Annotated in this window: 54 protein-coding genes and 1 tRNA gene (2 of these 55 only partly in view); 16 read left to right on the top strand and 39 right to left on the bottom strand. The window is 60.1% G+C overall.

Annotated elements, in window-relative coordinates:
- Positions 1-230, top strand: the 3' portion of a protein-coding gene (locus tag CXQ93_RS10105) for a carbohydrate ABC transporter permease (RefSeq protein WP_146073208.1). Its footprint begins 718 nt before the window's first position; the window shows 230 of its 948 coding nt (coding positions 719-948); the start codon falls outside the window, past its left edge; its stop codon occupies positions 228-230.
- Positions 231-250: 20 nt separating this feature from the next.
- Positions 251-1,012, top strand: a complete 762-nt coding sequence (locus CXQ93_RS10100; protein WP_181036108.1) for an NAD(P)-dependent oxidoreductase — start codon at positions 251-253, stop codon at positions 1,010-1,012.
- Positions 1,013-1,091: 79 nt separating this feature from the next.
- Here CXQ93_RS10100 and araA read toward each other — a convergent pair whose 3' ends face one another.
- The 13 genes from araA to CXQ93_RS10040 form a co-directional block, all read right to left on the bottom strand.
- A complete protein-coding gene (gene araA / locus CXQ93_RS10095) occupies positions 1,092-2,630 on the bottom strand; it encodes an L-arabinose isomerase (RefSeq protein ID WP_104110255.1) in 1,539 nt (512 codons plus the stop codon).
- 30 nt (positions 2,631-2,660) lie between these two features.
- Positions 2,661-3,365 carry an L-ribulose-5-phosphate 4-epimerase gene (locus CXQ93_RS10090; RefSeq protein ID WP_104110254.1) on the bottom strand — a complete coding sequence of 235 codons (705 nt, stop codon included), beginning with the start codon at positions 3,363-3,365 and terminating at the stop codon, positions 2,661-2,663.
- Positions 3,362-5,041, bottom strand: coding sequence for a ribulokinase (gene araB / locus CXQ93_RS10085; RefSeq protein WP_258068785.1), 1,680 nt, complete (start codon positions 5,039-5,041; stop codon positions 3,362-3,364). The genes CXQ93_RS10090 and araB overlap by 4 nt, the downstream gene beginning before the upstream one ends.
- 386 nt (positions 5,042-5,427) lie before the next feature.
- A complete protein-coding gene (locus CXQ93_RS10080; RefSeq protein WP_104110252.1) occupies positions 5,428-6,465 on the bottom strand; it encodes a LacI family DNA-binding transcriptional regulator in 1,038 nt (345 codons plus the stop codon).
- A 448-nt stretch (positions 6,466-6,913) separates the two neighbouring features.
- Positions 6,914-7,171 (bottom strand): HPr family phosphocarrier protein, encoded by a 258-nt coding sequence (locus tag CXQ93_RS10075; RefSeq protein WP_104110251.1) that lies wholly within the window; start codon positions 7,169-7,171, stop codon positions 6,914-6,916.
- A 32-nt stretch (positions 7,172-7,203) separates the two neighbouring features.
- Positions 7,204-8,877: a phosphoenolpyruvate--protein phosphotransferase gene (gene ptsP / locus CXQ93_RS10070; protein ID WP_104110250.1), complete on the bottom strand. Its 1,674-nt coding sequence runs from the start codon at positions 8,875-8,877 to the stop codon at positions 7,204-7,206.
- Between the two features lie 9 nt (positions 8,878-8,886).
- Positions 8,887-9,756, bottom strand: a complete 870-nt coding sequence (locus CXQ93_RS10065; protein ID WP_104110249.1) for a PRD domain-containing protein — start codon at positions 9,754-9,756, stop codon at positions 8,887-8,889.
- Between the two features lie 57 nt (positions 9,757-9,813).
- Positions 9,814-10,278 (bottom strand): PTS glucose transporter subunit IIA, encoded by a 465-nt coding sequence (locus tag CXQ93_RS10060; protein ID WP_104110248.1) that lies wholly within the window; start codon positions 10,276-10,278, stop codon positions 9,814-9,816.
- A 49-nt stretch (positions 10,279-10,327) separates the two neighbouring features.
- The gene (locus CXQ93_RS10055) at positions 10,328-11,875 is read right to left on the bottom strand and encodes a PTS transporter subunit EIIC (RefSeq protein WP_104110331.1); all 1,548 of its coding nucleotides are present in this window, start codon (positions 11,873-11,875) and stop codon (positions 10,328-10,330) included.
- An 11-nt stretch (positions 11,876-11,886) separates the two neighbouring features.
- Positions 11,887-12,015 carry a hypothetical protein gene (locus tag CXQ93_RS21085; RefSeq protein WP_256939730.1) on the bottom strand — a complete coding sequence of 43 codons (129 nt, stop codon included), beginning with the start codon at positions 12,013-12,015 and terminating at the stop codon, positions 11,887-11,889.
- 255 nt (positions 12,016-12,270) lie between these two features.
- Positions 12,271-12,648: a glyoxalase superfamily protein gene (locus CXQ93_RS10050; RefSeq protein ID WP_104110247.1), complete on the bottom strand. Its 378-nt coding sequence runs from the start codon at positions 12,646-12,648 to the stop codon at positions 12,271-12,273.
- Between the two features lie 153 nt (positions 12,649-12,801).
- Positions 12,802-13,074, bottom strand: coding sequence for a hypothetical protein (locus CXQ93_RS10045; RefSeq protein WP_104110246.1), 273 nt, complete (start codon positions 13,072-13,074; stop codon positions 12,802-12,804).
- Positions 13,075-13,194: 120 nt separating this feature from the next.
- Complete coding sequence (locus CXQ93_RS10040) at positions 13,195-13,650, bottom strand: Fur family transcriptional regulator (protein ID WP_104110245.1); 456 nt, start codon at positions 13,648-13,650, stop codon at positions 13,195-13,197.
- A gap of 752 nt (positions 13,651-14,402) precedes the next feature.
- Here CXQ93_RS10040 and CXQ93_RS10030 point away from each other — a divergent pair.
- Both CXQ93_RS10030 and CXQ93_RS10025 read left to right on the top strand, forming a co-directional pair.
- Positions 14,403-14,657: a hypothetical protein gene (locus CXQ93_RS10030; protein WP_104110243.1), complete on the top strand. Its 255-nt coding sequence runs from the start codon at positions 14,403-14,405 to the stop codon at positions 14,655-14,657.
- Positions 14,658-14,667: 10 nt separating this feature from the next.
- On the top strand, positions 14,668-15,555 hold the full coding sequence (locus CXQ93_RS10025; RefSeq protein ID WP_258068784.1) for an FHA domain-containing protein: 888 nt from the start codon (positions 14,668-14,670) through the stop codon (positions 15,553-15,555).
- 204 nt (positions 15,556-15,759) lie between these two features.
- On the opposite strand, the gene CXQ93_RS10020 is transcribed toward CXQ93_RS10025, so the two are convergent.
- The 8 genes from CXQ93_RS10020 to galU form a co-directional block, all read right to left on the bottom strand.
- Positions 15,760-17,388 (bottom strand): MFS transporter, encoded by a 1,629-nt coding sequence (locus tag CXQ93_RS10020; RefSeq protein ID WP_104110329.1) that lies wholly within the window; start codon positions 17,386-17,388, stop codon positions 15,760-15,762.
- Positions 17,389-17,491: 103 nt separating this feature from the next.
- Positions 17,492-19,198 carry an AarF/ABC1/UbiB kinase family protein gene (locus CXQ93_RS10015; protein WP_104110242.1) on the bottom strand — a complete coding sequence of 569 codons (1,707 nt, stop codon included), beginning with the start codon at positions 19,196-19,198 and terminating at the stop codon, positions 17,492-17,494.
- A 4-nt stretch (positions 19,199-19,202) separates the two neighbouring features.
- On the bottom strand, positions 19,203-19,745 hold the full coding sequence (locus CXQ93_RS10010; RefSeq protein ID WP_104110241.1) for a PadR family transcriptional regulator: 543 nt from the start codon (positions 19,743-19,745) through the stop codon (positions 19,203-19,205).
- Between the two features lie 213 nt (positions 19,746-19,958).
- Positions 19,959-20,034 (bottom strand) — tRNA-Ala (locus CXQ93_RS10005).
- 115 nt (positions 20,035-20,149) lie between these two features.
- Positions 20,150-20,971 (bottom strand): SDR family oxidoreductase, encoded by an 822-nt coding sequence (locus CXQ93_RS10000; protein WP_181036107.1) that lies wholly within the window; start codon positions 20,969-20,971, stop codon positions 20,150-20,152.
- 76 nt (positions 20,972-21,047) lie between these two features.
- On the bottom strand, positions 21,048-21,854 hold the full coding sequence (locus CXQ93_RS09995; RefSeq protein ID WP_104110239.1) for a hypothetical protein: 807 nt from the start codon (positions 21,852-21,854) through the stop codon (positions 21,048-21,050).
- Between the two features lie 219 nt (positions 21,855-22,073).
- Complete coding sequence (locus tag CXQ93_RS09990) at positions 22,074-22,685, bottom strand: GNAT family N-acetyltransferase (protein WP_104110238.1); 612 nt, start codon at positions 22,683-22,685, stop codon at positions 22,074-22,076.
- Positions 22,686-22,689: 4 nt separating this feature from the next.
- Positions 22,690-23,592 (bottom strand): UTP--glucose-1-phosphate uridylyltransferase GalU, encoded by a 903-nt coding sequence (galU, locus tag CXQ93_RS09985; protein ID WP_104110237.1) that lies wholly within the window; start codon positions 23,590-23,592, stop codon positions 22,690-22,692.
- Positions 23,593-23,675: 83 nt separating this feature from the next.
- On the opposite strand from galU, the gene CXQ93_RS09980 reads away from it, so the two are divergent.
- From CXQ93_RS09980 to CXQ93_RS09970, 3 genes are all read left to right on the top strand, one after another.
- A complete protein-coding gene (locus CXQ93_RS09980) occupies positions 23,676-24,374 on the top strand; it encodes a 5-formyltetrahydrofolate cyclo-ligase (protein WP_181036106.1) in 699 nt (232 codons plus the stop codon).
- Positions 24,375-24,584: 210 nt separating this feature from the next.
- Positions 24,585-24,914, top strand: a complete 330-nt coding sequence (locus CXQ93_RS09975) for an FmdB family zinc ribbon protein (RefSeq protein ID WP_104110328.1) — start codon at positions 24,585-24,587, stop codon at positions 24,912-24,914.
- Positions 24,915-25,195: 281 nt separating this feature from the next.
- Entirely contained in the window at positions 25,196-25,942 is a 747-nt protein-coding gene (locus CXQ93_RS09970; RefSeq protein ID WP_181036105.1) for an SAF domain-containing protein, read from the top strand.
- Positions 25,943-25,960: 18 nt separating this feature from the next.
- Here the strand turns inward: CXQ93_RS09970 and CXQ93_RS09965 are convergent, their stop codons facing one another.
- From CXQ93_RS09965 to CXQ93_RS09930, 8 genes are all read right to left on the bottom strand, one after another.
- Complete coding sequence (locus CXQ93_RS09965; RefSeq protein WP_104110234.1) at positions 25,961-26,473, bottom strand: hypothetical protein; 513 nt, start codon at positions 26,471-26,473, stop codon at positions 25,961-25,963.
- Between the two features lie 17 nt (positions 26,474-26,490).
- Positions 26,491-30,672, bottom strand: a complete 4,182-nt coding sequence (locus CXQ93_RS09960; RefSeq protein WP_104110233.1) for a DUF4011 domain-containing protein — start codon at positions 30,670-30,672, stop codon at positions 26,491-26,493.
- 112 nt (positions 30,673-30,784) lie between these two features.
- A complete protein-coding gene (gene guaA, locus CXQ93_RS09955; RefSeq protein WP_104110232.1) occupies positions 30,785-32,374 on the bottom strand; it encodes a glutamine-hydrolyzing GMP synthase in 1,590 nt (529 codons plus the stop codon).
- A gap of 168 nt (positions 32,375-32,542) precedes the next feature.
- Positions 32,543-33,040 carry a DUF3817 domain-containing protein gene (locus CXQ93_RS09950; RefSeq protein ID WP_258068783.1) on the bottom strand — a complete coding sequence of 166 codons (498 nt, stop codon included), beginning with the start codon at positions 33,038-33,040 and terminating at the stop codon, positions 32,543-32,545.
- Positions 33,041-33,140: 100 nt separating this feature from the next.
- A complete protein-coding gene (locus tag CXQ93_RS09945) occupies positions 33,141-34,004 on the bottom strand; it encodes an SURF1 family protein (protein ID WP_104110231.1) in 864 nt (287 codons plus the stop codon).
- 145 nt (positions 34,005-34,149) lie between these two features.
- A complete protein-coding gene (locus tag CXQ93_RS09940; protein ID WP_104110230.1) occupies positions 34,150-34,641 on the bottom strand; it encodes a PTS sugar transporter subunit IIA in 492 nt (163 codons plus the stop codon).
- 198 nt (positions 34,642-34,839) lie between these two features.
- Positions 34,840-35,967: a GuaB3 family IMP dehydrogenase-related protein gene (locus CXQ93_RS09935; protein WP_104110229.1), complete on the bottom strand. Its 1,128-nt coding sequence runs from the start codon at positions 35,965-35,967 to the stop codon at positions 34,840-34,842.
- 33 nt (positions 35,968-36,000) lie between these two features.
- Entirely contained in the window at positions 36,001-37,101 is a 1,101-nt protein-coding gene (locus CXQ93_RS09930) for a BtrH N-terminal domain-containing protein (protein WP_104110228.1), read from the bottom strand.
- 51 nt (positions 37,102-37,152) lie between these two features.
- Here CXQ93_RS09930 and CXQ93_RS09925 point away from each other — a divergent pair, with 51 nt between their 5' ends.
- The gene (locus tag CXQ93_RS09925; protein WP_146073205.1) at positions 37,153-37,866 is read left to right on the top strand and encodes a hypothetical protein; all 714 of its coding nucleotides are present in this window, start codon (positions 37,153-37,155) and stop codon (positions 37,864-37,866) included.
- A 46-nt stretch (positions 37,867-37,912) separates the two neighbouring features.
- On the top strand, positions 37,913-38,530 hold the full coding sequence (locus tag CXQ93_RS09920; RefSeq protein WP_104110226.1) for a hypothetical protein: 618 nt from the start codon (positions 37,913-37,915) through the stop codon (positions 38,528-38,530).
- A 123-nt stretch (positions 38,531-38,653) separates the two neighbouring features.
- Here the strand turns inward: CXQ93_RS09920 and guaB are convergent, their stop codons facing one another.
- From guaB to groES, 4 genes are all read right to left on the bottom strand, one after another.
- The gene (guaB, locus tag CXQ93_RS09915; protein WP_104110225.1) at positions 38,654-40,165 is read right to left on the bottom strand and encodes an IMP dehydrogenase; all 1,512 of its coding nucleotides are present in this window, start codon (positions 40,163-40,165) and stop codon (positions 38,654-38,656) included.
- A gap of 149 nt (positions 40,166-40,314) precedes the next feature.
- On the bottom strand, positions 40,315-42,240 hold the full coding sequence (locus CXQ93_RS09910) for a heavy metal translocating P-type ATPase (RefSeq protein WP_256939726.1): 1,926 nt from the start codon (positions 42,238-42,240) through the stop codon (positions 40,315-40,317).
- Between the two features lie 206 nt (positions 42,241-42,446).
- Complete coding sequence (groL, locus tag CXQ93_RS09905; protein WP_062286694.1) at positions 42,447-44,051, bottom strand: chaperonin GroEL; 1,605 nt, start codon at positions 44,049-44,051, stop codon at positions 42,447-42,449.
- A gap of 86 nt (positions 44,052-44,137) precedes the next feature.
- Positions 44,138-44,434 (bottom strand): co-chaperone GroES, encoded by a 297-nt coding sequence (gene groES, locus CXQ93_RS09900; protein ID WP_038464523.1) that lies wholly within the window; start codon positions 44,432-44,434, stop codon positions 44,138-44,140.
- Positions 44,435-44,749: 315 nt separating this feature from the next.
- Between groES and CXQ93_RS09895 the strand changes: the two genes are divergently transcribed.
- Together CXQ93_RS09895 and CXQ93_RS09890 are read left to right on the top strand one after the other, a co-directional pair.
- Positions 44,750-45,619, top strand: a complete 870-nt coding sequence (locus CXQ93_RS09895) for an ABC transporter ATP-binding protein (RefSeq protein WP_104110223.1) — start codon at positions 44,750-44,752, stop codon at positions 45,617-45,619.
- Complete coding sequence (locus CXQ93_RS09890) at positions 45,616-46,428, top strand: ABC transporter permease (RefSeq protein ID WP_104110222.1); 813 nt, start codon at positions 45,616-45,618, stop codon at positions 46,426-46,428. Before CXQ93_RS09895 ends, CXQ93_RS09890 begins: the two co-directional genes overlap by 4 nt.
- Here the strand turns inward: CXQ93_RS09890 and CXQ93_RS09885 are convergent.
- The 4 genes from CXQ93_RS09885 to CXQ93_RS09870 form a co-directional block, all read right to left on the bottom strand.
- The gene (locus CXQ93_RS09885) at positions 46,425-47,180 is read right to left on the bottom strand and encodes an ABC transporter ATP-binding protein (RefSeq protein WP_104110221.1); all 756 of its coding nucleotides are present in this window, start codon (positions 47,178-47,180) and stop codon (positions 46,425-46,427) included. The genes CXQ93_RS09890 and CXQ93_RS09885 overlap by 4 nt on opposite strands.
- Entirely contained in the window at positions 47,177-48,235 is a 1,059-nt protein-coding gene (locus CXQ93_RS09880) for an iron chelate uptake ABC transporter family permease subunit (protein WP_104110220.1), read from the bottom strand. The genes CXQ93_RS09885 and CXQ93_RS09880 overlap by 4 nt, the downstream gene beginning before the upstream one ends.
- Positions 48,228-49,208: an ABC transporter permease gene (locus CXQ93_RS09875; RefSeq protein ID WP_104110219.1), complete on the bottom strand. Its 981-nt coding sequence runs from the start codon at positions 49,206-49,208 to the stop codon at positions 48,228-48,230. The genes CXQ93_RS09880 and CXQ93_RS09875 overlap by 8 nt, the downstream gene beginning before the upstream one ends.
- Positions 49,209-49,335: 127 nt before the next feature.
- Entirely contained in the window at positions 49,336-50,319 is a 984-nt protein-coding gene (locus CXQ93_RS09870) for a siderophore ABC transporter substrate-binding protein (RefSeq protein ID WP_104110218.1), read from the bottom strand.
- A gap of 145 nt (positions 50,320-50,464) precedes the next feature.
- Here CXQ93_RS09870 and CXQ93_RS09865 point away from each other — a divergent pair, with 145 nt between their 5' ends.
- Both CXQ93_RS09865 and CXQ93_RS09860 read left to right on the top strand, forming a co-directional pair.
- Positions 50,465-51,679 (top strand): class I SAM-dependent methyltransferase, encoded by a 1,215-nt coding sequence (locus tag CXQ93_RS09865; RefSeq protein WP_104110217.1) that lies wholly within the window; start codon positions 50,465-50,467, stop codon positions 51,677-51,679.
- Between the two features lie 191 nt (positions 51,680-51,870).
- Positions 51,871-52,821, top strand: coding sequence for a DUF559 domain-containing protein (locus CXQ93_RS09860; RefSeq protein ID WP_104110216.1), 951 nt, complete (start codon positions 51,871-51,873; stop codon positions 52,819-52,821).
- A 115-nt stretch (positions 52,822-52,936) separates the two neighbouring features.
- Here the strand turns inward: CXQ93_RS09860 and CXQ93_RS09855 are convergent, their stop codons facing one another.
- Positions 52,937-53,752 carry a shikimate 5-dehydrogenase gene (locus tag CXQ93_RS09855; protein WP_082634097.1) on the bottom strand — a complete coding sequence of 272 codons (816 nt, stop codon included), beginning with the start codon at positions 53,750-53,752 and terminating at the stop codon, positions 52,937-52,939.
- Positions 53,753-53,851: 99 nt separating this feature from the next.
- On the opposite strand from CXQ93_RS09855, the gene CXQ93_RS09850 reads away from it, so the two are divergent.
- On the top strand, positions 53,852-54,994 hold the full coding sequence (locus tag CXQ93_RS09850) for a glutamate--cysteine ligase (RefSeq protein WP_104110326.1): 1,143 nt from the start codon (positions 53,852-53,854) through the stop codon (positions 54,992-54,994).
- 36 nt (positions 54,995-55,030) lie between these two features.
- On the opposite strand, the gene CXQ93_RS09845 is transcribed toward CXQ93_RS09850, so the two are convergent.
- Positions 55,031-55,639, bottom strand: a complete 609-nt coding sequence (locus tag CXQ93_RS09845; RefSeq protein ID WP_062286685.1) for a TetR/AcrR family transcriptional regulator — start codon at positions 55,637-55,639, stop codon at positions 55,031-55,033.
- Positions 55,640-55,841: 202 nt separating this feature from the next.
- Between CXQ93_RS09845 and CXQ93_RS09840 the strand changes: the two genes are divergently transcribed.
- Complete coding sequence (locus CXQ93_RS09840) at positions 55,842-57,179, top strand: ABC transporter substrate-binding protein (protein ID WP_104110215.1); 1,338 nt, start codon at positions 55,842-55,844, stop codon at positions 57,177-57,179.
- Positions 57,176-57,671, top strand: partial view of a carbohydrate ABC transporter permease gene (locus CXQ93_RS09835; RefSeq protein ID WP_104110214.1) — the 5' portion only. It continues 497 nt past the right edge of the window; only the first 496 of its 993 coding nucleotides appear in the window; it begins with the start codon at positions 57,176-57,178; the stop codon falls past the right edge of the window. The genes CXQ93_RS09840 and CXQ93_RS09835 overlap by 4 nt, the downstream gene beginning before the upstream one ends.

Genomic DNA, 57,671 nt, shown 5'->3' with positions numbered 1-57,671 from the left:
TCATCAGTGGCTGGAATGAGACGCTGTTCTCGCTGGTCATGCTGACCACGGCGGAGAACCGGACCCTGCCCATTGCGCTCCTTGCATTCCTGGATCAGTCCCAGTTCAATGGGGCCGATTGGGGCGGGCTCTTCGCCGGGATCGTACTGGTTGTCACACCCGTTCTGGCGTTGTTCATCTGGCTTGGACGGCGCATTGTTGAAGGCATGACGGTAGGCATCAGCAAGTAATACGAAAGGACGGCTCGGGCGTGAAACCACTGCTCTTGCTCACGGGCGGAACCGGAATCGTGGGGCAGCTGCTGCTGCCGGGTTTGCGCCTCGATTACCGCCTCCGGATTACGTCCCAGACCGCTCCCCTGCCAGGTGTCATCGAACCCGGTGATGAGCTAATGGTGGGAGATCTCCGCGACGCCGGCTTTGCCCGGCATTGTGTTGAGGAGTCCGACGTCGTCATTCACCTTGCTGCTAACGCCTCCCCTGCCGCTTCGGCCGAGGAGGCAATGGGGAATGTGGACATGGCAGCGTCGCTTTTCGATGCCGCAGCAGATGCCGGGGTGGGCCGCACGGTGGTGGCCAGCTCGGTGCATGCCAGCGGTATGGATTATCGAGATGGCGCGCATGGGATCAGCCCTCTAGCTATCCCCCGCCCGTGCTGTCCCTATGGTGCTAGCAAAGTGGCCATCGAGGCGCTGGCCCGGCTGTATCAGGATGCGCAGGGCAACGCGGTATCGTGCTTGCGGCTGGGCCTGACAGGATGGGCGCTGGTTGAGCAGCAGTACGCCCTGACATGGTTGTCGACGGAGGATTTGATCCGTCTGGTTCGCGCCGCGCTGGCCCGGCCGGCAGGCTTCGGCATTTACAACGCAGTCTCCGCAGATTCGGCCACGCGGTGGGACACCGGCAACGCGCTGGCAGACCTTGGCTGGTCACCGCGCGACAGGTGGCCGGTGGATGTGGAGCAGCTGCCCTTGGCCGTGTCGTGCCCCTGCCAGATGTTCAGCATTCTCTAAACTCACCATAAACAAAGCGGCGCCCGTCCAAGAACTGGACGGGCGCCGCTTTGTTTCCACCTGCTGGGAACCTGAATTTCTAGAACCCCTGCGCCAGGCGGTAGTACGCCTGGTTCCAGCGGATCTCACGGGCAAAGCCGCGCTGCGTGGTGTCCTCGTCAATGACCAGGAGTTCGGCTTCGAAGATGTCGGCAAAATCTTCGAACGCCTCAATGCCGACGGCGGTGCTCATGACTGTGTGGTGGGCTGCGCCCGCCTCTAGCCAGGCAGCAGCAGAAGTGGCAAAGTTGGGCAGCGGCTTCCACACGGCGCGGGCCACGGGAAGATTAGGCAGCGGCTCATCCAGCGGGACAACCTCAACCTTGTTGGCGGTGAGGCGGAAGCGCTCGCGCATGTCGGACATGGCCACCACCACGCCGGCGCCGGGATCGGCGTCGAACACCAAGCGCACGGGATCCTCGCGGCCACCAATTCCGAGCGGGTGGACCTCCAGCGAGGGCTTGCCGGCTGTCAGTGACGGGCAGACCTCGAGCATGTGTGCGCCCAGGATCTTTTCCTGGCCGGGGACCAGATGGTAGGTGTAGTCCTCCATAAGGGAGGCCCCGCCGGGCAGGCCTTCGCCCATGACCTTGGCCGCGCGGATCAGCACGGCGGTCTTCCAGTCGCCCTCGGCACCGAAGCCGTAGCCGTCAGCCATAAGCCGCTGCACGGCCAGGCCGGGGAGCTGGCGCAGGCCGCCCAGGTCCTCGAAATTGGTAGTGAAAGCCCCGAAATCACCGGCTTCGAGGAAGCTGCGCAGGCCCAGTTCAATCTTGGCCCCGTAGCGCAGGGAATCGTGGCGTTCGGCGCCAGGGTGCAGTTCCGGTGCCACGTTGTAGAGGCGCAGGTACTCCTCGATGAGGGCGTCGACGTCGGACTCGGAGGAGGCATCAACGGCCTCCACCAGTTCGTTGACGGACCAGCTGTTGACCGAGACACCAAAGCGGATTTCCGCCTCGGTCTTGTCGCCCTCGGTGACGGCCACATTGCGCATGTTGTCGCCAAAACGGGCAAGTTTCAGGGTGCGGACCTGGGCGACGGCGGCTGCCGCACGCGTCCAAGTCCCGATCTTCTCACGCACCAGCGGGTTGGACACATGGCCCACCACGGTCTTGCGCGCAACGCCCATGCGGGACTGGATGTAGCCGAATTCCCGGTCGCCGTGGGCGGCCTGGTTCAGGTTCATGAAATCAAAGTCAATGTCAGCCCACGGCAGCGCCTCGTTGGCCTGGGTGTGCAGGTGCAGCAGCGGCTTGTTCAATTCCGTAAGGCCGCGGATCCACATCTTGGCAGGCGAGAAGGTGTGCATCCAGGCGATAAGTCCGATGACTTTGTCATCCGAGTTTGCGTCAAGGGCTGCACGGCGGATGGACTCGGAGTCCTTCAACACATCCTTGAACACCACGCGTACCGGGATCTCACTGGATTCTTGCAGGGTCCTGACCACTTCGGCGGACTGTTCGGCCACCTGGCGCAGGGTTTCCTCGCCATAGAGGTTCTGGCTTCCTGTCAGGAACCAGACTTCGCTTCCGGCCAGCGAATTATTTAGCTGCGGGGAATTATTCAACTTCAAAGACATGTTCATTCCTTCAAGCACGAGGTGGGTGGGTTACTGTCCGTAGACGTTTTGGTAGCGCTGGTGGAGTTGGTCAATGTGTGCGCTCTCAATGGGGATCATGGGACCCAGCTCACGTGAGAGATGCACGGTGCGGGCCACTTCCTCGCACAGCACTGCGGCCTTGACCGCAGCCCTGGCCGTGGCGCCGATGGTGAACGGGCCATGGTTTTGCATGAGCACAGCCGGCGAGCGCGAGCCACTGAGGGTCTCGACAATGCCGCGGCCTATGGAGTCGTCGCCAATGAGCGCGAATGGGCCGATGGGGATTTCCCCGCCGAATTCGTCGCCCATCATGGTTAGCACGCACGGGACGGCCTCGCCGCGCACTGCCCACGCCGTGGCGTAGCTGGAATGGGTGTGCACCACGCCGCCAACCTCTGGCATGTGCCGGTAAACGTAGGCGTGCGCTGCCGTGTCGGACGACGGCGTCAGCTCGGGATTGCCCCATGGCCCGTCCGCGGGGGTTCCGTAGAGATCGGTGACCACCATGGATTCGGGGGTGAGCAAGCCATAGTCGATCCCAGAGGGCTTGATGACCATGAGGTCTGCGCCGGGCACCCGGGCCGAGACATTGCCTGCCGTCCACACCACGAGTTCATAGCGGACCAGCTCTGCATGCAGAGCGCATACTTCCTCGCGGAGGGTGGCGATGGTTGCCAACAGCTCAGGCGTTGCAGCGTCATCTGTCTGGCTCATGACCCCACCTCCAAAGCAACGTTGTGTGCATTGCGGGAAATGGCCTTGAGCCTGTGCATGACGTCGTTAGTACCCCGGCCAAAGTAGTCATGGAGCAGCTGGTACTCGGCAAACAACGCGTTGTAAGCGCGCACATTTTCCGGGATGGGGGTGACAACGGCTTTGTTCACGCTGCCCATGGCGGCCGAGGCGGAGCGGATGTCCGAGTACTGCCCGGCGGCTACGGCGGCATGGATGGCGGAGCCGAGAGCTGGGCCCTGGCTTGAGCCGATGGTGGACAACGGCATGTTCAGCACGTCGGCGTAAATCTGCATGAGCAGCTGATTCTTCATGAGCCCGCCGGCCACAATGAATTCCGTCACGGGAACACCGGCAGTGTTGAAGGTTTCCACAATGACACGTGCACCAAAGGCCGTGGCCTCCAGGAGTGCGCGGTAACCATCCTCGGGACGCGTGGCCAGTGTCTGGCCCACCACGACGCCGGAGAGTTCATGGTCTACAAGGACCGAACGGTTGCCGCTATGCCAATCCAAAGCGATCAGACCATGCTGACCAATGCTCTGGCGCTCAGCTAATGACGTGAGGTATTCATGAATGCCCATGCCCCGCTTGGCCGCTTTGGCAACATAGCTCTCTGGTACTGAATTCTTGATAAACCAGCCAAAGATATCGCCCACGCCGGATTGTCCGGCCTCGTAGCCGTACAGCCCGGGGATGATTCCGCCGTCGACCACTCCGCACATACCCGGGACTTCCCGGAGTTCGCTGGAGCTCATGACGTGGCAGGTGGAGGTTCCCATGATGGCAACCATCTGCCCCGGCTCGACGGCCTTGGCTGCGGGGGCCGTGACGTGAGCGTCCACATTTCCAACGGCAACAGGGATGCCTTCCGGCAGGCCTGTCCAGCCAGCGGCTTCGGCGCTGAGCGTCCCGGCAACATCACCCAGATTGCCAATGGTGTGTTCCAGCTTGTCCACAACAAAGCCGGCAAAGCCGGGATTCAAGGCAGCAAGGAACTCTTGGGAGGGATAGTGCCCGTCCTGGCGGATTCCCTTATAGCCGGCGGTGCAGGCGTTGCGGACGTAGCTGCCGGTCAGCTGCCAAACGATCCAGTCGGCGGCTTCCACCCAGTGGCTCATGGCTTCATAAACGGCCGGGGCCTCCTCCAGAAGCTGCAGTCCCTTGGCAAATTCCCATTCCGAGGAGATCAGCCCACCATAGCGCGGCAGCCAACTCTCGTTACGCTCCCGAGCCAACTCATTGATGCGCTCAGCTTGGGGCTGCGCAGCGTGGTGACGCCACAACTTGATGAAGGCGTGGGGTTCATTGGCCCACTCCGGCAGTTCGCAGAGTGGCGTTCCGTCCACAGTGGTGGGCACCATGGTGCAGGCCGTGAAGTCTGTTCCAATACCCACGACGCTCGCAGGATCGATCCCGGCTTGTGCAACTGCGGCCGGCACGGCCTGCTTGAGAACCTGCCGGTAGTCCTCCGGAACTTGCAACGCCCATTCCGGGGGCAGCCTGTCGAGAGACCCCGGAAGCGAGCGCTCAACCACTCCATGCTGGTACTCAACGACGGCGGAGGCCAGCTCCGCCCCATCGCGAACCCGTACCACTACGGCCCGGCCAGACAGCGTTCCGTAATCAACCCCGATTACGTATAAATCCTGCGTCACCATGCGTTCCTCTCAGCCAATGCGACCGGTGAGCCTTCTTTGGCAGCCCGGAAGTAAAGTATTTGTGAACGCTAACAATACCGAAATGCAATGCCAAGTCAAGAGGGTAGCGAGATAAGCGGAGGCATTTTTCCATACTTCTTGGCGCAGCAAATCCCTAGATCTAAAGACTCCCTGGACAAAAGGACGGTTCGCGATTCGACGTATTTATGACGAGCCAGGACGGAACTATCTCAGGATCCACGTCTCACGCGGGCACCATGGCACGCAGAACTTGACATCAAACCTGTGAACGCTAACAAAATATGCAAAAGAGATACGGCGGACTTTGGAGCCGGAAAAGCTCACCGGACACACGAGAATGACTACATGACCGGCGTCGGACGCTAGCTACGTGTCAGCGCCACAGGACGTGGTCCGGTGCTGCCGCGCACTATGAGATGCGGCTGAATACGCACCGAGAACAAGGGATCGTTGCCGGCGATGCCATCTAGGAGCATCCCTACGCAGCGCCGACCCAATTCAGCAAAATCCTGCCGGATGGTTGTCAGCGGCGGGAAGTAGAAGCCAGATTCGGGGCTGTCGTCAAAACCAACGATGGAAAGGTCGCGAGGGAGTGTCAGTTGGCGCTCGTACGCCGCACGCATCACGCCGAGGGACATTTGATCGTTGGCAACAAAAACTGCCGTGCAGTCGGTGCTGTCGATCAAGGCCTTGCCGGCTTCGTAACCGGACTCGGCGCTCCAGTCCCCCACCAACAACGGGCCGGTTTCCAGGCCTGCACTGGCCAGGGCAGCTTCCCAACCGCGGCGCCGGGCTTGAGCGTCAAGCCAATCCACCGGCCCCATGATGTGGGCGATCTTCCGGTGCCCCTGATCGATCAAATGCTGTGTGGCCAACCAACCGCCGCGCTGCTGGTCAACACCCACGTTTTGGACGCCCGCAGCACCGATGTCACCGATGGCGACCAGTGGAACACCCGGGTTCAACCGCTCGATGGTGCGCACAATCTCTTCCTGCGGGGCAATGACCACAAGCCCGTCCACCTGATGTGCCAGGTGGTATTCAACAGTCTCTTTTATGGCTTTTTCACTCACATCTGGCAGGCCAACAGTGTTGACGGCGTACCCGGAAGCATGGGCAGCTTCCTGAATGCCCAACAAAATATGTGCCGGACCAAAGTGCCCCATATTGTGCGCGACTACACCCAGCGTTTCCGAACGGCGTGTCACCAATTGCCTCGCGGCGGTGTTGCGCCGGTACCCCAGCTCGGCGATGGCAGCCTCGACCACGGTGCGCGTCTTGGCGCTTACGTTTGGATGGTTGTTGATCACCCGTGAGACGGTCTGATGTGAAACCCCTGCCTTAGCGGCCACGTCCGCCATGACGGGTGGGTGCGCATTTGCCGACACATTTTCGCTCATCGTCACATTCTCGCAGAGGAGAAGTCCTGCACAGCAATTCCACCCGTCACGTTTCCGGAACGCAAACCATCCTCAACGCCGGCAAATACCAAGATGACTATCCGCACCGCTGGGCCGTCGAAGCCGCTTACACGCTCAGCGGGCAGGGACTGACGTGGCGTAGCTTAGCCACCAATATTGGTGACGGTATCGATTCGGTGCCCTACGGCGTCGGACCTCACCCTTATTGGGTGGCGGGCAGCGGAACTATTGACCGGTGGACGCTAATGGTGCCGCGGGCGCTGGCGCTGGCCATGCGATCACCTTCTTCCTGTCAGCATGCAGCGCACGCCGTCAAGTGGTTCATGTCACATAATCGGATGGTTGCTCCGCAAGCACCCACCCGGCATACGCAAAGGCACCCCGCTCCGAGGATCGGGGTGCCTTTGCGTATAACTGGGAAAACTGCTTAGGAGTCCAGATCCTTAGCGATCAGGGCAGCAATTTCAGCTACTGCTGCAGCGTTCTCCGACTCCACAGTCACAGACGCACCAAAATCGGCGCCGAGCGTCATGATCATCAGTGCCGAGGTGGCATCCACTTCATCTTCGCCCTCGATGCTCAGGAGGATCTCTTCCTCGTAGGCACCCGCGGCCGTGGCAATCATGGCGGCCGGGCGCGCGTGCAGGCCTACGGGTGATCCAACAACAACTGTTTGCGTGGTCATACTTTTTCTCCTTGAAAGATTTTTTTGAATAGTTACGAAAGCAGTTCGCGGGCCATGGACCGGGCCTCGCGCGCGGTGGTGCAGCGCAAAACGGCGGCTGCGCCCTGCTGACATTGCTCCAGAGTCACGGACTCCAGCTGAAGTCCGACGGCGGCCACTGCGTTGGGTGCCATGGACAGGCTGCTCAGGCCAAGACCCACCAGGATGCAGGCCAATAGCGGATCGGCTGCTGCCTCACCACACACCCCAACAGGCTTTTGCGCGCTGGTGCCAGCTGCCGCAGCGAGCCGAATGAGGCGCAATACGGCCGGCTGCCACGGGTCTGTCAGTGCGGCCAGTGAAGGCGCCATCCTGTCAGCAGCCATGGTGTACTGCGTGAGGTCATTGGTGCCGATGGACATGAAGTCCACTTCCGCCAAGAATGCGTCCGCGAGTAGCGCTGCGGAAGGCACCTCGACCATGATGCCCGGTGAGAGCCGGCGTTGCCGGCACGCGGCAGCAAAGTCGCGTGCCTCATCGACGGTGGCGATCATGGGCGCCATCACCTTAGCCGAGGCCACGCCCTGCTGTTCGGCTGCGAGGGCAATACCATCGAGCTGACGCTCCAACAATCCCGGATCGGCGTTGCCCAGGCGAATGCCCCGTACACCCAATGCCGGGTTCTCCTCGTCAGGATGAACAACAAAGGGAACAGGCTTATCTGATCCGGCATCGAGGGTGCGAATGACAACTTTTTGCCCCGGGAAGGCTGCCAAAACTTCACTGTAAATACTGGCCTGTTCTGCCACCGACGGCTCGTGCGCGGCGGACAAGAAACAAAGTTCCGTGCGAAAAAGCCCTACACCCGCAGCCGGGTATTTTGCCGCGGCACGTGCTCCGGCACCGTCTTGGACGTTAGCCAAAACTTCGACAGCGGTGCCATCTTGAGTGCGGCCGGGCCCCTTCCAGGACTGGACAGCGGCTCGGCGTGCAGCATCTGCCTGTACCTTTGCTTCAGCTTGCTCCGGGTCGGCACCAACTTCCACTGTTCCAGCAGCGCCATCGATCAGGGCCATTGCGCCGTCCGGCACATCCTGCAGATCTGTAGCAGCCACCACGCAGGGAATTCCCAGCTGCCGGGCAATGATGGCCGTGTGACTGGTGGGTCCGCCCAAGCGGGTGGCGATGCCATGGATCAAGGCTGGGTCAAGCGTCGCCGTATCCGCAGGAGCTAAGTCCTCAGCCAACAAGATGATGGGGGCAACCGGAGTGGGGACGCCGGGCTCCGGCAAGCCAAGCAACTCGGAGACCACCCGGTTGCGGATGTCGCCAAGGTCCGTGACCCGTTCAGCCATCAGCCCGCCAAGCTTTTCAAACTTCACGATGAATTGTGCAATCGAATCAACGGTGGCGGCTTCGGCGGTGGATCCGGCTGCCATGAGCTTGCCTGCAGCTCGCTGCAGTCCGCGGTCAGTAGCCAGGGCGGCGGTTGCGCCAAGGACTTCAGCTGCCGCCCCCGAGTTGGTTGCCGCACGGAGAGTGAGCCGGGAAGCCACCGTCTCAACGGCTGCTTTCCAGCGAGTCACTTCGGCGTCTCGGAGGGCTTCGCCAACGAGCCTGTCATGGCCCAGGGGCAGAATTGGCGCTGGTTTTACCCATTGAACCGGAGCGTAGCCTAGCCCAGCCACAACACCCGTTCCGGTGATGGCAGTAGCTGTGTCAATCATGAATGAATCCTAAGTATTGAGCATTTCGACATAAAGCCGACTTGTATGCAGTGCCAGGTAGGACACCTCGGCATCACTGAGTTTCCGGCGAAGGGCGGCCCCGATGTGCACTGCAATCTCGAGGGCCGCGTCGGCCGCTTCCGGGTAGGCCTGCCGCACGGAGGCTAAAACATCCACCTCGAAAGCCGCGGAGCTGGTGGCTTCGAGCGATCGCGCAAAAAGATAGCGCAGGTGGGTTACAAAGCGGGCCGAGCTCAGCTTGTTCTCGTCGATATTGGTGCCCCAGCGCGAGGACAGCAGGGAAAAGACTCCGGCGATGGTCTCGGTCATGGAGACCGTTTTGGAGAAATCAGCCTTAGACCACTGCTGGTTGACGAAGTGGAGGGCAAACGCCACCCATTCTTCTTCCTGCAAAACGACGCCGAGCCGTTCCTTGATGAGCGCAACAACTCGCCTGCCCAAATTTCCTTCAGCAGGGTATAGCTGGGCGACCTCCCAGCGGAGTGGGAAGTCGACCCTCAGGGCTTCACTGGCGCGCTGCACGGCGAAACCCAAATGATCCAAAATCGGGACCAGCAATGACTGCCGGGGCTCCAATTTCAGTTCGGTTTGAGCCATCGCCATAATTTCCTGAACCACTTCAATCTGCTCCATGGGAGCATCGCCGAGCACCCCGGCAACGTGGCTGGCAGCATAACTGCCATCAGGAACAAACCTCTGATCCGCAGTGTCAAGCGCAATGAGTTCCCCGGGTTTGTGATTGAACCCGATTCCCTTGCCCACAAGAACCATGTCACTGCCGTCATGAAGCTCGGCGAGAAGAACGTTGTTGTTGTAGACCCGCTTGATGGTTGCGGAGCTTCCCCTGCTCAGATCCATGGTGCTGCGATCTGTTCAGTGGCAAAGGCGCAGGCAGCACCTGTGAAGGCCAGCATGCTATTTCTTCCGAACGGTAATGATAGGCGTTCCGTCGGCTGCACCGATTTCGGTTTCGGCAATGGCGAAATCTTTACCATTGGTCAGCAGAACCGGCGTGACCATGGAGGGGACCAGCGGTGTCATCTGGGCCAGATCGCAGGTGATGATGACATCGCCGCGCTTGACCTGCTCGCCCTTGGCTCGGTGCGCTGTGAAACCCGCACCCTTGAGCTTGACGGTGTCCATTCCGATGTGGACCAGGATTTCTGCCCCACCATCCGTACGCACAGCAAAGGCGTGGAGCGTCTTGGCAACCAGGATCAGCTCCCCATCTACCGGGCTGGTGAAGGAACCCTCGGAAGGTTCGACGGCGAATCCCTCGCCTACCGCTCCGCTGGCGAAAACCGGGTCGGGCACATCGGCCAGAGCCATGACGGTTCCTGCGGTCGGGGCGAAGATTTGCTCGCCCTTTTTCTTGAACATTTTCAGCAACTTGGGTGACTCCTAGAGTTGGTAAGCGTTGGTCGAGTGACTAGTCGTCAAGACCCAGACTTTCATTAATCGCGCTCTTGTACAGCACTGCCTTGCCACCGAAGACGGCCTGAACGCCGCCACTGACCTCAAACACACCGGCCGCGCCAAGCTTCTTCAATTTCTCTTTGTCCACCTGACTGGGGTCCTTGACGGACACACGAAGGCGGGTGATGCAGGCGTCAACCTCTTCGAGGTTCTCCGCCCCGCCCAGTGCGGCGAGGACCTGTGCGGCCTCCCGCTGAATCGAGGTACCAGCTTCGGCGTCTCCTACATTTGCGGGGACCAGCTCAGCGTCGCCAGCAGCGGCGGCATCGACGTCGTTCCCGAGCGTATCTTCCAAGTGACCGGGGGTACCGAACTTGAACTTCTTGATAACGAATTTGAACGTGAAGTAGTACAGGAAGAACCAGACGATGCCCACGGGGATGACCAGCAGCCAGTTGGTTCGATCGTTGCCCTGGAAGACTCCGAACAGCAGGAAGTCGATCAGACCGCCGGAGAAGGTGTTGCCAATGCTGATGTTGAGCAGGTCGGCAATGAGGAAGGAGAGCCCGTCGAAGAATGCGTGAATCACGTACAGAATCGGTGCCACGAAGAGGAACATGAACTCGATGGGTTCGGTGATGCCGGTGACGAAGGAGGTCAGCGCAACCGAGGCGAACAGGCCCATGTACTTGGCGCGGCGCCCCTTGGGGATGACATGCCACATGGCCAGGCAGGCGCCCGGCAGACCGAACATCATGGTGGCGAAGCGGCCTGAGAAGAAACGGGTACCTTCGGTGAACAGTCCCACGTGGTTCGGGTCGGCAAGCTGAGCGAAGAAAATCTTCTGCGCACCAATCACCTGAACCCCGTTGACCATTTCGGTGCCGCCCAGCGGGGTGTACCAGAACATGGGGTAGATGATGTGGTGCAGACCGGCTGCACCGCTGAGACGAAGCAGCGAGCCATACAGGAACGTTCCGAAAGCGCCCATGCCGGCGATTCCCGTGCCGGCGTTGACCAGCGCGATCTGGACAGGCGGCCATACGAGGAAGAAAGCAGCGCCAACAAAGATGGCCGCAAAAGCCGTGACAATGGGGACAAAGCGGGATCCGCCAAAGAAGCCCAGAACAGCTGGCAGTTGGATGTTGTGGAAGCGGTTGTGCAGCACAACGGCTGCACCACCCACCACGAGTGCGCCAACCACACCGGTGTCAATTGCAGCGGAATCGGGGGTAAAGATCCCCAAAAGTGCCTTGATGGTGGCCACCATGACCAGGTATCCAACAACACCTGCGAGGGCTGCTGTGCCCTTGTCACGCTTGGCGAGGCCAATGCACAGGCCGACGGCGAGCAGGATCGCTAGGTTGTCAAAGACCGTTGCTCCGGCAGCCGACATGACGCCGAAGATTCCCTGCAGGATATGGTTATCCAGCACTGGGTAGGCCGCGACTGTGGTGGGGTTGGAGAGAGCCCCGCCAATGCCCAGCAGCAAGCCGGCTGCAGGCAGGATGGCGATCGGCAGCATGAATGCCTTGCCGATCTTTGAAAGTTGCTTGAACACGACAATTCCCTTTACTCGTAGCTTGACGACGTCGTCAAAGCCAATATCTGAGCCGAGGAGAACAAGGTGTTTCCAGAAGGAACGCACAGTGTTGCGTGCCGGGCGACGCCATTGGCGGCCCACGCACAATGCGTTGTCATGGATGAATCCTCGGACAAAGACAGACGGATGCCCAGCGCATTGTGATGCACGAGGCGTGGCGTCTCAGGGTCTTGCCGAAAGTTACAATCCCGATGACAACCGCCATAGTGGCGGCGTGATAAGAATACACATGTGACGGTCAACAACGTTAAACGGGTCCACCCATCGCACGGTACCGTGCGTGGCGGTGAGCAGGACACCGTGCGCAACGAGGGGCACCTCTGGTGAGTACCCGGCGTCGTGCGTGGAGCGCTTTAGCCGTTGGGGCGATTAGGCAAGTACTGCACTGCCCACGTGTTGCCGTCGGGATCGGCGAAGTAGACGAAGTGGCCCCATTCCAGAACAGCCACATCACTGACGTCCACACCATTGGCCGCGAGCTGGTCGTGGGCTGCCTGGATATCGGCCACCACCATCTGCAGCATGGGTGCCGTGCCCGGGGCGGCGTCGGTCAGCCCCTCACCGATAGCGATGGAGCAGGCCGAGCCGGGCGGCGTGAGCTGCACAAAACGGATGCCATCTCCGGGCCGCTCATCGTAGTCGGCGTTGAAGCCCACCTTATTTACGTAAAAATCCTTGGCCCTGTCCACGTCGGAGACAGGCACGAATATGAGTTCCAATTTCCAGTCCATGGGCAAACGCTACGCTCTAAGTGTCCACCGCGACAGTGTTGGTCCGGATTCCCCGGTAGAAGGCGGCCCTGCGCGCCAGAACGTTAGCCGGGCTGCACGCCGACACCCAGTCGCGATAGGGCGGGATGGGAGAATTGCGGCCACGGGCTGGCTTCAGCGGCGCAGTTCGCTGTGCACGTAGCTGCCGGGGCGATTCGCGCGGGGCGCCGCGGTGGTCACGTAGCTCCCAGCGCGGCCGGGCTGGGCCTTTTCGCTTGTGACGTAGCTGCCCGGCTGGCTGCTGCGAGGCGCCGCGGTGGTTACATATGAACCACTGAGCGCTGGGGTGGCCGAAAGTGAGCCCCCATCTGCTGTTGCTTCCGTGAAAAAACGGACAATGGTGTGCTTGGATGCTGTGAAATTCGATGCTGTGAAAGTGGTATTCAAGGTGTCTCCTTGGTTGAATGATGGCGCGATGGAGCGAGGCGTGGCGAATCGCGCCACGTCGTAGTTGTTGGTTTAGGTCAGCGAAAACTGAGCCGGGTGCTTAGCCGTGGTTTTGGCTAGCTATGAAGTCGGCTCAAGTTCAGCCGTGGCCGCTTGGCAGCTGGAGCAAACGCCCCAGAAGGTGATTTCTGCGACCTGGACAGCGAAGCCGTGAAGGTTCGACGGCGTCAGGCAGGGGCTCTCGCCGATGACGCAGTCCACGTCTTCGACGCGTTTGCAGTTCAAGCAGACGAGGTGGTGGTGGTTATCCCCCACCCGGGCTTCGTAGAGCGCCGGCGAACCTGCTGGTTCAATCTTGCGAACCAAACCGGAAGTGACCAACGCTGAGAGCACACCGTAGACAGCTTGCAGGGATGTCTTGGGTAGCTGCTGGGTGACTGCTGAAAATACTGAGTCCGCATCAAGATGTCCATGGCCGGACAAAACACCAAGGACCGCAATCCGGGGTGCCGTCACCTTCAGCTGGGCCGACCTGAGCCTGCCCGCCAAGACTTCTTGCTGCGTATCTTCTGCCATGCTTCAACCCTAACAGTTGTTTTGAATGAATCAAAACAACTGTGATGAGGGTCGCGATAGATAGCAGACACGGGCGCTTAAGTGTCCCTCCTTGAATGAGATGGGACTTTCCATGACATCAGCCGGCGTGCTGTTGTGGTTTGAGCATGTCGGCCGCCCAACTAACAGGGCAGGATCAGCCCTCCACGTTCGCAACCCTGGAACGTACACCCTCATCTCCGGGATGGACGGCCGACCGTCACCGCAGTGGAACACGGGGACTCTGGGCTATCTCGGGTTTCTCGGTTTGGTGGTTTCGGCCAGGCTCTGACTGACGAAGCTCAAGGCGGCAGCCGCCGTGGCATTGATCCTCGGCACAGGCGCTTTGATATGGGCTCATAGGAGAAAGCGCCGCCCGCTCCACAGGCTATAGAGCAGCGGCACTGCCGAAACGAGCCGGCACCACATCACCGAAGTTCTCTACGACGCCACGACTTTGAGCCGTTGTACCGAGCGGCTTGAGCCCTGTTGCCCATGCGGCAAGGTGCAACGCCAATTCCACCCAAGCCGTGGCGACTAAAGCTTCCAACCTGGCTAGGTGTAAGAAATTTTAACTGTTACCTTCGTGTGAAGTATGCCACTCTAGCAATCTGCTCGGGACATCATTATGGTTACATCAAGCGCACAATCACCAGCTGCCGCACCCGAGCTGAGTGCCCAGTCGCTGCTGGCAGTCAACACCTGGCAGCTAGAACCAATGTGAAGGGAACGTCATGACTGACAACGATTCGCTCGCCGAGGATTTCCGATCAGTGCCAGTTAGCGATTGGTCCGATTTGGGCCAGCAGCTCTGGTCCTATCTCACTGGCCGTGGAGCAGTGGTCAACTACAGCTTCATGGACATGACGGTTGAGGTCCCACGGGATATCGGGCCTGATGCGCCGAGGGCAACATGGAAATTCAATGGCACAATGCGAGTGACCACCAGTGACAATGAGAGCGCTTCTTCCGCTGAATTACAGCAGTAGGCGGTGAGCCATGCGTTTTGACATTGATCTTGAGTTCTCCACCACCCTGCCTGCAGACGGAGACCATGAAGCCACCGTGGTCAGGGGAAGAATCGAGGCAAGCGGGCGGGAAATTCACGTCCACACGGACAGCGCAGCCCTGTTCAGGCTTGGCTCCAGGAGACAATTGCCAGCCTTGCGGGTTGCGGCTGAAGCCTTGGCACAGCGGGGAATTACCGTGAGAATTTCCGTTCCGGAAGGAACCATTGCCAGCATCGGGGCAGTAGAAGTCTCCGCTATCCAGAAAATCATCACCAGGTCACCTCATATCAAGCTGGGCAAGGCGAGCACCTGGGCCACCGTGGTCAAGGCGCAAGGACCTGGACGTGACAGTGCAAGCCTCATGCCACCGTCCACCCCACTTCCGCTATCGCCAACTTTCCAACGGCGGTATCGAATGAGGCCCACAACTACTCATTACGCGCGAGGAGGAGGACGGCCACGCCTTATCTTTGTCCGGGACAGTGCAACGTGGGACGGCCTCCCGCCACACGAATATAACCTCACTTTAGAAACCACGGTGCTGGGAAGCGGGGACGAAGCACACTTCAAATTGCCTGACCTTGCCGCGATTCACGGGAAAATTCTTCATACAGATCAAGACGAGTACGTTTTTGTTCCGCACGGCGATGTCCCTAAGGGCTCGGAGGCAAGGATCCTGCGTACGGGTGCCAGAATCATCTTGGGACCGTGGCGTCTGGTCTTCTTCCGGGAGGAATACGCAGATCACGGCCGGCCATTCGGAGGACGCACAGCAGGCGAGTTTGCACACCTGCAACGGCCGCAGTTCGATCCCCGGACTGGACAGATTGAGTACGACGCCATCGGTGGCCTCGGGGATTCTCGCAGACCAAAGTAACAATCGCCCCCCGAGGCTCAATCATGCTCGTCGAATACCGAGACACTTAGATTACAAGAAGCCATTGAGAAGGCTGATGCTTAACAGCATCAGCCTTCTTTCCTACGTCCCCCAAGACGACGAGACATACTTCTGACTGCTCCTAGGCCTGCCCACCTCGACCAAGTGACAGTGGCCTATCTACGTGATGACACCATGCGCCGATCAGGCAGGCGTAGCGGGTTCTTCGACGTCGTCGTCCATTCCCCGGGCAGGGTCTCTTCTGGGCCCTCCCCCACCCAAGGACGCAGTGGCGATCAGGCCCAAGGTCAGGAATCCGGCGGCGAAGTACGCGGAGTATTTAGTTCCGTTGGAGAACGCTTCACGAGCAGCCTCCGCAACAGCCTGATTGGCCGGATCCTTTTGCAGGACGCTGATATAGGCTCCTGAACTTTCCACCACTGCGGTCACAGTCTTGTCTCGCACCGCCTGGGGCAGGTTTTGATCCTTCAAGGAATTATCTAGCTGCACCGTGGCCGTGCTGAACAAAACTGTTCCCAAAATAGCGATACCCAAGGCGGAACCGACTTGCCGGGCCGTGCTTTGAGTCCCAGAGGCCTGTCCACTCTTCAACGGAGAAATATCTTTCAGGACCACTCCTGTGAGCTGTGCCGTAGCGAGCCCGACGCCCAAACCGTAAATAAACAGGAAGGGCACAAAGGCTCCCCACGGTGTGTTGGAACTGATCATCACACCCAATAAAGCCACACCAATGATTTCCAGCCCGATGCCTACCCGGACAATCGTCACCGGTTTGATCTTGTTGCCGAAGGCACCGGCAAAGCCGCTGGCCGCGAAGGATCCGGCAGCCAGCGGAAGCAACAAAAGTCCTGTCTGCAGTGCCGAATAACCCAAGACGTTCTGGAGCCAGATCGGGAGGGACAAGATGATCCCGAACTCGCCCATACTCACGATCATGGCCGCGATATTGCCGTTACGGAAGGAGGGGATGGAAAAGAGGCTGAAGTCCAGCAGCGTAGCGGCTCCCCGGCGCGCACGCGCACGTCCGTTCTTCACGAAAATGACACCAGCCAGCACACTGATGACAAAGGCTAACGGAACCGGCGAAACCTCAAAGGGCCACGTCCAGCCGCCCACGCTGAAGGGGTTATTGACTAGCAACCAGCCGTAATTTCGGCCTTCGATCAGCCCAAAAACAAGCGCCGCGCAGGTCACTATGGAGAGCGCCGCGCCAGCAAAATCAACGGCTTTCTTGGAACTGCTATCGGAGGACTCATCCACGGACAGGAGTACTCCGATGACAATGATGATGCCCAGCGGGATATTGATGCCAAATGCCCAGCGCCACGAGAAGTACGTGGTCAGCCATCCGCCCAGCAAAGGACCAACGGCTGACATGCCACCAATGGTGGAACCCCATATGGCAAAGGCCAGCGCCCTTTCCTTGCCTCGGAACGTGGAATTGATGATGGAGAGAGTAGTGGGCAAGACCATGGCGCCGCCAATGCCCTGGAGAATACGCGAACCAATCAGCAAATCACCGCTTTGGCTCAACGCAGCTAGGACTGAGGCTGAAGCAAAGATGATGACACCGAGCAGCAAAAGTCTGCGCCGACCGAATCTGTCGGCAAGAACACCAAAGACCAATAGCAGCGCTGCGAACACCAGCGTGTAGGACTCTTGAATCCACTGGACCTGGGTTGAAGTGACCCCCAAATCATCCACGATGGCAGGGATGGCGACGTTGACAATGGTTGAATCAACAATGATTAAGGAGACGGCAAGGCTGATAAAAACCAGCCCAATCCATCTCCTCTTCGAGCTCGTCTGCATAGTTTCCACCATCACCAATAGCTAGATAAATGTATATTACATTCATCTTATTACTAGCTAGGCTAACTAATCAAGACCTGGTATTTTCGTCTTGGCGCAGGAGTCACAGACGCGACCGACCTACCCACAGCCCATGTAGCAACGGGACTGCAGAAGCAATCATCAGGACGTTGCCTATTACCTCACTGTCGCCTCTGATCACCGATCCGGAGATGATCAATGCGGCAAATACGACGACGGATACCCCACGTTGTGTGGTGCGGATCAGCCGGGCCATTTGTCGCTCCAAGCGAGGATTGGTCACCGGCAGAGAGCTTTCCTCCACCCGGGTCAGTAACGCATCTACGCGCTTAGGCAAGCGCAAGGTGAGAGATGCGACGCCGAACGCTTCCTTGGCGACGTCACGCACCAGGTTTCCGCGCTCATCACGGAGCAATTGTGCGGCAAAGGGTTCCACCGAGTCCCACAAATTGAATTGGGGATCCAAAGAGCTGCACACGCCAGAGGTCAGGGACATTGCCCGGATGATGAGCAAGAAGTTCTCCGGCAATTGGAACGGCAGTGAGCGGACCACGTCACCAAATTCCAGCGCAAACTCGCGGAATTCATGCGGGTCCACATCTCGCAACTGCGCGAAACCCATCCCGCCAAACCGGGCAAAGAGTTCGGTCATGGCCCGCTCAAGCGCAGCGGTATCGGCAGACGGCACCAGCACGCCCACATCGCTGATCGCCGCAACCAGCCCCTTACCGTCACGGCCCGCAGCCGCGATCAGCAGCTTCCGCAGACCGCTACGCGTCTTAGCCGACACCTCGCCCATCATGCCGAAGTCGATGAACGTCACGGTCCAGGGGTGATCCGGCGACGGCTCGGGATTTGGCGTAATGAAGATGTTCCCGGGATGCGGATCCGCATGGAAAAAGCCATTCGTGAACAACTGCTCAAACATAATTTCAGCAAAGACAGGGGCAACCTTGGCCGGATCTATACCGGCCGCTTGGAGCCCTTGGGAGTCAGTAATCTTGATGGCCGTGACGTCTTCAAGCGTGAGCACTTGGCGCGTGGTCCGCTCCCAGACCACCGCGGGAGTGCTTACCCGATCGTCGCTGGCAAAGTCTGCAGCAAAGCGCTCTAAATTGGCCGCTTCATTGAGGTAGTCGATCTCCTCGCGACTGGTCTTGGCAAACTCTTCAACCAGGGCAGGCGCGTTTGCCCGGTCGGACACGAGACGCACATGACTTAGCCAGCGGCCCACTTTGCGCAGCGCGGCTAGATCAACCTCGACGATTTCATCAATACCCGGCCGTTGTACCTTCAACACCACAGCGCTCAGTCCCGTGTCAGCAACATCGTCGGGACGAAGCCAGGCTCGGTGCGCCTGGCCGAGGGATGCGGCAGCAATGGGTGATTGATCCACCGATGCGAACAGCGTGCCCAGCGAGGCACCCAGCTCAGCCTCGGCCAAGTCCCGGATGGCGGCAAACGGGAAAGGTGGCACCTCATCCTGCAGCCCTTCGAGTTCTGCAGTGATCTCCGGCGGGAGCACATCAAGTCGGGAGGACATGAACTGCCCCACCTTGATCATCAAGCCGCCGAGTTCCACCGCCAAGTCGTGGAATCGCTGTGCAAAGCGCCGCATCCGCTTGGCACGATTGCGTTCGGCAATCTTGCCAAGTCCGATGCGCGGCAGAACGAGTTCAAACCACCACGTCACCGCTAAATGCCACGCCGCAAACCGCAGAATCCTCCGGGAGCGGGCACGGTATTGACCGGCGCCGGGCTTTGGTTCCTTCCGACGGACCGGGGTCACCCAGTCAGTCCTGGGCGAGGATGGAGTAGAGCCGGCGCCGTGCTTCTTTGAGTACTTGAACGGCTTCCTCAACCTGTTCCGGCGAACCGGTGCGCCCCACTTGGGCCGCGGCTTGAGCGAGTTCCACCCCTGCCTTAGGCAACGCCGCGAAGCCACCAACCGATGCCGGGCTGGCGGAGTCCCAAGGTGCTTTCGTTTCAGAACTGGCGACGTCGGACCGGCCGGCGTCAGTCAACGAGTAGATTTTGCGACCGTTGGACTCCTCTGCGCTGACCAAGCCTTCATCAGCCAACAGCTGGAGTGTTGGATAAACGGAACCGGCGCTGGGCTTCCAACTCCCCTTGCTTCGCTCTTCAATTTCACGGATGATTTGGTAGCCGTGCATGGGCCGTTCGGCAAGCAGAGCTAACACCGCCGAACGCAGCTCTCCACGGCCAGCGCGGGTTCCGGAAGGTTTTTCGAATCGCGAGCGAAACTCCTCCACGGCCTGCCACATGCCGTCAAAGTTATTGCCCATGAATCCACCTGCAGGGAATGAATTGTGCATTTTGCTCTCCTTAATCAATCGCGAACGATACTTACCGATACCTAACGATATACCCGGTTTTTTGGAAAGACAATGGATTCTTTGCGACTGATTTGGTATTCAGAAGATGGGCACGGAGCGCTTCTACGCCGACCTCTGCGGGTTGTAGGCGCCAGCCGCCTTTACGCCACTAAGTGCCGCGGAGCGGCTGGCCTCCGCGGCAGGAGGACTTTTTGGTGGAGCTAAGGAGATTCGAACTCCTGACCTCTTCGATGCGAACGAAGCGCGCTACCAACTGCGCCATAGCCCCAAACTCGTCTCGCATTGCTGCAGCTCGGCGTGGTTTTTCCAGAATAAACCCGCGATGGCCCAACGCACAAAATCAGGCCCAAAAGGCGCCCCGGCCCACTTTGAGTGGCCTACGTTCAGGCCGTGGCTCGGCCGGCCAGCCACTCACCGAACCCCACGGAACCGAGCACAACCTCTCCCCCTCCGGTACCCACAGGCCCGGCAGAAAGGTCAGGAAGCAAATTCTTCCCCGCTCTCAGAAATACACCGAGAGAACCAGGTAACGGCAGCGGCGTTACAACGGACTTACTGCCGGTGGCCGACTTCCAAGCTTGGGCCATCTGTTGCATCGACTGTACATCCGGCCCGCCAGCAAACACGAGGCGCTTTTCGGCTCCGTCACGCAACGCGTGCGTCACAAGGACTTCCGCCAGGTCCGGCGTCGAAAGTGATTGGAAGGAAACCCCTCTGAAGGACGGGATGACCCCCACTTTGGCTCCTGTCGAGAAGATCCCAGCTACTAAGTTGTGGAATTGGGCAGCCTCCACCACAGTGGTGGACATGCCCGATTTTTTGTAGCTGAGGGCACGCGCAGCCTGGGCCTGGTAGTACCCATTGGCGCACTCCCCTGCGTTAATAATGGTCAGCAGCACGCATCGAAAAATTCCCGCCTTGGCCGCGGCATCAAGCACGGCAACTGACATAATCGGCAGCGCCCGCAACGCGGCCCCGGAGCGGGCATCGAGCGTTTCAATAAGCACGTCCACGCCCGCCAAGCCCGGCCTCACTCCTGTGCCTGCGCGGAAGTCGGCCGAGATATATTCGGCGCCGGGCACCCGTTTCTCAAGTGCGGGCAAATACCGGCTCAACGAGCGCACCTGATGCCCGGCGGCAACGGCATGGGCCACCACGGCCCGTCCGGCCAACCCGGTTCCTCCCGCCACTGCGATCAACACCATGGAGCTCACAGTACGCCAGAAAGGACAGCAAAACAGCCGGGCCCAAAGGACCCGGCTGTTCGACAAGTATGAAAAGTTAGGCTCTGCGCCTCTGGAGGACATCATCCAAGTTATTCAAGGCGTATTGGCTGCGTTCGGCAACCGCAGGCGACACTGGCTTCGCAGGAGCCTGGCCCTCTTCCAGCGGAGCATCCGGAACGGCTGCCACCCCTACATGACCCGAGGCAGTTCCTACTCCGGCCTGATCAGCCTTGATGGAGGTACCAGCGGACTTTGGCGCCTCCGGCAGATTCAGCGGCTTCTCCAAGCTCAGCGCTCGGGCGGCCGTCACATAACCGGGAACGGGAACCTCAACGGGCTCCCACGTTTCAGTTTCCAGTTCGCCTTCAGCCAGCGTCTGGGTATGTGCCAGCTTGGCATCGGCGCTGCCCTTAGCAGCCACGCGCATGGCTGCCGCGCGCAGCTCTTCAGCTGTAAGCGGTTTCTGCACCGGGGCGGGTTCGGCACCCTCTGCGCGGTCGAAAAGTGTAGTTTCCCGAGGCTCAGGGGCCTCAACAGTGGATTCTTCTTCCTCAGCCCGAGTCGCCGCAATGGCAGCACTGCGGGCGTTCCGACGTGCCGTCTGATCACGCACAGCGAGGAAGCGAAGGGCAACAATGACGCCAGCAAAAACTGCCAAGGAGGTCCATGCCAGAGCCTGCGAGCCAAGAGAGAAAACGTTCAACGCGCCTGTAATGCCGGCGGTCAAGAGAGCCAGTAAACCCACACAGGCAAAAAGCGTCCTGCCCCATCGGATGCGTAGCGGTTTCACTGCTTCCGAGGGCACAGCTGATGAAGGTCCCGGCTCCACGTGGGTGTGGGCGTCGGAAGTAATGCTTTCCATTGACGTCTCCTGCAACTGCTGGATTGGGTGGACCGACTGCGCGCGTCCGGCCACATTTCAACCCTAAAGGTGAAACATGCCCCTTCCAGCATTACTGCCGGTGTGTCGCCACCCAAGCCGTAAAAACTGTCATTTCTTACGTTGCGGGACGCACGGAGTCTCACCAGCCATGCTCTGCGTGCTAGCTACGTTGAAATGTGCGAATCGTGACTGACGGAATCATCGAGCCAGCCAGCGGGCCAGAATCCCTTCAGGGACTTCCTCGGCCGTCAGCGCGAAACTGCGGTGATCTGCCCACCGACCATTGATGTGCAGGTACCGCGGACGCAATCCTTCGTCACGAAAGCCCAGCTTCTCCACAACCCGGAGGCTTGCAACGTTTTCCGGGCGAATGTTAATTTCCATCCGATGCAGCCCCAACGCCTGAAAACAGTGGTCGGTCGCCATGGCAACTGCCGTCGGCACAATGCCCCGGCCGGCCCGGTCCTGGTCCACCCAGTAACCTAAGGTTGCCGACATGGCCGATCCCCAGACAATCGAGGAAACAGTCAGCTGCCCAACAATGGCCGGTTTGGACAACCCCGGGACCCGCTCGGTGATGATGAACGGCAACGCCGCAGCGTCCTTGGCTTGCTGGTTCAGGACGCGAACCATCCCCGCATAGGTGGGGAGTTGGCTCGGGCCCGCGGGGCTGCTAGCTTCCCAGGGTTCCAGCCACGCCGCATTGCGTGTGCGGACCCGCGTCCACTCCCCCTGATCGCGAATCTTGATGGGGCGCAGGATCAAATCGCCGGATTCCAACGTTACTGGCCAGATGGCCCGTCCCCACACGAATTTAGGCCTGAAGGTCGGCTGTGAACTCGCCCAGCCACTCGCGCAGATCCGCACCCAGCTCTTCGTTCTCGCAACCCAGGGTAACGACAGCCTTGAGGTAGCTGAGCTTGTCTCCGGTGTCGTAACGGCGTCCGGAGAATACAACACCGTAGACGCCGCCGCCTTCACCCTCCATGGTGGCCAAGGTCTGCAGCGCATCCGTCAACTGAATTTCGTCTCCTCGCCCCGGAGCGGTGTTCTCCAGAACCTCGAAGACGGCCGGGTGCAGGACGTAGCGGCCAATAACTGCCAAGTTCGACGGCGCATCCTCCACTGCGGGCTTCTCCACCAAGTGGTTGACCCGAACATAGTCTTCGCCTTCGATGACAGTCATGTCAGCGCAACCGTAGGAAGAAATCTTGTCCTTGGGCACCTCGATCAGGGCCACCACAGAACCGCCGGTGCGTTCCTGAACCTCGATCATTGTGGTCAAGAGTTCATCGCGCTCATCGATCAGGTCATCACCGAGCAGAACAGCGAACGGCTCGTTCCCCACGTGAGTCTTGGCACGCAACACTGCGTGACCTAGGCCCTTGGGGTCACCCTGACGGACGTAGTGAATCTCGCCGAGGTCGGTGGCGTGCTGCACGGCTGCGAGGCGTTCGGTATCGCCCTTTGCCTGCAGCAGGAGCTCGGTGACTGGAACACGGTCAAAGTGATCTTCCAGAGCGCGTTTGTTACGGCCCGTGATCATCAAAACATCCGTCAGTCCGGCGCTGACGGCTTCCTGAACCACGTACTGAATGGCAGGCTTATCAACAACGGGCAGCATTTCCTTGGGCATAGCCTTGGTGGCAGGCAGGAATCGGGTGCCCAATCCGGCTGCAGGAATTACCGCTTTACGTACATGCTGTGCAGAAGTCATGCCCCAAGGGTAACCGAACTCCCCCAAAAAACCTCGCTACAGTACCTTGAAGGCTGTTACCTCTTTCTGAATGGATGGGCCTCATGATCATGGACAAAGTTGCATTGCGTGCCCACATTCGTGCCCGACGCCGGGCACGCGCCACTCCCGCCTCAACGGCCAGCACGGTTGATTTAGATGGCGCCAAGTTGTCTAAGATCACACTGGAATGGCTGGCCATGTTGGACGATGGAAACCCGGGAGGTGTTGTTTGCGCCTACCTGTCAACCGGTCAGGAACCGCCCACGCGCAGCCTTCTCATCGCCTGCGCAGAGGCTGGCTACACCGTCTACGTGCCCGTTTGTGAACCCGACTTCCAGCTCAGCTGGGTCCTATGGCACCCGGATGCCGAACTCGTCAGGAGTTCTTTGGCACCAGTCATGGAGCCTCGTGGTCTCCGCCTCCCGTTTGAGTCGCTGACGGCCGCATCCGGCACAGCAGCCGGAGAGTCGGTGTCGGGGTCGACCGCTCCGGAATCGGTCGCGTCGGCTATTCGGGCCGTCATAGTTCCGGCGCTTGCTGTGGATACGGCGGGAGTGCGACTTGGCCAAGGCGGCGGCTACTACGACAGGTTCTTGCCCCGTGCCGCAAACAGTCCTCTGGCCGCCATGGTCTACGACGACGAATGTGTTCCGGCTGGTTCGCTACCGCACGACACCTTGGATATACCCGTGGGTTACGCGTTGACACCGTCGGCGTGGATTCAGCTGGGGGCCGCAAGCGAGCACAGTGAAATACAGTGAAAACCCTCTAAAAGCGCAGCTAGGGGAATTAGCGGCTGCACACGAGCCGAACATTTACCCAGGCAGCCCCTTCCGAGAGCCTGCGGGAATGTTAGCGAGCAGCTGGGCGTTTTACCCTCGATGATAGAATTCAAAGTAGGGACCATGAATTGGCAACCGTGCAGTTGTCAATGAGCAGGGTCCTGACGCATGTATCCAGGAGGAACTTCAGTGCCCATGTACGCCTACGCCTGCAAAAATTGCGGCCACGCTTTTGACATTCAGCAGTCCTTTACCGAGGATTCGCTGACAGTCTGCCCCGAATGCCGCGGCACCCTGCGCAAGAAGTTCAATTCCGTAGGCGTGGTTTTCAAGGGATCAGGTTTCTACCGCACCGATTCACGGAGCGCCTCCAGCTCCGTTCCTGCGGCTGCTACAGCCGGCTCAACATCAGGATCCAGTGCTGCCTCAGCCACTTCAGGATCATCCAGTACTGGTGATTCGAGCGCTGCTAGCTCCAGCGCCTCAAAGACTCCTGCCACTGCCAACGCGGGCAGCTAACACCGCGTCATCTGCGCTCTGTTCCCTCACAGGAACCGCAGTACCCACTGTTCTCCACATTCTGGTGACTGACCCTTTTTTCGTGGTGGCTGAATCTCTAGCGTTGATTCATGAACAGAGCATCATCCCCCACTCGTCCCCGGAATTACCCGGGACCTTCTTGGCAGTGGAACAGCGGGTCTAGTAGCTCCGCACGTCCCAACGTTCTCCACAGGTTGCTACGGACAGCCAGGCGTCGGCGGCGTTTGCTGGCAGCGCTGCTTCTCTGCTTAGCTGCCGCCGTGGCCGTTGGGCAACTCACACCGTCGAGCCCGGCCACAGATCAGATTCTGGTGGCAGTCCGTGACTTGCCAGCTGGGCACGCCCTGACCAGCAATGACGTGAGAATAGCGGCGGTTTCCCGAGGCATGATTCCGGACGGCGCCTTTACCGCGCACCAAGCAGGCAGCCTGGAACTAAGTCAAAGTCCAGGTCAGTCTCTGAGTCAGGCGTCAGAGCTGGCTCCAGGCCCCGAACAGGATCTGGGGCCGCCACAGGACTCACTACCAGAAGTTGGTGAACCAGCAACAGCGCAGTCGGCATCAGCCCAATCAGCATGGTTGGGGCGCCAACTATCCGGTCCGGTACGCCGCGGGGAAGTCCTCACTGACGCCTCATTGCTAGGCAATGAACTGCTGATCGGTTCGCTCCCGGGCACACAGGCTGTCCCCTTGCGGGTCAGCGATCCAGCCACACTCACGTTGCTGAGCCAAGGCCAGCTGGTGACAGTGGTGTTAAGCCGCTCAGAAGTCATGGATGGGCCAGTGCAAAACGAAATCCTGGCCAGCGCCGTCCCCGTCCTTTGGACACCGAAACTGGCCGAATCGAACAGCACCCTGCTGCCCGCCCAGAACGTGGAAGGGATGGTAGTGGTGGCCGCGTCGGCGCAACAAGCGCTACAGCTTGCAGGGGCCAGCACACAAGGAAAAGTCTTTTTGATTCTGGTACCGCAAGAGGGCAGCCAAACGGCTACGGGGAGCCCCGATTAAGGCCCGGTTGGGCCACACTCAGGATCGGGAAGCCTTTACGGCTGCGAAGAATTTACTGGGTTCAGGCAAATAGCACAGAGCCACTGCCAGCGCACCAAGAATCACTTGGGCAAGTGTTGTGAACCCCTCCGGGTAGCTGACACCCACCAGTTGTATGACAGTTAGAGCCACCAACACTCCCGCACCCAACCGGGCCCACGATCGGCCCTTGCGTAGATAGACGCCGAAGAGCACATAGGCACCAACTGTCACCAGCCCGGCCATGACCACTGTCAGGACACCCATGTTTTGGAGCGAGTTGAGGCTTGGCGCATTACCTGTCATGGTAGCGATCTGCTCTTCCAAGGCAGCCCTACGCTCCGCCGAGACCGAATACACCAGAGCAGAAATTGTGGCAATAACCTGCATGAGTGCTGCACCACCCAAGAGCCATGCCGCAACGGTAACAAATGACGGTGTAACAGGTCTGGGAGTCCCGGACTTATCGTCGAGGAGGGCACCCCGCCCCGGGAATTTTGGCGGAGTGGCCATGGTGGTCCTTACGTTCTTTATCCCCAATGCGGGGGTTTGTTCTCGCGCAACCATGCATCATGGCCACGGTCTGAGGTGCGGTCTCCCCAGGTGTGGTCTGCATCGTGCGGCGCAATTTTGGGCAAAAGTTCTGAGTCCGGACGAGCTTCTACAGCCTTGTTGTCCTGCTCTTTTTCTTGCTCGCCAGGCTGTCCCTCGCTAGGAGTGCCAACAGAATCTGCTTTGTCATGACCATCCGCTTGCTCGCTCACTAGCGGCGCTCCTTCTTCTAATTCTTCTGACGTTTTCTCACTCGATGCTGCTACCGGAAGGTCTTCGCCCGGCTCGGTGCTGGCATCCACTTCGACTTCCTGACGGCGGCGTGACCTCGGCGAATCAATGACAGCAGTCATGGACGTGTCCAGGGACTCCCCCAACAAGGAGCTAAAGTCCGCGTCAGCCGCAGCTGAGCCCATGCCAAGGAACAACGCAATTTGATCGGCGCAGCTTGAGGGGTCGGTGAACACTTCAATGGTCCACAGCGAAACGTAACGCCAGCCCAGCCGTTCAAGCATCTGTGGGCGCAGCCTGCTACGTTCACGCACGCTCATCTTTTGGTATTTAGCTGTGCCATCGGATTCGACCGCAACAGGTGCTGGGATTTCGTGGTCCTCACGGCCAAGCAGCTGATGGGGATCAGGTGCCGCCGCCATGTCCAACGCGCCGTCATAGTGGTGCCAAACCCGTGCTCCGCGTGCGCGCAGCCTATCCGCAAGATCGGCCACAAGTGGGTCTTCGCCGGTTTCTTTTTCGCTGTCCAACGCGCGGCTGGCGGGAGTTCCCAAAAGTGAGTTTCCTGCCATCTCACGGTTGAGGAGCTCAAAGAAATCGAGCGCTCCATAGCTCAGGCGGCTTTCATCCAGGTCTTCGGGCCTAAAGCACGTGACGATGTGGATGTGTGAGCGCGCGCGAGTCATGGCCAAGGCGAACTTGGCACGTCCGTCGGGCTCGGACAGTGGCCCAAAGCCGTGCAGGGCGCGGCCGTGCGGAGTTCGTCCGTAGCCAAGGGAGAAGATCACCCGATCCCTGACCAAGCCAGCGGCCCGGTCAACGGTGACGACGCGGAAGGACTCGGATCCGGAGGCAAAGAACTCCGACAGAAGCGGGTGGTTGGCCATCTGCAGACGGATAGCCTGAGCAACCCGGACAGCGTGACGGTCGCTGGCAGTGATGATGGCCAGCGACTCGCGAGGACGTACCCGTGCGTGTTCAAATACCAAGTCAACAACACGGTTAACCTCGGCAACTACGGATTCCACGCCACCATTATCTGTGCCGGGCAAGCCCTTGCCCTCCGGCAGGTAATCAACACTCACAGCGCGATCAAGTCCCGTAACGGCACGGCCATCCGGCAACCGTTCCAGCTGGGAATCGTAGAAGCCGCGGCTGAGCTGGCGCACCAGCTCTTCGTCAACAGCACGGTATGAGACAGTCAGCCTATGGCGCGGGAGAACCCGCGACAATGCCCCGAAAACACTTTCAAGCGCATGCTGCTCTGCATCACGCCGGCCAGGGGCGCTGACGGCTACAGTGAAACTCTTCGGGCAGGCAGTCTGCTCATCACCAAAGGCAATCACCTGATCGGCACGCGCCAGCGAAGGCAGCGCCGATTGTAGCGAGGTTGACTCGGCGTCCAGAATAACGACCGCATCAAAACGGTACCCAGCAGGAAGCGCCGAGGGCACCACCAGCGGGCTCAGCACAAACACAGGCGCCAGATTGCGCAGCAAGTCAGGAGCCTGAGTGCTCAAGGCAGCCAGGGAAACGCGGCCGTCCTTGAGGACATTGCGGAGCATTTCACCCTGGCGATCACGGCCAGCCAAGATTTGACCCCACTGCTGGGCAAGGCCCCAGCGGATGCGTCCGGGGGTGGAAGCAACATGGGTTTGATCAGCCAAGCGGAACTCAGCTTCCAAGCGGCGGAGGTTCTCGCCGTCGGACATGGCAAGGTACTCATCACCGCTGATCATGGCTTCAAGGGCGGACTGCCACCATGCTAGTTCAAGCTCGGAACTTGTCTGGGTAGCAGGGACTTCTCGCCGGGCAAGATCATCCAGCAGTTCGCCCAGGCCCTGTTCGCGCATGCCTTCAAGCAACAGTGTGCGTTCCGGCAAGGTTTCCAAGGTGTCCTGCGAGCCAACCAGCGCCTCGAGGCGGCCAACCAGTTCACCGGAATTGAAGTTCAGCAGATCGCCACCGTCAACAGTACGCTCCAGAACGGCACCCAATTTGAGCAGTTTCTCGCGCAGCTCAATGAACGTGCGGCTCAACTCGGCAAGTCCGGAAGGCACCGTGGGATGGCGCTTACTCGTGGCAGCTTCGGCCCAGAGAGCACTTTGCTCATTCACCAGAACCAGTGAAGCGTGCAGATCGGCAATGTGTACGCCCGGGCGCACTAGATCCCTGGCGTTGCGGCGGAAACGGGCCCGCTGCAGGGCTGGCATGTCCACGCCGTGTTCGCGGCGCCACGCAGTGGTGGCCGTGGCGGCAATCATTTCATCCGTGGACCAGTCAAAAATATCCGCGCTGAACTTATCCAGGCTTTCCCTGATAGCCACCAACATGTTCAGCTGGCGGCCCCATTCAGCAAAGGAGTGGCCCTGACGAATCTGGCCAAAATCAGCCACTTCACTCATCTTTTTAGCAAAGCCGGGTACCTGACCGTGCAACTGCTCAGCCAAGGAATACGCGGTTTCGGTTTCCTTGCGGGTGACCATACGGGCACCGTGCCAAGCGCTCGTGACAGCTACTTGACTGAAGGCGCCCAGTTCGGCGGCACGACGCAGTCTGGAGCTAAGTTCCTTGCGGTCGCGAATGCTATCGAGCACGCTGCGCTTGAGGCGCACCGTGGTGGCAGGAGCCGGATGGATGGATGTCAGCTCAGCCAGTGACTGCATCGCCTGGTAGGGCGAGCACCCCCAGCGATCGCGCACATTGTGCAGGCTTGCTACGTGGTCAACCAGCTGGTGACGGTGGTCAACCAAGGTCTCATGCAGACTGCCGAGCTTAGGCTCCACAGCCTTTTCATTGCGTGTGATGGAGCGGATCAGCTGCGACTTGATTTGCTGCGGTCCGGTCTGGGCGCTGAGCTGCAGCAACAGGGAGTCAAGCTCGTGTTCGTTCAGGATCTGGGCCAGCTCATTGAGCGTGCCTCGCCTTTCGCCCACAACCAAGACACTCTTGCCATCATGGACTAGCTGCGCAATGGCGTTGATGGCGGTCTGGGTTTGGCCAGTTCCGGGCGGGGTAGACACCAGCACGGACTCTCCAGCGCGAATCATGTCCAGCACGTACTGCTGCTGGGGATCGGCGTCGAGCACTAAAATCTCATCGTCCGGGAGACGTTCATCTAGTGCTGTGAATCGGGAAAAATCTGGTTCCAGCTCAACAGGCAGGACGTCGTCACCGCTATGCTGCTGCAACGTTTCGACCAATTCCGGTGCGTCGAGCAGTGCCGGATCGTTGAGGTTGTCGGCGAGAAACGCGAAGGTGGAAACCACCAAGCTGTGTTCCACGGTGGCGCCGGGAATGCTTGCCAAGAGTGAGCGGACCCGGTCCAACACCGGCGCCGGGTCAAAGCGTGCTGTGCTGTAAGCCAGCCTGCCCAAGGCAGATGCATCCAAGTGGATGGTGGTGCTGTGGGCCAGATGTTTAACCAAGGCAGGATTAATCTGAGCCTGCTCCATGAGCTGGAGTTCGTAGTCGTCTTGGCCCGGACGGACTGAAAGTGCGACGGCGGCCAACAACACGGGCGCACACACATCAGTACCGGTGCTGCCATCGGCAGGCCAGCGGGCCATCCCGGCGGCGAGGTATCCGACGTCGATCCCGCGATCGGTGCTCAGTTCAAAGATTTTTGCCCGCAATGCAGCGGCAGCCTTCTTGGCGGCGGCATAGTGTTCGGGTTCACGAATTAACGTGGAGAGGCGGGTCTTGCGGCCAGCCAGGAGCTGGGCCAGACCCGATGGGTTGGCGTGCGTGAGCGAGATACTGCCGTACTCGGTCATTGCGAAGGCAAGCGCGGTATCGGAACCAGAATATGAGTCCAATCCCGCAAGCCAGGCTTGGAGCTCCAAAGAGCTCTCCTTGGGCCCTGCAACTTCGGACACGGGTGCCTTCTTCTCTGCACTTGAGCGGAACGGTCTTGACCATACTGACATGTAATTCAGGCTATCGCTCCTAGCCCTCCATTGCCTGTTCGGCACACTGGAGAGCACCAAATTAGACCCGAAATATGCGGGTTATTGGCGCCCTCCAGCGTTACCTAGGGAATTACTCCCACTCGATGGTTCCCGGCGGCTTGGACGTAACGTCCAGAACCACGCGGTTAACACCTTCCACCTCATTGGTGATTCGGTTGGAGATCTTGGCCAGCAGGTCATACGGCAAGCGTGACCAGTCGGCCGTCATGGCGTCTTCGGAGGACACAGGGCGCAAGACGATCGGGTGACCGTAGGTGCGGCCATCGCCCATGACACCAACGCTGCGGACATCTGCCAGCAGCACAACAGGCATCTGCCATACTTCGTTGTCCAGGCCGGCTGCGGTGAGCTCGGCGCGGGCAATGGCGTCAGCCTTGCGCAACAGTTCCAGGCGTTCGCCGGTGATTTCACCGACGATGCGGATTCCCAGGCCGGGGCCGGGGAACGGCTGGCGGCCAACGATCTCGGCCGGCAGGCCCAGCTCGGCGCCAACTGCGCGGACCTCGTCCTTGAAGAGTGCCCGCAGCGGCTCAACGAGCTCAAAGCGCAGATCTTCAGGCAGGCCGCCCACGTTGTGGTGGCTCTTGATGTTTGCAGCACCTTCGCCGCCGCCGGATTCCACGACGTCGGGGTACAGGGTACCCTGGACCAGGAACTTGATCTCTTCGCCCTCGGAAGCGGCTTCGGCCATGATGGCACGCTCCGCTTCCTCGAAGGCGCGGATGAATTCGCGGCCAATGATTTTGCGCTTGGTCTCGGGGTCAGAAACTCCAGCCAAGGCGTTCAGGAAGCGGTCCTGCTCGTTGGCGACATACAGCTTGGCGCCGGTGGACGCTACAAAGTCCAGCTCCACCTGCTCTGCTTCGCCTTGACGCAACAGGCCATGGTTGACGAACACGCAGGTGAGCTGATCGCCCACTGCGCGCTGCACCAGGGCAGCCGCCACAGCCGAGTCAACGCCGCCGGAGAGGCCGCAGAGGACCCGGGCGGTGCCAACCTGGTTGCGGATGAGTTCAACTTGCTCATCCAGAATGCTGGTGGCAGTCCAGTTCTTTTCCAGCTTGGCGCCGTTGAACAGGAAGTTCTCCAACACCTTCTGGCCGAACTCGGAGTGCTTGACCTCGGGGTGCCACTGGACACCAAAGAGGCACTTCTCCTCATTGGCGAACGCGGCAACGGGTGCGCCGGCGGAGGACGCGAGCACATCGAAGCCCTCGGGGGCTTCTTGCACGCTGTCGCCGTGGCTCATCCACGTGGTCTGGTCAGCATTGGTGGAGCTGAGGATGGAGCGGCTTTCGCCCAGGATCTGAACCTGGGTGGAACCGTATTCACGCAGACCGGTCTGGGCGACGGTTCCGCCGAGGGCAGCGGCCATGGCCTGGAAGCCATAGCAAATGCCCAAAACGGGGATGCCTGCTTCAAACAGGTCCGCACCAACGTTCGGTGCTCCTTCCGCGTAGACACTGGAAGGTCCACCGGAGAGGATGATGGCAGCTGGGTTTTTAGCCAGCAACTGCGCAGTTGTATAGGTATGCGGCACGATTTCCGAGTACACATTGGCCTCACGCACGCGGCGCGCAATCAACTGAGCATACTGGGCACCGTAGTCCACAACCAGGACGGGCTTCTGGGAAGTCTGGGCCGTAGCGGGATTAGTCACGCTTCAATCTTAACCCACGGCGCGGCACGCTGGTCCCCGTGCGCTCATTTCCGTGACCAGTGCCTCAAACGCCGCACCACTTTCAGGGCTTAAAACCGTTTCGCTCCCGCACACATTGCAGAAGGGTTTGCGATTAATGGCCGGAAAGTGATGCGGCGTTTGGTGGGGCTAGTAGCGCTTGCCAGCCTTGGGATTGGCTGCAACTTCGGCCAGCACTTCCTTGTGCACCTTGGCCTCAACAAAGAACGACAGGAAGGGAATCACACCACCGAGGGCGATCAGCACCAATTTGCCGAACGGCCAGCGCATCAGCGTCCAGAGGCGGAAATCGGCAATCAGGTAGATGACATACATCCACCCGTGCACAATCAGCACCATGGTTGACAGGTTTACGCCACCGGTGACGGGCATGACACCGCCGGTAATGTTGACCAATCCGAAGCCATGCGCGGTACCGGTGGTGTCGGTACCGCCAGCCACCAAGACGCTGTTGAAGCCGTAGCGGAAGATCAGTTCAATCACGAGAAGCAGCAGCATGGTGCCGGTGGCATAGGCCAGGTACTTATAGAACCTCAAGGCCGTCATGATCTGCGCGGGAGTGCCGCCAAAACGGCGTTTGGGTGCCACCTTCGCTGCAGGCCCGGTGGGGGCTGACTCTGTGTTCATGGGCTCTGTGTTCATGGGCTCGGTCACTGCCGGGGCTCCTCATTCTGCTCTGAAGCTAAAATCGTGGCGATAGGTGATACGGAGGTAATGCCGTGGTGAATTACGACGTCGGGAGCTGCTTTTCGCTGTCCACGTCGCCATCAGGTTCAACGTCGTCGTTATCGTCGTCGTTCCCATGATCGATGTCAAAGAGTTCATCCTGCTCGCGGCGATACTCGTCGGCCACCAGCCGCCACCAAAGGAACAGCGCGAACCCGGCAAATACCACCCACTCAATGGCGTAGAAAATATTCAGCCAGTTGACCTTGTTGTTCTGGTCGGTTGCTGTGACGGTGATTGGTGTCAGCGTGCCGGCCGAGGCCGAGGCACCAACGTTTGCCCCGTCCTGAACTTCCTCGTGCGAGACGATGAAGGCCGCGTAGGTGCTGACGTTCCAGAGGTTGGTCAGTTCTGAGGTCGAGAGTGTTGAGATCTGCCCGTCCGGAAGATTTGGTGAAACTTCAGGACCTTCGGTGTTCAGCAGACGCCCTTCAATGGTGAGCGTGCCCCCTGGCGCAGCAGCTGCTTCATCAGGGGTGGCAATCCAGCCGCGGGCTACAGGAATAACCACTTCCTTCGTGGCTGCAACGCCTTCCAGCTTCGGCGCACCATCCACTACAAAGGCTGTGACGACCCAGTAGCCAACCTGCCCGTTTTCGATGCGGGACGGCACCAAAACCTGCTTGTTGGCATCGAAATGGCCGCTGGTTGTGACCAACTGGCCCTCAAGATCGCCTGTCATGAGCAGACCAGGACGCATGGTTTCCAACAGCGGTTGCACTTTTTCAGTGACCGAGGGTGGGGCCACGTCCTTCTCCAGCGAACGCGAAAGCTGCCATTGGCTCAGGAGGACAAGAACAGCGGCGACAACCAGCGCAAACAACAGCGCGGCAATCCATTTGGGCCTTAGGGCAGTTTTCAACACCCTTCAACGGTACTTCGTAACCGTGTAGAACAACGAATGCGCCTGATTGCGAGAAGGTGTGATGGGAGGGCGTGGATGGGCCCACAACTGCGAGGGGCCCCAAGTGCAGGTCGCTCGCGACCTGCACTTGGGGAGCAGTTGGGGACTAATGGTCGAAGAACACCAAGCTGGAGTTGATGAGCTCGGCAATGACCTCCGCGTCATGGGCTCGGCGCAGAGATTCACGGAAGTTTTCCTTGAACAGGGACCTGGCCAGGGTTGCCAAGACTTCCAAGTGAGCGGAGAAGGAACTGGCCGGCGTGGCAATGAGCAAGATCACGGTGGCGGGCCCGTCGACGGCACCAAAATCCAGGCTGTGGCCGAACTTGGTGATACCCACGGCGATGGAGATTTGCTGGACAAATTCACTTCTGGCGTGCGGGATGCCGATCCCGCCCGGGAGGCCCGTGGCCATCTGATGCTCGCGGGCATTGACGTCCTCGAGGAATCCGGCCAGATCCGAAATTCGACCCTGTTCAAAGAGTTTTGTCGCCAATTGGGCTGCGGCGTCTTCTTTAGTCTCCGCCGCCATTTCCAAAATGACCAGCCCGGAGTTGGTCAATTCTGTTTCATAGCGTTCCAACGAACCCGGTGTCATCAGTACCTTTCAAAGGCTGGTGGTGTGAGTAGAACTTCTGATCAGTCTATGCGCAGACCCTTGGCGAAGGGGAGTGAATAGCCCGTGACGAGAGGCATGCCACTGAGGCCACCATGTAGCGGAAGCAAAGGAGGAGAGAAGAGACAAAAATGCCCCGATCCAGTGGATCGGGGCATTTTCAGGGACAACAGCTGAGAGTCATCGGGGGTTGACGATGACGTCGATCCGCTGGAATTCCTTCAAATCGGAGTAGCCGGTGGTGGCCATTGAGCGGCGCAGGGCGCCGATGAGGTTGGAGCTGCCGTCGGCGCGGTGGGCGGGGCCGTACAGCACTTCCTCCAGCGTTCCCACAGTGTCCATTTTCACGCGGTGCCCACGCGGCAGTTCCTGGTGGTGTGCCTCGGCACCCCAGTGCCAACCCTGCCCGGGGGCCTCGGCTGCGCGGGAAAGTGCTGCGCCGAGCATGACAGCGTCGGCACCCATGGCAATGGCCTTGACGATGTCGCCGCTGGAGCCCATTCCGCCGTCGGCAATGACATGCACGTAACGTCCGCCGGACTCATCCATGTAGTCGCGGCGTGCAGCTGCGACGTCGGAGATGGCGCTGGCCATGGGTGAGCGGATGCCTAATGCGCGGCTGGTGGTGGTGGAGGCGCCTCCGCCGAAGCCGACCAAGACGCCTGCTGCGCCGGTGCGCATGAGGTGCAGTGCGGAGGTGTACCCGGCTGCACCGCCCACAATAACGGGAACGTCGAGTTCGTAAATGAACTGCTTGAGGTTCAACGGTTCGGTGGACTTGGAGACGTGTTCGGCCGAGACGGTGGTGCCACGGATGACGAAGATGTCAACGCCGGCGGCAATCACCGTCTTGTAGAACTCCTGGGTACGTCCCGGGGTCAAGGATCCGGCGACAGTCACGCCAGCGGCGCGAATCTCGGCCAGGCGGGCCGTGATCAGCTCAGCCTGAATGGGTGCGTTGTAGAGCTCCTGCAGGCGGCTGGTGGTCCCGGGGTCAACGACCGAGCCCTCCAGTGCGGCAATCTCATCCAGAACTGGCTGCGGGTCCTCGTAGCGAGTCCAGAGACCCTCAAGGTCCAGCACACCGAGTCCGCCGAGCTTGCCCAGCGCAATGGCAGTCTCCGGGGACATGACGGAATCCATCGGAGCGCCAATGACGGGCACCTCAAACTGGTAAGCGTCGATCTGCCACTTCACCGACACATCCTGAGGATCACGGGTGCGCCTAGCGGGCACAATCGAAATCTCATCCAACGAATATGCGCGGCGCCCGCGCTTTCCACGGCCAATCTCAATCTCATAAGTCACGCCCCTAGCCTATCGCAGGCGGGGCCAGAGGCATTAAATGACGCCGGCAGCCGATTCCAGCGTCCCGGCGGCAGCGTTTTCCAACACGGCAATAGCCTCTACCTGCGCGGCCATCGCGGCGAAGTCCGGGTCCCCCGACGCAGCTACCAAGGCCACGAGCGCGTCCCAATGTGCCCCCAGTGAGGCATATTGTGCGGCGGCTTCTTGCAGACTGCCACGTTCGACACCGGACACCCCCTCAGCGATTTCCGCCACCTCACGCAGGAATTGCGCATACAACGGACGCAAGGCACCGGGTCCACTGAACCGCCGTCCGGCCAGCAACCCATGCAACATGCCCATACCCACCGACGCACGTTTCGGGTCACGAAAAATCCTGAGCCAGCCGTGCTTTGAGGTGCCGTCACTTAGCCGCTGCGCCCACGTGGACATGCCCAGAATGCCAAAGTTTTTGGCGTAACCCGCTGGCACCCCATGCGGCGCCTGTTCCGAGAGTAGTTCTTGCGCCGTCTGCGCCATCGCCTGGCGGATCACCTCAACCGTCAGCGCCTCGCCCACCAGTTCCTCCGACAAGGCGCGGCTGCCCACCACAACGTGGGCCTGCCAGTGCTTATCCGCCTTGCGAGTGCTGCGCGCCTGCGCCAGCGCGGCGGAACTGATCCGTTCGAGTCTCCCGCCGCCGTCGTCCATCAGGTAGTCCTCACCGTCACGGCCCACCACGGCCATGTCCACGGATTCCATGTCGGCCAGCGGGTCTTGTGCCACCCAGGGCAGTTTGCCGCGGACAACGCGCACGACGGCGGGAATTCCCGTTTCCAGCGCCGCATCGAGCCGGCTTTGGGCCAGGGAGGCGCTTCCCGTCTGCTGGATGTTGACGGCGGCACCGCTTCGACGCAGCAGATTTTCCGTGTACGGGCCGGGGTGGAAGCGCGTCACGGCCGATGCCGTGGTGATGTCCTTGTACTCAAAGGTGAAAATCATGAAACCAATACCGCCCGCCAACCCGGCCAGCATCGCCTCAGTGAACGCGGTGTCGGTGAGCGGGTTGCGCACCCCGGATGCGGCCAGGACGCGGGTCCAGAGCCCGGAATCCCAATGCGAATATTCGGTGGTGTGGTCATAGGGGGAAAGCATGCGTTGATTCTATCCGGGGCGGGGCGCGGGGTTAGCCCCTAAACTGGCGGCATGAGATTTCAGCCGCACCCGAAGCCACCAAGATCCCGACCCGGCCAAGCAACATCGGCCAGTGTGCAGCCTGCAGCCACAGTCCACGCCTCGGCATACGTGCAGAGCCTCGACTACTGGCTCCAATCCGATGCCGCACGAATGGCACCCGTAGAATCTACGTCCGCGCTCCGGGACATGGCTTGGTCATACGGACAGTGGCTGGGTTTCCGGGCCGCCGTTGGTGGGCTCGGCATTACGCTGATTGGCGGCAGTGCCCTGACACTGCTTACGGCTCCGGGCTCCGTGGCCGTTTGGCTTCTGCTGCTCTTGTGCGGCCTGGCATTGGTGGTCACGGCCTGGCTTGTTGCGCGGGCAAAACTGCCGGGCGTGGTGCACGGCAGAGGACCGGCAATCTCACGCGCCGCAGGAACAACTGGCTCAGGGCTGGGCCTTGCGCTGTTCATGGCTGCGGCTTCATGGGTTCTGCTGTTCGTGGTCTTTCAAAGCCAGTTGGCTCAGGGCCTTGCCGCGGTACTCACCCTCGCCGCGTATTGCTTGTTGTTCCTGCTGGGTTGTCTGAGTGTTTTTGCCGGCCCCGGGTACTGTGCCCAGCACGGTAAGCGTTTCTTCCGCCGCCGGATCGACCAAGATTCCAAGGTGCGGCGGGAGCTGGAATCTCTGGCCCTGACCTGGCGCGACCCCGTAGCAGACCGGAACTTCGGCCCCTTGTGAGGGGATCCATTGCGCCGCTTCTGCGAGTCGCCAGTACGCTGGAGGAATGACTGACACCGAACTTCGCATGACTGACCACGAGCTCCTTGTCCTGCTATCGATGACTCCCACAGAATCTGCTGCCGTCACTTTAGGACTGCTTCGCCTTGATCAACACGGTGACAATGAGCTGCTGCACAATGCCGGCTTGACCACACTGTTGGTGCGCGGACTTGCCTCGCCCCAGGGTGAAAAGATTGTTCCCGTGGACCGGTGCGCTGTGGTGGGTACAGTGCTTTCGCAGGCCCAGGAGTGGCTTGAAATCAAGCTCACAACACCCACCAGCGAACACGTGCTCTTTGCCGTGGGATCCAATGTGGGGGCGGTATTGCTGAGCCTCAGCCCCTACGGCGTTCACGAGATTCAGCCCATTGAATCAGGTGCCGCCATGCTCGAATTGGCCCTGCACTTGAGCAATGAATACCTGACCGGTGCTGCTGAGGGCTTACCAGCCACCGCTGTGGTGCGCCGCCTCCGTGTTGATGGCGAAGCGGTTGTGGCACAGCTGACAGCCGTGGAATCCGGCGAATGGGTACTCCGCAGCGGCAGCGAATCCGAGTTCACTGAAGAAAACCACAGCGCGGTAGAGGCCATGACCGCGTTCAAGGCCATACTCGCAGCCTGACATTGCGAGCACCTCGGATATCGGCCAGCTAGGAGCTGGCTGGTTCCAGGACCCCCTTAAGCACGACGGCGGTGACCCACCTTTGGAAGGTGGGTCACCGCCGTCGTAATTTAAGGACCGGGACTACTTGTTGTAGTTCGGCGCTTCCACTGTCATGGTGATGTCGTGAGGGTGCGATTCCTTCAGGCCGGCAGCCGTGATGCGGACAAACTTGCCGCGGGCCTTGAGCTCGGGAATGGTGGGCGAGCCAACGTAGAACATGGTCTGGCGCAGGCCGCCAACCAGCTGGTAAGCAACCGAGGCGAGCGGGCCGCGGTAAGCAACGCGGCCTTCAATGCCCTCGGGGATGAGCTTGTCATCGCCGGAGACGTTGGCCTGGAAGTAACGGTCCTTGGAGTAGGAGGTGTTGTTGCCACGGGTCTGCATGGCGCCCAGTGAGCCCATGCCGCGGTAAGCCTTGAACTGCTTTCCGTTGACGAACACTGTCTCGCCCGGGGACTCTTCGGTACCGGCCAGCAGGGAACCGATCATGACGGTATCGGCTCCGGCAACCAGGGCCTTACCGATGTCGCCCGAGTACTGCAGACCGCCGTCGGCAATCAACGGCACACCGGCTGGGATGGCAGCCTTGGCGGACTCGTAAATGGCGGTGATCTGCGGGACGCCAACACCTGCAACAACGCGGGTGGTGCAGATGGAGCCCGGGCCAACGCCGACCTTGATGCCGTCGGCACCGGCGTCGATCAGGGCCTGAGCGCCTTCGCGGGTAGCTGCCTGGCCACCAATGATGTCAACGTGGGCGGCAGCCTTTTCGCTCTTCAGGCGAGCGATCATTTCCAGAACACCCTGGCTGTGGCCGTTGGCGGTGTCAACGAACAAGGCATCCACCCCGGCCTCGACGAGGGTCATGGCGCGCTCGTAGCCGTCGCCGAAGAAGCCGATGGCTGCACCAACACGCAGGCGACCCTCATCGTCCTTGGTGGCCAAGGGGTACTGCTCGGCCTTGGCGAAGTCCTTGACGGTGATGAGTCCGCGGAGAATTCCGGCGTCGTCAACGAGGGGAAGCTTCTCAATCTTGTTCTTGGCGAGCAAGTTGGAGGCGTCTTCGCGGCTGATGCCGACCTTGCCGGTGATCAGCGGCATGTGTGTCATGACGTCGCGGACCAGGCGCGTGGAGTATTCGTTTTCCGGGATGAAGACGGTGTCGCGGTTGGTGACGATGCCCATGAGGCGACCGTCCTTGTCCACAACCGGCAGGCCAGAAACGCGGAAGCGGGCGCAGAGCTCGTCCAGCTCGGCAAGCGTAGCCTCGGCGCCGATGGTCACCGGGTTGGTGATCATGCCGGATTCGCTGCGCTTGACCAGATCAACTTCTTCGGCCTGACGCTCAATGGACAGGTTGCGGTGCACAACGCCCAAGCCACCCTGGCGGGCCATGGCGATGGCCATGCGCGACTCGGTCACGGTGTCCATGGCGGCCGAAAGCAACGGAGTCTGGACAGTGATGCGTTTGGAAACCCGTGAGCTGGTGTCAGCGTCAGAGGGGATCACGTTGGTGTGTCCGGGAAGGAGCAGGACGTCGTCATACGTCAGTCCAACAAAGGCGAATGGATCATGAATTTCAGGCTGGGACACGAAGGCTCCTTGGCGGGGTAGAACCGGTGGGGGGTGTGTGCATCCAATGGCCGGTCCCGTAATTACGAAGCTAGCCTGTGCGTTGGTTACAGTCTAAAACGAAAGCGGCTGTTGCCCTATTCCCGTTCGTTGCGTCACACAGAGACCGATCAACGCCTGGCTCTGCGTCCCGGCAACAACGCCCTCAGAGCGTTGAGGATGGTGGCCAGGTCAACCAGTTCCTGCGCCAGAGCTCCGGCAACGGCAGGAACGAACCCCAAAGCGGCCACGATCATCAGTCCCACGCTCAGCACGATGCCAATCCAAATACTTTCAATGGCGATCTTCATGGTCCGCTGGCCAATTTCAACGGATTGGGCCACTTTGGCGATGTCATCGAGCATGATGACCACATCCGCGGATTCACTCGCCGCCGTGGAGCCTTTGGCTCCCATGGCAATTCCGACGTCGGCCGCGGCAAGGACCGGTGCGTCATTGATGCCGTCGCCCACCATGAGGACAGGGACGGGGGCCAGGGAGTTGACGATCCTGACCTTGTCTTCGGGGAGAAGTGCCGCCTTGACCTCTGTGATTCCGGCCTGGCGGGCCACGTGGTCCGCCGTGGATTGCGCGTCACCTGTGAGGATGATGGTGTTGCGCACGCCCAAGGAATTCAGCGTCTTGATGGTTGCCGCCGCATTGGGCCGGATGGGATCGCTCATGACCAGCGTTCCAGCGAAAACACCATCGATGCCAACGTAGACCGCCAGCTGGCCGCCGGACAGATCAGCCGGCACCACGCCTGTGGACTTTTCGGCGACAAAGGCGGGCTTGCCGATAACAACTGTGCGGCCGCCGCACGTTGCCAGCACCCCGTTCGTGGCGTGTTCCACGGCATCATTCGACGGGAGCAGGGTGAGCCCGCGCGCATCAGCTTCGGCAATGACCGCCGCGGCAAGGACGTGGGAGGAGTATTGCTCTGCCGATGCCGCAAAGGCAAGGAGTTCTTCTTCTGACACGGTGCCTGCGGTCCGGACTTCTTCGAGCGTTGGATGACCGCCGGTCAGTGTGCCGGTCTTGTCAAAGGCTGCGGTTTTGACGTTGGCCAGCAGTTCCAGCGTCCCACCGTTCTTGATAATGATGCCGGCCTTGGCGGCCCTGCTCATGCCTCCGAGGAACGCCACGGGCGCTGCAATCAGCAGCGGGCACGGGGTAGCGACCACCAGGACTTCGGCGAATCGGGAGGGGTCCTTGCTCAGGAACCAGGCGACGCCGGCCAAGGCCAGTGCCAGGATGGTGAAAGGAACCGCGTATCTATCAGCCAGCCTGACCACCGGCGCCTTGCTGTCTGCGGCCTCCTGAACAAGGGCAATAATCCGGCTGTACTGTGAGTCGGCCTCACGTGCCGTGACCTGCATCCGAACGGCGGCTGAGCCGTTGACGGTACCGCTGATGACAGCGTCGCCCGCCACCCGCTCAACGGGCAGGCTCTCACCGGTGAGTGCTGCTTCATCAAAGGAGCCGGAGTCCGACAGGAGCAGTCCGTCTACCGGGACGACCTCCGCAGGTTTGACGATCAAGACATCGCCAAGTTCGACGTCGGACGTGGGAATGTCTTCAACCACCCCACCCAACCGCTCACGGTGCGCGATGCTGGGCGCGCGGCTCAGGAGGGCCCTCAGTTCCCGCTGCGCACGTCCGGCAGCAAAGTCCTCGAGCGCCTCGCCGCCGGAGAGCATCATGACAATGATCAGCGAGGCAAAGTACTCACCAACGGCCACGGTGCTGATGATGGCGGTAACGGCAAGGATATCGATGCCCCAGTGCCCGCGCATGATGCCTTTGACCATGCCAACGCCCTGATAGAGGGCAATTCCGACGGCGTAGACGCTCGCCACCCATTGGGCCTGTACGCCCAGGCCGGTCAGGGCCAGGACGCCGGCGGCGACCATGACAACAGCGGTCAAGGCCACGATGGGATAGCGGCGGATGAAACCCCTGACCCGGGGTAATTTCCGAACTGCCGCCGTCGAGGGCAGCTCGCCGGGAACCTCAGGCTTCATTGCCAGCGATGTCCGCTCCGCAGAATCGTTCATGCTATTAGTGTCGCCCTAGTCAACGTTTTCACCAAGTCCAACAAGTCCAACAAAAAAGGACGGCGTTTGCGGGTTCGGACGGCTGTATACAACCGTCCGAACCCGCAAACGCCGTCCCTTGTGCAGAGGAACACCAAACGTTGGGCCCACGCTCGCCAGGTTCCCGAGAAATCGCGTCAGCGATTTACCGGGCCGGCGAGTGGGGACTAGTGCTGGTGTGCTGCTTCGTCCTCGGCAGGCTTGTCCGTCACGAGAACTTCGGTGGTGAGCACCAAAGCCGCGATGGAGGAAGCGTTGCGCAGGGCTGAACGGGTGACCTTGACCGGGTCGATGACGCCAGCCTTGACCAGGTTCTCGTAGACACCGGTAGCTGCGTTGAAGCCGAAGCCGTCTTCAAGTTCGCCAACCTTGTGTACAACAACGTAGCCGTCGTGGCCAGCGTTCTGTGCGATCCAGCGCAGCGGCTGAGCAACGGCCTTGCGAACCAGCGCAACAGCAGTTGCTGCATCGCCTGTCAGGGCTGCAACGTCAGCGTCGTCATCGAGTGCCTTGGCGGCCTGCACGAGTGCGGAACCACCACCTGCAACAATGCCCTCTTCCAAAGCTGCACGAGTAGCTGAGACAGCGTCCTCGATGCGGTGCTTCTTTTCCTTCAGCTCGACCTCGGTGGCTGCGCCAACCTTGATCACGCCGATGCCGCCAGCCAGCTTGGCCAGACGTTCCTGCAGCTTTTCCTTGTCCCAGTCGGAGTCGGTGCGCTTAAGCTCGGCGTGCAGCTGAGCCACGCGGTCAGCAACATCCTCAGCGGTGCCAGCACCGTCAACGATGGTGGTGTTGTCCTTGGTGACAGTGATGCGGCGAGCCGTACCCAGTACCTCGAGGCCAACCTGATCCAGGGACAGGCCAATCTCCGGGGAGACAACCTGTGCGCCGGTCAGGATCGCAATGTCCTGCAGCATGGCCTTGCGGCGGTCGCCGAAACCCGGAGCCTTGACGGCAACAACGTTCAAGGTGCCGCGCAAGCGGTTGACGATCAGCGTGGACAGTGCCTCGCCATCAACGTCTTCAGCAATGATGAAGAGCGGCTTGTTGGCAGCAAGTGCCTTTTCCAGCAGCGGCAGGAATTCCTGCAGGTTGGAGATCTTGCCCTGGTTGATCAGAACCAGTGCGTCTTCCATGACTGCTTCCTGGCGTTCTGCGTCAGTGACGAAGTACGGGGACAGGTAGCCCTTGTCGAACTGCATGCCCTCGGTGAGGACCAGCTCGGTGGAGGTGGTGGAGGACTCTTCGATGGTGATGACACCATCCTTGCCGACCTTGTCGAACGCTTCGGCGAGCAGGTCGCCGATTTCCTGGCTCTGAGCGGAGATGGCGGCAACTTCTGCAACCTGTCCACCCTCAACCGGGCGAGCATTCTCCAGCAGGCGCTTGGCAATGGCTTCTACGGAAACCTGGATGCCGCGCTTGAGCTCGCTGGGAGCCGCACCTGCGGCAACGTTGCGCAGGCCTTCCTTGACAAGTGCCTGTGCCAAAACGGTGGCCGTGGTGGTGCCGTCGCCGGCAACATCGTTGGTCTTCGTGGCAACTTCCTTGGCCAGCTGTGCGCCAAGGTTCTCGTAGGGGTCTTCCAACTCAACTTCGCGAGCGATAGTCACGCCGTCGTTGGTGATGGTGGGGGCACCCCACTTCTTGTCGAGCACAACGTTACGACCGCGCGGGCCCAACGTTACTTTGACGGTGTCCGCCAACTTGTCGATGCCGGCCTCGAGGGCCTTGCGTGCATCGTCATTAAACTGAAGCTGCTTTGCCATGCGTTTGTCCTTTCACGCAAAGACCCCGCGCCGGTCCCTAGGGATCAACGGGCACGGGGCTTTACAAAAGTGGTTGACGAAAGTCGTTACTTAACGACGATTGCCAGTACGTCGCGGGCCGAGAGAACCAACAGCTCTTCGCCACCGGTCTTCACTTCAGTTCCACCGTACTTGGAGTAGATAACAACGTCACCCACGGCAACATCGATCGGGACGCGGTTGCCGTTGTCGTCAACGCGGCCGGGTCCAACTGCCACAACTTCGCCCTCCTGGGGCTTTTCCTTGGCAGTATCCGGGATAACCAGACCGGAAGCGGTAGTCAGCTCTGCTTCGAGCTGGCGAACAACAATACGATCCTCAAGAGGCTTAATAGAGACCGACACTTAGGACCTCTCCTTCACACGAAAATTTTATGGACGGCTGTCTTGGCAGCCATGTTTGTGTGGAACCCAACCGTCGTCGCGGTGCCGGTGATGTTCCCATGGCCAAAAGATCAGCGCGTTAGCACCCTCGGGGTGAGAGTGCTAACTCTGACTCTAGGGAATCGATTAGCACTCGGTCAAGGCGAGTGCCAGTTTCACCCCAAAAAGTACGACGACGGCGGGCCGGGTTTCGCTCACGGCGCACCTTTGTGTCGGCCCTGGTAGGCGGCGGGAAACGTTGTTGTCGTGAACGCGGCCGAGTGCAAGGATGCAACCATGACTTTATGCCCTGTTCAAGTACGTGACCTGAAGAAAAGCTACGGCAGCTTCACAGCCGTGGATGGCATCAGCTTCGACATCCACGAAGGCGAAACCTTTGCACTTCTTGGTCCCAACGGGGCGGGAAAGAGCACCACCATTGAAATCTTGGAAGGCTACCGGGACCGGACCAGCGGAGAGGTCCGCGTTCTGGGTGTTGATCCCCAGCGCGGCGGCTTGGACTGGAAAGCCCAATTGGGCATTGTTTTGCAGTCAACGGGCGAAAGCGGCAACGTCACAGTGCTTGAACAACTGAATCACTTCGCCTCGTACTACCCGCATCCGCGCAAGGTGGCCGATGTTATTGAGGCCGTGGGTCTGGGCAGCAAAGCCAAAACGCGGATCAGCAAACTCTCTGGCGGGCAGCGTCGGCGTGTGGATGTGGCTTTGGGAATCATTGGCCGGCCCAAGCTTTTGTTCCTCGATGAACCCACAACGGGCTTTGACCCGGAGGCCCGGCGCCAATTCTGGGACCTCATCAAGGAGCTGAAAAGCGAAGGAACCACCATCTTGCTGACCACGCACTATCTCGACGAGGCGGCCATGCTGGCCGACCGGGCAGGTGTCATTGCTGGGGGCACCTTGGTGGACATTGGCCCCATTGACGAGATTGGCGGAGCCAGTGCCCGTGTTCCTCTGGTGCGGTGGCGCCAAGACGGAGCCGACCATGCTGAGCGCACCAGCGAACCGGCGGCACTAGCCGCGCGGCTGTTCGCAGAACATGGCGGGGAGGTGCCGGGTCTGGAAATCACCCGGCCAAGTCTCGAGGACATTTATTTGGATATGGTGGGCGCTCACGCGGCTGGCTTGGAAAGCGGTGCGGCATGAAGACTGTGCAACTGGGCATGTTCCGCATTGGCTACGAACTCAAACTGTATTTCCGTCAGGGCGATTCGGTGTTCTTCACGTTCTTGTTCCCGATCGTGATGCTCTCCATCTTTGCCGTCGCCTTCAGCACTACCGAAAACGTTGGCGCAGCCCCTGACGGCAGTGGCGGCATCTCCTGGGCTGCGTTTTATGTCCCGGGCATGGTGGCTGCGGGCATGCTGCTCAGCGGTGTCCAGAACTTGGCCGTGGATATTGCCACAGAAAAGGGGGATGGGACGCTCAAACGCTTGGGCGGCACTCCCCTGCCGGTATTTTCTTACTTCATTGGCAAGATCGGCATGGTCCTTGTCAGCTCGGTGGCGCAGGTGCTGTTACTGCTCTTGGTAGCCAGATTTGCCTTCAACGTGGAACTTCCCACCGAAGCGGATAAATGGCTGACTTTTGTCTGGGTTTTCTTTTTCGGAGTGATGACCAGCTGCGTTTTGGGTATTGCTCTCTCGGCGCTGCCACGCACAGGAAAGAGTGCCACAGCCGTGGTCATCCCCATGGTGTTGGTGCTGCAATTCATCTCTGGCGTGTACTTGAACTTTGCCCAGCTGCCAGAGTGGTTGCAAAACTTCGCCAGCATTTTCCCGCTGAAATGGATGGCTCAGGGCATGCGCAGTGTGTTCTTGCCAGCAACCTTCGAGGCCGCTGAGTCCAGCGGCTCCTGGGATTTGGGACTCGTGGCTCTCGTCATGGGACTGTGGCTCGTGGCCGGCCTGGTCTTGTGCCGCATCACGTTCCGTTGGATTCGCAAGGACAGTTAGTAGTAGACGGCCAGCGGGCCGCGTGGACCGGCAATAACCTCAACCGGGGTGTCGAAGACACGGGTCAGGACCTCGTCGGTCATGATCTGCGCAGGGGTGCCGAACTCGATGACTAATCCGTCTTTCACGGCACAGATGTAGTCGGCATAGTGCCCGGCAAAATTGATGTCGTGCAGCACGATCACAATGGTGCGCCCCAGTTCTGCGGCGGCCCGGTGGAGGTGTTGCATCATCTGAGCGGAGTGCTTCATGTCCAGATTGTTCAGCGGCTCATCGAGCAGGACGTGTTCGGTATCCTGGGCCAAAACCATGGCAACGTAGGCACGCTGGCGCTGGCCGCCGGAGAGCTGGTCGAGGTAGCGGTTTTCCAGATCTTCTAAGTCAAGGAAGTCAATGCAACGGCTGATGATTTCCTCATCCGCAGCGTTTAGCCTGCCCTTGGAATAGGGGAAGCGGCCAAACCCCACCAGCTGGCGGACCGTGAGCCGGGTGACGAAATGGTTTTCTTGGCGCAGGATCGAGACGATCTTGGACAGGTCTTTCGAGGACGTACTGGCAACGTCGTAGCCTGCCACCTCGATGGTTCCTGCGTCCAGTCCCAGCAGTCGTCCCACCATGGTCAGCAACGTGGACTTGCCTGCACCATTGGGGCCCACCATGGCCGTGATTCCGCCGGTGGGAATGACCAGATCCACCGGGCCAATGGCCACATCGCTGCTGTATTTCTTGTGGACGTCCTTGAGCGTTATCACAAGCGGCCCTTTCTGAGGATGAAGATGAGGAAGACGGTTCCGCCAATGGCTTCAATGAGGATCGAGACCACGCCCTGGGCGTAGAAGACGTTCTTCATGATGAAGTAAGCGCCGGAGAGAACCACGAATCCGGTCAACACGGCGACGGGGAAAATGTAGCGGTGATCGTAGGTGTCTGCGAGCTGATAGGACAGCGTGGCCACGAGGAATCCGAGGAACGTCATGGGGCCCACCAGCGCCGTGGAGACGGCCATCAGGATGGAGACCAAGAACAAGACGCGCATCACCTCAAAGCGGTGGTTCAAGCCAAGGTTGATGCTCGCATCTTTGCCCAACGCGATGACGTTCAGGCGCCGTGCGTTCAGCAGGAGCAGAACCCCGGCCACCACCACCAAGGGGATGGCAACGGGTAGGTAACTGACATCGGCGTTGGAGATGGAGCCAAAGAGTCTGGCCGTGAGAATGTCGAACTCGCTCGGCGTCAGTAGGCGTTGCATGAACGTTGACACGGAGCCGAGCCCGCCACCAATGACGATGCCCACCAAGAGCATGATCTGCAGGTTTCCATACTTGCCGGACAGCAGCCAGCCAAACAGGGCCAGCGAGAGCGCCACCATGATGGCCACTTGCAAGATGAACTGCGGGACTCCTTGGACGGCAACAACTCCAGCCGCGCCCATGAAGAATACAGCCGCCGTCTGCACTGCCATATAGAGCGATTCAAAGCCCAAAATGGAAGGGGTGATGATGCGGTTATTTGTGGCTGTCTGGAAACTGACTGTTGCCAGCGCCTGACAAATAGCCACAATAAGCATGACGCCGACGCTAGTGGCGCGTAGTTCGGCAATGAGCCAGAATCCGGAAGAACCCACGGGCATCGGGTTATCCCAGGCGAGCAGACCGGCACCAAAACCCAGCGCCAGCACGATCAACAGGCTCAGGACAATCCAGTACCGGCGGCCGACTGCCTTGGTGGACAGTGGACCCGATTTACGGACCAGCGATCTGGTTTTCGGGGTTTTGCGGGCAGGAGTCGCGGTGGCGGTATCAAGCATTTCGACGCTGCCTTAAGAGAAGACCAATGAATACGATGGCGCCGACAATGCCCAGGATCAGCGAAACCGGTACCTCGAAGGGCATGATGATGGTTCGCCCAATCAGGTCGCAGACGGTCACAATCGCGATGCCGAGCAGGCATACCCAGGGCAGGTTACTGCGCAGATCATCGCCTCGGAACATGGAGACAATGTTCGGAACGATCAACCCCAGAAACGGTAGATTTCCCACCACCACGGTAACAACACCGGTGGCGACGGCGATCAGCGCTGTTCCGAGGAGCATGATCTGGTTGTAGTTCAGGCCCACATTGGTGGCGATGTCCTCGCCGAGGCCGGCCACGGTAAATCTATCGGCGACAATAAAAATCACCACGGCCACAATCGCAACGATCCACAGCACCTCATACTGCCCGCGGAGGACGGCGGTGAAGCTACCTGCGAACCAGATGCCCAGGCTCTGCAGCATGTCGGTTTGCAGGGCGATAAATGTCGAAATTGCCCCGACAACCGAGCCAAGCATGATGCCCACAATGGGCACTGTCAGAGATGCCTTCAATGACACTCGGCGTAGGAACAAAAAGAAGATCATGGTGCCGATGAAGGCGGCCGCAATGGCGCCTGACATTTTCGCCAGGATGCTGGCCGTGGGGAAGAGAATCATGACCACCAGCAGGCCCAGTCCAGCCCATTCGGTGGTTCCGGTGGTGCTGGGTGAAACAAAGCGGTTTTGCGTCAGAAGCTGCATGACCAGCCCGGACATTGCCATGGCAGCCCCCGCCAACACCAGCCCAATGGTGCGTGGGATGCGGGTGATGGCAAACATTTCCCCGCCGTCCTTGCCGCCGAAAATGTCGTAAACACCGGTAAACAGGGAAACCACCAGCAGCAGGGCCACGATGGCAATGCCGATGATGAGTTTGGGGTCAAAGAGTTTGCCCTTGGAGGGGGCTCTGGTGGTTATGGCCGTCATTCGTCCAGCCGTCCCTTTCAGATTGCTCACGGAACCTACGCGGGAGAAAGCAGCGCAGTGGAAAACAGCGCAGTGGCGGATCGGGCCACAAGGGCTCGATCCGCCACCACATTAGGAAAAGCGGAAATTACTTACCTTCGAATGCATCGGCAATGGAGTTGAAGAACTCCGTGTACGTCTGAATGCCTTCGTTGGTGTAGGAATCGTTGGGCATGAAGATGACATTGCCCTTTTTGGAGGCGGTGACGTTCTTCAGTGCCTCAGACTTGGTCAGCAGTTCCTTACCGGCAACGTACTTGGGGTCATCTGCACTGGTGGCAGCATCGCGGTCCATGGCGATGATCCAGTCCGGGTTGGAGTCGGCAATGGCTTCAACGGAGATGTCATCACCTTGGTGATCGGTGCTGGCGTCTTTGACTTCCAGTGACGGGGTCAGGCCCAGGATGTCAAAGACCGGGCCCAAGCTGCGGCCGTTGCCGGGAGCGGCGTAGTTGATATTGCCGCCGGAGGTGATCAGCCCCATGACGGTGGAGCCTTTAGGGTAGGCCTTCTTGGCACGGGCAATCGCCGCGTCGAGGTCATCGTTGAGCTTCTTGGCTTCAGCCTGCTTGCCGAAAACCTCGCCCAAAACTGTGGTCTGGCGCTTCAGTTCGGCGTCGTAGGACTCGCCATCGCGGGGGTCGAGTTCAAGGACGGTGGCCTTGGGTGCGAACTTGACCAGGTCATCGTGGAACTGGGCGTAGCGCTGACCGTTGACGATCAGATCAGGAGCCACAGCTACAACGGCTTCGAGGTTCGGTTCGCGGTGGCTGCCCAAGTCGATGATCGAGGTATCGGTCTTGTAGGCGCTGGTTTTCGGCATCAACGTCACGGCGCCAGCGGTGAGCTTCACACCCCAGTCGGAGAGGGTTTCAAAGGTGCGGTTGTCAGTGGCAACCACTGACTTCAGTGGGAGGTTGATGGTCTGTGAACCATTGTTGTCCTCGACCGTGACGGACGTGGGAGCGGCAGTGCTCTCCTCGCTGGCGCCTGACGGGGCCTCGGCGCCACAGGCAGTGAGTGCCAGCACGGCGGCTGTGGCGGCAAGCGTCAGTAGGTGCTTCTTCAGCATCTTAGTTCTCCAAGGGTAGATAAGCTTAGGCAATCCTTATAAGCAGTCCCCCCAAGCTATTGCATCTGAAAATAATTGCGCAAATTATTCCTGCCGTATTTACCGTGACTCTTATCACAGCACGTATTCCGGTTAGGCTTGCGTCATGTCCTTAGACGCAATTTCCCCGCTCCTGACCCTTGACGGCTGGGAACTTTTGTCATCCCTGGGCCCTTACAGCGAGGCAGACTCTCTCAAACTTAACGAAACTCTTCGTAAAGCTGGCCACTCCCCCGAGCTGGTCGCCGCCGCATTGACCCAGTCCCGGCTGCGAGCCAAGGCCGAAGCCAAGTTTGGCGAGTTCGCGCATCAAATGCTGTTCACCCAGGCTGGGCTTGAACAAGCCACCCGATTGAGCATCGCTGCGCTGCACGCACAAAGATTTACGACGGCTGGCATCACCAATGTTGCCGATCTGGGCTGCGGCCTCGGCGCAGATTCGTTGGCCATGGCGAGCCTGGACATCAATGTCACGGCTGTGGAAATGGATGAGATTACCGCCGCGTGCACCACTGTGAACCTGATGCCGTTCCCGCATGCAAAGGTGTTGTGCGCCAAAGCAGAGGAGGTGGACCTTGATGGAATTACGGGCGTGTGGCTAGATCCTGCCCGCCGTACCACCAGCACCTCAGGCACCACCCGGCTCTTTGATCCCGAGGCTTTTTCACCCCCGCTCTCCTTTGTAGAGTCACTGGCGGATAAGGGCTTGGCCGTGGGCGTGAAGATGGGGCCCGGCATCCCCCACGACGCCGTTCCGGACACCGCAGAAGCTCAGTGGATTTCCATCAATGGCGACGTGGTGGAAGCCGGGCTGTACTTCAACCAGCTGGCCCGCCCGGGCATTCGACGCGCCGCACTGGTCATTGGCAAGCACGGCAGCTCCGAGCTGACCAGCACTGAAAAGTACCAGCCGCAGGAGCAGGACGCACAGATCGGCCCCGTCAGCAGCTACCTCTACGAGCCCGACGGTGCCGTTATCCGTGCGGGTCTCGTGGCGGATTTAGCCAGGGTTATGGACGCCCATCTGCTCGATGAGCACATCGCATATCTGTCCTCCGATGAGCCGATCGATACCCCGTTTGCCCGAAGCTACAAGGTCATCGAGGTCAAGCCGTTCAACGTCAAGGCCCTCAAAGCCTGGGTCAAGGCCAACCGGATCGGCGTGCTGGACATCAAAAAACGCGGAGTTTCCACCACACCGGAAGAGCTCCGGCGCCAACTCCTCACCGGGTCCGGAAAGGGCCCCAACAAGGCAACTCTGGTACTAACCCGCATTGGTGAGGACCGCGTTGCCATTGTGGTGGAGCCCCACACCCCTTAACCACCCCCTCGACGCTTCCTCACCTTTCGGGACATTCTGGCCGACGCGTCCTCACGTTTCGGGCCATTCCCGCGGACGCTTCCTCACATCCTGCGCTTCGAGCCGTCCGGCTGACGCTCTCTCAGACAGTGGGCAGACGGTGGCTGTGGATAACTTCTGCAGACATCGAATTTTTGGGACACCATTTAACCATGGAGACCAACGACGAACTCCCCGTCCCCGGCAGCCCGTTCACGCTTTCTAAGGCCAAGGACCTCGGACTCGCGCCCGAGCAGCTAAGAGGCCGATCCTTTGCCCATGTCAGCCGTGGCTTGTACCGCCCGGCGCAGTGGGACTTCGACCTGCTCGAAGCTGCCCAGGCCCTTAGTGCCGCCACTCCGGGCGCCTGGATTTCGCATTCCACGGCTGCCCGGCTGCAGGGGCTCATCCTGCCTCCGTGGTTGTCCGATTCGGACGAGCTGCATTTGAGCAAGCCCCAGTTTCTGCCATCTGCAAGGAGGAAGGGCATCCACGGTCACGCCACAGTTGCCTTTCCGGATGAGGTGGAAACCGACAGGCAGCTGCGCATCAGCACCCGTGCCCGGACCTGGCTTGATCTGGCACGCATCCTGCCATTGCCAGAGTTGGTGTGCATCGGCGATCAACTGATCCGGGTGCCACGGCCTCAATTTGAAGAGCGGAGCGAACCGTACGCCACACGGGGATCCCTCCGGCGCATGGTCTTAAGGCATGGAAATTTGCAGGGCATTGTTTGTGCCCGGGAGGCTCTGGAGTTGATGAGGGTGGGCGCCGATTCCGGCCCGGAGACTCTCATGCGGCTGGCCATGGTCGACGCCGGACTGCCGGAGCCGGAGCTGCAAGTGAAACTTTGGGACACCCGAACAAGCCCTTCTGCCGATGCCGGGTACCGCGACAAGAAGATCGCCCTGCAGTACGACGGAGGGCATCATTTGGACGAGATACAACGCCAAAGCGATGTCCGCCGCGACAAGGCGTTCAGGTCAGCCGGTTGGCAGGTGCTAATTTTCACCGACGAAGACTTGGCAGATGGGTTCGACCAAGCCGTCAGAAACATCAAGCAAGCACTGCGGCAGGCATGGACAGCCCCATCGATTGCCTCGGGATTCGCCTCCGGAGAGTGACAGCGCCGCAGAGACGACCAGCCAAAATTGGCGGCTGAGGAAGCGTCAGCCTCCAAACCCCGAAAGCTGAGGAAGCGTCAGCCTCCAGACCCCGAAAGCTGAGGAAGCGTCGGTGTCAGGAGCGGGAGAACTCGGACGCTTCGCGGACCAGTTCCGGGCTGGGGCGCACACCGGTGTACAGCACAAACTGCTCCTCCGCCTGAATGGCGATGACCTCGGCGCCGGTGATCACGTGCTTTCCTGCTGCCCGGGCGGCCTTGATCAATGGGGTTTCGGCGGGAAGCGCCACGACGTCGAACACCACCTGCGCGGCGTTCACCAGTGAGTCACTGAAGGACTGCACCAATTCGTCGGCGCCTGACATGCCCAACGGGGTGACGTTGATGAGCATGCCGGCATCGCTCGCATCGCTCACCTCGGCCAGCCACGAGAATCCATAAAGCGCGGCAAGTGCCCGGCCCCGCTCTTCGTTGCGAGCCACAATCGTGACGTGCGCAAATCCGGCGTCGTGCATGGCAGCGGCAACAGCCTTGGCCATACCACCGGAACCGCGCAACAAAACAGTGGTCGCGGGATCAATGGCGTTGGTGGCCAGCAGCCGGGCGATGGCGAGGTAGTCGGTATTGTAGGCGGTGAGCACGCCGTCGGTGTTCACGATGGTGTTGACGGAATCAATGGCGGTGGCGGAGGCATCCATGACATCGATGAGCGCAATGACGTCCTCTTTGTATGGCATGGAGACGGCGGCGCCACGAATGCCCAGGCCCCTGATGCCAGCGACGGCCTGTGCGAGGTCCACCGGGGCGAAGGCCTTGTAGACGAAGTTCAGTCCGAGGGCGTCGTAGAGATAATTATGAAAGCGCGTCCCAATATTGCTGGGGCGGGCCGCGAGGGAAATGCATAAGGTCATGTCTTTGTTCAGGATCGGCATGCATCCATTGTGCCGCAGATCCTGAACTACAATCAGATTGCAGCTGGTGCCGTACCGCGTTGCAGCCATAGTCCCAGCATTGCCAAGGAGGCCTCGCACGTGAAGATCGATTTCGCCAAATCTGAGCAATCTACGCTGGGTCTGGAGTGGGAAATTGCGCTCGTCGACTCCGAAAGCGGCGATCTGGCGCCTCGGGCCAACGACGTTTTTGCCAACATTGAGGCCGCCGACCCGGGCATTTGGATTGATGGTGAGCACCCCCAGATCAAGGGTGAGATGCTGCAAAACACTGTGGAATTGGTCACGGGCGTCAATCACACCGTTGCTGAAGGCACCGAGGATTTGCGCCGAAGCCTGGTCACACTGCGTGAGGCAACCAAGCCGCTGGGTTTGGACCTACTGAGCGCCGGAACGCACCCTTTCAGCGACCCTTTTAGCCAAGTTGTGACCGATAAGGAACGCTACGCCAAGCTGGTGGATCGGACCCAGTGGTGGGGCAGCCAGATGCTCATTTACGGCGTCCATGTCCACGTCGGTCTGGACCATGTCTCCAAGGCCATGCCGGTTCTGGACGGGCTGGTCAACTACTTCCCACATTTTCAGGCGCTTTCGGCATCCTCCCCTTATTGGAATGGTCAGGACACCGGCTACGCCTCCCAACGGGCTCTGATGTTTCAGCAGCTACCCACCGCTGGCTTGCCGTTCCAATTCCCCGATTGGGCCGCGTACGAATCGTATGTACAGGACATGTTCACCACCGGTGTCATCGACGCACACAATGAAATCCGCTGGGACATTCGCCCCGTGGCTGGCCTGGGCACCATTGAAATGCGTATCTGCGACGGCATGTCCACACTGGAGGAAATCGGTGCCGTTGCTGCCCTAACTCAGTGTTTGGTCCAAGACTTTTCTGACACCCTTGACGACGGCGGCACCATCCCCACCATGCCCCCGTGGCACATCCAGGAAAACAAGTGGCGCGCGGCCAGATACGGCATGGAAGCCATCATCATCCTCGATGCCGCAGGCAAGGAACAACTCGTCACCGAGCACCTGGTGGAACTGTTGAACAAGCTGGAACCCGTAGCCGCCAAGTTAGGCTGTGCCGACGAACTCGCCAGTGTGGAGAACATCATTGCCACGGGGGCAAGCTACCAGCGCCAGCGCCGAGTCGCTGCCGCCAACCAGGGCGAGCTGCGCGCCGTCGTGCGTGAACTCGTGGCAGAGATGGCCAGCAACTAGGCCCTTTACCCTCCCAAAGTACAGCCGGTCGGGTCCCTATTCGGGCAGGATCACCAATTCCAAGTAGTCACGCAGACAACCGGCCATGTCGATGCGCTCCGGGGCCATCATCCACTGGGTTTGAATGCCGTCCCACAGTGCGATCAAGCTTGCCGCGGCACGCTCGGGGTCGACGCCAGGGCGCAGCCGGCCTTCCTTGGCGAGCGCTGAGAACGCCCTCAGGTAGCTGCTGCGCAACCTTTCAAAACGTTCGGTGAAGAAATCCAGCCCGGGGTGATTGTCAGTGATCGATTCCGCGCACAAAACCGCGTAGAGCTCAATGACTCCGGGCACCGTTTCATTGAATCGTGCCTGGCGGACCACGGCATCCACCAATGATTCCTCCGGGTCCCGGGGCTGCCCGCCTCCCGTCACGCTGTCACGCCAATTCAGCACAGCCAACAGCAGATCACTCTTGGACGGGAAATAGTGCAGCAGGCTTGTCTGACTCATTCCCACCTTGTCGGCCACGTCCTGCAGCGATCCGCCCCGGTAGCCTCGTGCCGCAAAAACCTCGTGGGCGGCGGTCACAATGCTCTCCCGACGCTGCTTGGATTTGGCATAAGGACCGCGTTTGGCGGACGGGGCGGTTGGCGTGGTGGTCATGGAATGCCAGCTTAGTCCACATTCCCCAGTAACATAATTGAAATTCGAGTAGTCACTCGATAAATTTATTGAAATTCGAGTAATCGCTCGAGATTTGTGGTAAATTTTCTCCCGTCCCCAAAAAAGGGCGCTCCGGACCCGACGGAATTAGATTCACCCAGAGGGCTTACCGGGCCCACACAACGAAGTGAGAGAGCAGGCTATGCCCCCCATAACACGAAGGCAGCTGCTGCAAGGCGGCCTTGGCACAGCCGCGCTTGGGCTGTTGTCCGGTTGCGCCACGCCGGGAACCCGGTCCGTGAACGCAGCCCCCACCATTGCCTCGGCCTCCGGCCAAAAGATCACCCTTGAATACTGGTCCTGGCTCAAGAACCTGCAGCCGGTGGCGGACATCTGGAATGCCGCCAACCCCAATGTGCAGGTCAAGACGGTATGGATCCCCGGCGGCAACCAGGGCGGCTACCCGAAGCTGTACTCTGCGCTGGCAGCCGGGGGCGGGCCCGACCTGGCCCATGTGGAGTACGGAGTCATCCCTTCCTTCATGATGGTGAACGGCCTGGTGGACCTCAACCGCTACGGTTCAGATGAGTTCGCCAACCGCTATGACAAGACCTTGTGGAACCAGACCAGCTACGCAGGCGGCGTCTACGGCATCCCCCAGGATTCGGGGCCCATGGCGACGTTCTACCAACCCGCTGTCCTGGACAAGGTAGGTGCCACGGCCCCAGCCACTTGGGATGAGTGGGCCGGGGTGGCCGCGGAGCTCCGCAAAGCCAAGACCTACATGGACTGCTTCCCGCTCGCAGAAGCCGGCTTCTTCACAGCCCTGGCCACACAGGCGGGTGCCCAGTGGTTCCGGGCCGACGAGGACGGCTGGGTCATCAACATGACCGACGACGCAACCCTGAAGGTCGCCCGGTTCTTCGACAAGGCCATCGACCAGGACCTTGTCCAGACCGACTTTGGCGCGTATTCGCCGGGCTGGTTTGCGGCCGCAGGCAAGGGAGAGATCGCCTCATTGACCTCGGCCAGCTGGGGTGACGCCCTCGTCCAGGGCATCAGCGGCGGTGCCGGCCAGTGGAAGGTGGCTGCCATGCCCCGCTGGGATTCGGCCGGCTTTGGTTCCAGCTACCTTGGCGGCTCCGCTGTGTCCGTCCTGGCCAACAGCAAGCACCCGCGCGAATCCCTGGAATTCGCGGCTTGGCTGACCTCCACCCAGCAAGGCATCGACGCCGAAATCGAACACTGCGGCATCGGCTGGTCCCCCGTCCCGGACGTTATTGGCACCACGCGCCAACAGCCTTCGGGCTTCTTCAGCGGCCAAAACTACAACCAGGACGTCTTCGCCCCGGCGGCGCTGGAGCAAAATACCCAGTGGTCCTGGTGGCCCTCACAACAGCAGTCCTTCAACATCCTCAGCGACGGATTCCGGCTCAAATCATCAGGAACCAGCCTCGTGGATTCAGTGGCTGACGCGGAACAGAAAATCATGACCGTCTTCAAGAACAGCGGCCTGAGCATCAGGAAGGAATCGGCATGACCACCACTCCCCCAAGGACCGAACCGGCCGGCGCAACAGCCGGCGGCCGGGCACCGAGCCGTCCCGGACGTGCCCCCTCCCCCAGCCGGCGGAACAGCGGAAGGCGGGCATCCGCCGTCGGACGCGCCCCCTGGCTGCTGCTGGCGCCGTTCCTTGCCCTCTTTGTCCTGACATTCATCCTGCCCATCCTTGCTGCCGTGCTCTCCAGCTTCACCAAGGTCACGCGTGACGGCCTGTTTGGCGAGGCCGGCATTACGAGCACCTTTGCCGGATTGTCCAACTACGCCCAGGCACTGGCCGATGGAAACTTCATCGCTTCCATGGGCCGGATGCTCCTTTTTGGGGTGGTCCAGGTCCCGGTCATGATCATCATGGCGACCATTTTGGCGCTGCTGCTGGAATCTGCCTCGGCACGGTGGCCCGGCTTCTTCCGGGCAGCCTTTTTCCTGCCCTACGGTGTGCCCGGGGTGATCGCCACGATCCTCTGGTCCT

This window comes from Arthrobacter sp. N199823, assembly GCF_002929705.1.
In the GTDB taxonomy this organism is placed as follows: Bacteria; Actinomycetota; Actinomycetes; order Actinomycetales; family Micrococcaceae; genus Specibacter.
This window is presented reverse-complemented; position numbering and strand designations above follow the sequence as displayed.

Excerpts from the sequence above, each read along its gene's own strand:
- araA (WP_104110255.1), bottom strand. The coding sequence starts at position 2,630 with ATGTCTTTGAAGTTGAATAATTCCCCGCAGCTAAATAATTCGCTGGCC.
- CXQ93_RS10090 (WP_104110254.1), bottom strand. The coding sequence starts at position 3,365 with ATGAGCCAGACAGATGACGCTGCAACGCCTGAGCTGTTGGCAACCATC.
- CXQ93_RS10080 (WP_104110252.1), bottom strand. The coding sequence starts at position 6,465 with ATGAGCGAAAATGTGTCGGCAAATGCGCACCCACCCGTCATGGCGGAC.
- CXQ93_RS10075 (WP_104110251.1), bottom strand. The coding sequence starts at position 7,171 with ATGACCACGCAAACAGTTGTTGTTGGATCACCCGTAGGCCTGCACGCG.
- ptsP (WP_104110250.1), bottom strand. The coding sequence starts at position 8,877 with ATGATTGACACAGCTACTGCCATCACCGGAACGGGTGTTGTGGCTGGG.
- CXQ93_RS10065 (WP_104110249.1), bottom strand. The coding sequence starts at position 9,756 with ATGGATCTGAGCAGGGGAAGCTCCGCAACCATCAAGCGGGTCTACAAC.
- CXQ93_RS10060 (WP_104110248.1), bottom strand. The coding sequence starts at position 10,278 with ATGTTCAAGAAAAAGGGCGAGCAAATCTTCGCCCCGACCGCAGGAACC.
- CXQ93_RS21085 (WP_256939730.1), bottom strand. The coding sequence starts at position 12,015 with ATGACAACGCATTGTGCGTGGGCCGCCAATGGCGTCGCCCGGCACGCA.
- CXQ93_RS10050 (WP_104110247.1), bottom strand. The coding sequence starts at position 12,648 with ATGGACTGGAAATTGGAACTCATATTCGTGCCTGTCTCCGACGTGGAC.
- CXQ93_RS10040 (WP_104110245.1), bottom strand. The coding sequence starts at position 13,650 with ATGGCAGAAGATACGCAGCAAGAAGTCTTGGCGGGCAGGCTCAGGTCG.
- CXQ93_RS10030 (WP_104110243.1), top strand. The coding sequence starts at position 14,403 with ATGACTGACAACGATTCGCTCGCCGAGGATTTCCGATCAGTGCCAGTT.
- CXQ93_RS10025 (WP_258068784.1), top strand. The coding sequence starts at position 14,668 with ATGCGTTTTGACATTGATCTTGAGTTCTCCACCACCCTGCCTGCAGAC.
- CXQ93_RS10020 (WP_104110329.1), bottom strand. The coding sequence starts at position 17,388 with ATGCAGACGAGCTCGAAGAGGAGATGGATTGGGCTGGTTTTTATCAGC.
- CXQ93_RS10010 (WP_104110241.1), bottom strand. The coding sequence starts at position 19,745 with ATGCACAATTCATTCCCTGCAGGTGGATTCATGGGCAATAACTTTGAC.
- CXQ93_RS10000 (WP_181036107.1), bottom strand. The coding sequence starts at position 20,971 with ATGGTGTTGATCGCAGTGGCGGGAGGAACCGGGTTGGCCGGACGGGCC.
- CXQ93_RS09995 (WP_104110239.1), bottom strand. The coding sequence starts at position 21,854 with ATGGAAAGCATTACTTCCGACGCCCACACCCACGTGGAGCCGGGACCT.
- galU (WP_104110237.1), bottom strand. The coding sequence starts at position 23,592 with ATGACTTCTGCACAGCATGTACGTAAAGCGGTAATTCCTGCAGCCGGA.
- CXQ93_RS09980 (WP_181036106.1), top strand. The coding sequence starts at position 23,676 with ATGATCATGGACAAAGTTGCATTGCGTGCCCACATTCGTGCCCGACGC.
- CXQ93_RS09965 (WP_104110234.1), bottom strand. The coding sequence starts at position 26,473 with ATGGCCACTCCGCCAAAATTCCCGGGGCGGGGTGCCCTCCTCGACGAT.
- CXQ93_RS09960 (WP_104110233.1), bottom strand. The coding sequence starts at position 30,672 with ATGTCAGTATGGTCAAGACCGTTCCGCTCAAGTGCAGAGAAGAAGGCA.
- CXQ93_RS09950 (WP_258068783.1), bottom strand. The coding sequence starts at position 33,040 with ATGAACACAGAGTCAGCCCCCACCGGGCCTGCAGCGAAGGTGGCACCC.
- CXQ93_RS09940 (WP_104110230.1), bottom strand. The coding sequence starts at position 34,641 with ATGACACCGGGTTCGTTGGAACGCTATGAAACAGAATTGACCAACTCC.
- CXQ93_RS09930 (WP_104110228.1), bottom strand. The coding sequence starts at position 37,101 with ATGCTTTCCCCCTATGACCACACCACCGAATATTCGCATTGGGATTCC.
- CXQ93_RS09925 (WP_146073205.1), top strand. The coding sequence starts at position 37,153 with ATGAGATTTCAGCCGCACCCGAAGCCACCAAGATCCCGACCCGGCCAA.
- CXQ93_RS09920 (WP_104110226.1), top strand. The coding sequence starts at position 37,913 with ATGACTGACACCGAACTTCGCATGACTGACCACGAGCTCCTTGTCCTG.
- CXQ93_RS09910 (WP_256939726.1), bottom strand. The coding sequence starts at position 42,240 with ATGAACGATTCTGCGGAGCGGACATCGCTGGCAATGAAGCCTGAGGTT.
- groL (WP_062286694.1), bottom strand. The coding sequence starts at position 44,051 with ATGGCAAAGCAGCTTCAGTTTAATGACGATGCACGCAAGGCCCTCGAG.
- CXQ93_RS09895 (WP_104110223.1), top strand. The coding sequence starts at position 44,750 with ATGACTTTATGCCCTGTTCAAGTACGTGACCTGAAGAAAAGCTACGGC.
- CXQ93_RS09890 (WP_104110222.1), top strand. The coding sequence starts at position 45,616 with ATGAAGACTGTGCAACTGGGCATGTTCCGCATTGGCTACGAACTCAAA.
- CXQ93_RS09880 (WP_104110220.1), bottom strand. The coding sequence starts at position 48,235 with ATGCTTGATACCGCCACCGCGACTCCTGCCCGCAAAACCCCGAAAACC.
- CXQ93_RS09875 (WP_104110219.1), bottom strand. The coding sequence starts at position 49,208 with ATGACGGCCATAACCACCAGAGCCCCCTCCAAGGGCAAACTCTTTGAC.
- CXQ93_RS09870 (WP_104110218.1), bottom strand. The coding sequence starts at position 50,319 with ATGCTGAAGAAGCACCTACTGACGCTTGCCGCCACAGCCGCCGTGCTG.
- CXQ93_RS09865 (WP_104110217.1), top strand. The coding sequence starts at position 50,465 with ATGTCCTTAGACGCAATTTCCCCGCTCCTGACCCTTGACGGCTGGGAA.
- CXQ93_RS09860 (WP_104110216.1), top strand. The coding sequence starts at position 51,871 with ATGGAGACCAACGACGAACTCCCCGTCCCCGGCAGCCCGTTCACGCTT.
- CXQ93_RS09855 (WP_082634097.1), bottom strand. The coding sequence starts at position 53,752 with ATGCCGATCCTGAACAAAGACATGACCTTATGCATTTCCCTCGCGGCC.
- CXQ93_RS09845 (WP_062286685.1), bottom strand. The coding sequence starts at position 55,639 with ATGACCACCACGCCAACCGCCCCGTCCGCCAAACGCGGTCCTTATGCC.
- CXQ93_RS09840 (WP_104110215.1), top strand. The coding sequence starts at position 55,842 with ATGCCCCCCATAACACGAAGGCAGCTGCTGCAAGGCGGCCTTGGCACA.